We start from the raw sequence: 57,671 nt of genomic DNA, 5'->3' as shown, positions 1-57,671 counted from the left end.
TCCTGCGGCCGATCTATCTCTATCCCATGGCGCTGTCCTTTATAGTCACAGGAACAGCATGGAAATGGTTTCTCGATCCTGGCATCGGCCTTGAGCATACAATGCATGTGTGGGGCTGGGAAAGTTTCAGCTTCAACTGGATCAAAAGCAATACAATGGCGATTTATTGCCTGGTGATTGCGGCGGTGTGGCAATCTTCCGGCTTTGTTATGGCCATGTTTCTTGCAGGGCTACGCGGGGTCGATAATGAGATCATCAAGGCAGCACAGATTGATGGTGCCTCGACGGTAACAATTTATCGTCGCATCATAATTCCGCTCATGCGACCGGTTTTTCTTTCTGCCTTCGTGGTGCTGGCTCACCTTGCAATCAAGGCCTATGATCTGGTCGTGGCTTTGACTGGCGGTGGACCGGGCCAGGCAACTGAATTGCCCGCTACCTTTATGTATTCCTATACGTTCACGCGAAATCAGATGGGCATCGGTGCATCATCAGCGATCATCATGTTGGTGATGATCTTCTCAATCATCATTCCTTATCTTTATACAGAAATTCGCGGAGGGTCACGTTCATGAGTGCCCAATCGCAACAAAATGCAATCAATAGCGGCAAGCTGACACGTGCATTGATCTATGCCTCGCTCTTGCTTTTCGCGATCTATTATCTGCTGCCGCTTTATGTGATGTTAGTAAACTCATTCAAGCCTTTGGATGAGATCCGGCAGGGCGGAATGTTAAGTTTTCCGCAGCAATGGACGATTGAACCATGGCTTTCGGCGTGGTCTACTGCACAGATCGGCGTGCAGCCAACCGGACTTAAACCCTTCTTTATCAATTCCATCTTGATGGTGGTGCCAGCGGTTTTCATTTCTACGATCCTTGGAGCACTTAACGGTTATGTGCTCACCAAATGGCGCTTTCCGGGTGCGAATATTTTTTTCGGAATGCTGCTTTTATCTTGTTTTATTCCATTTCAGATCGTTCTAATTCCGATGGCGAGAGTATTGGGCTTTTTGGGAATTGCCGGTTCCATCTGGGGGCTGATCCTTGTTCATGTGGTTTATGGCATCGGCTTCACGACGCTTTATTTCCGCAACTATTACGAGGCATTCCCCACCGAGCTGGTCAAAGCTGCTCAGATTGATGGCGCTCGTTTTTTCCAGATTTTCTGGCGCATTCTCCTGCCATCGTCGGGGCCAATCATTGTGGTTTCAGTGATCTGGCAATTCACCAATATTTGGAATGACTTCCTTTTTGGTGCGTCCTTTGCTGGCGCTCACTCGACACCGATGACGGTGGCGCTCAACAACCTCGTTTCCTCATCGACCGGCGTTAAAGAATATAACGTGCATTTTGCCGGAGCTATTCTTGCCGCTCTTCCAACGCTGATCGTCTACATCGTGTCAGGACGCTACTTTGTGCGCGGACTGATGTCGGGCGCTGTCAAAGGATAAGCCATGTCATTTCTGAAAATTGAAAATCTGTACAAATCTTACGGCAGTGTTGAAGTTCTCAAGGACATTAATATCGAAATTGACGAGGGAGGGTTTCTGGTTCTCGTCGGGCCTTCCGGCTGTGGTAAATCTACCTTGCTCAATACGATTGCGGGGTTAGAGCCGATCACATCGGGCGATATTTCGATTAATGACAAATCTATTGCAGGTCTGCATCCGTCCCAACGTGATATTGCGATGGTTTTTCAGTCCTATGCGCTTTATCCCAACATGACAGTTGCGGGAAATATAGCGTTCGGTATGGAAATCCGCAAAGTGCCGAAAGCCGAGCGCGAAAAAGCGATCAATGAAGTGGCTAATATTCTTCAGATCAGTCATTTGCTTGATCGTAAACCCAGTCAGCTTTCTGGTGGACAACGACAACGCGTTGCGATGGGCCGAGCACTTGTCCGTAATCCGCAAGTATTTCTGTTTGATGAGCCGCTATCCAATCTTGACGCAAAATTGCGCGTGGATATGCGCACAGAGATAAAGCGTCTGCATGATCGCATGAAAACCACGATCGTTTATGTGACTCATGACCAGATTGAAGCAATGACGCTGGCGACGAAAATCGCTGTTCTAAAAGATGGTATTCTGCAACAATTCGGAACTCCAGCGGAAATTTATAACAACCCTGCCAATATGTTCGTTGCAGATTTTATGGGTTCACCGGCGATGAACCTCCTCAATGCTAAAATTGAGAAAAACGCAGCGGAAATCAGCGTGTTAGTTGAACGCGGAGACAATGAACCGCTCCGAATTCCTCTTCGCGATGCACCCGAAGGGCTGAATAATTTTGTCGGTAAAGACGTTATATTCGGTATACGTCCTGAATCTCTGACCGACCCCGACGGCGTTGACCGCAATGCTACCTCCATTATAGAGGGCGATTGCCTTATCGATGTGGTAGAGCCCGCCGGGTCGGACACATTTGCGGTGACAAGGCTGGGTGGAAAACAGGTCGTGGCCCGTCTTAGAGCCGATGCACGTATTGTTTCCGGTCAGACAGCACGTTTGGCTTTCAATCTTGATAAATCGGTCTTCTTTGATCCAAGCACTCAGGCGCGTATACGCTAATACGCGAGAGTTTGCCTAATGGGATGGCCGGAAGGATTAAAGTTGATAGGCCAGCTTTCCAAAGCGAGAATATAAATAAGACCAGCATATAAAATAAGAAAAGAGCGTTCCGGCTTACTGGAACGCTCTTTCATGTTTGCCTGGAGGGCAGGTAATCTCATTGATCATCAGGGAAGGAATTCCAGCCCGAGGAGACCTATTGCCAGCGCTGTATTCAGCGAAATAATCATCATTCCGTAGATGATTGCTGTTCTGGTGATGTCGCTCATTTCTACCTCCTTGGACCGCGATATTAAGCATTCGATCCTAAAGTCTAGAATGTATAACAAATTGTAACAGCCTGTTACTCAGAGCGCAACATATTTAGTGCAAATGTGAACAAATGAAATATATCGCGAGCGCGCTGGATATCCTCTTAACGTTTTCGGACAAAACTAGGTTGCATGTTTTTGCAACCATGCATGCCATTCTTTTTCAGTGCCATGAAACACGTTGAGATCGATTTTCTCATTCACTCCCTGCGATAGGCCGGACCCGGAATATTGCCAGAACACCCAAGGCCGGCCCGGATAGACTTTCGATGGATGTTGCGCTACGGCGCGTAACCAGAATGGATAATCTTTAAAGGCTCCTTTCAGATTATCCGCATAGAAGTCGGGCGCCGTGTAAATGATCGGACGTTTTCCGTAATGGCGCTCAAGCTTATCCATAAAGACTTGCATCTTTTCCAGCACTACAGCACGTGAGGGACGCCGCTTGCAGGCAGAGTCGCCGTTCCACTCAACATCGATGACGGGTGGCAATGCGTCGGGATCCTTTGGCACGTTGCGAATAAACCAGTCTGCCTGTTCGCTCGCAACGCGGCACCAATAAAAGAAATGATACGCTCCGCGTTTTATCCCGGCTTCTTTGGCTCGTCGCCAGTTTTTATGAAACATGGGGTCAAGGTGGTCGCCACCATCGGTAGCTTTAATATAAGCAAAATTAGCACCCTGTTTGCGTAAAGTGTGCCAATCTATATTGCCTTGCCATCGCGAAACATCCACGCCGTGGACTGCATGTTTTTTCGGTGAGGAACGTCCGAAATTAATTGGTTTTGCATCACGAAATCGCTGTGTGTAAACTTTAGGGCGGGTCAAGGTTACCCGGGAAGTCTTGGACGATGGTGCGGTTTGAGGGCGTGGAACATGAAGTGCCGCCTGCTGAACCGGACGCATTTCCGGTTTAGGCGCATTCAGTGCCGTTTGCGGCTGCGGAGCTTCCGGAATGGGACCGGCCCAAGCTAGAATTTCCTGTTTCGTCTGCTTTACTTCCAAAGTTTCAGCATCAGCGGTGACCAAAGGAGCTGGCGGCAAAGGTCGCATGATCGACCCCGTCGTTTCAGGAGATGGCTGCGCCATAATACTTTCGATGCTAGTAGTTGATGTGCATCCAGCAAGTGCGGCCAACGCCAACGAAATTGTAGAGACAATCAGAAAACGCATAATACCCGCACCCAAATTTAGGTAGAAAAGCGCCAATAGGCTGACACTTTCACTGCCAGTACGCGCAATACTGCCGCATACAGATTGCAGCATAAGAATAGCGGGAAAAGCTGAATCTAAAGTTTACGAAACTCTTAAGAGAGAGGTATTCTGCCTTGGTTAAAGATCATTCGCCTTTACCGGACGAATAAATCCCTGCTGAAATTCTAGATCGACCACTTTTTTTGGTTTTACACTTTCGACTTTAAGCATCAATTGAGCAATTTTTTCGGGCCCTGTGACCCCACATTCGTAAATCTGGATAATTTCGCGCGCCATTTCATCTTTGTGCGGCGTTGTAACGGAACAGCGGCCCACTAATTTGCACGCCATGAGATATGCGCTTTGAAGCTGATGCAATTCAACCGCGGTAAATCTCTTGAAATAATAGTCACGCGAAAAAGGCATTGATCCGAAACACATATGAAGGGACGCTTAAACAGCGCCCAAGTTAAACGCGAAAGATTGTTTCTTATAGCATAGTTTCGATGAGATTAATAAGTCACTAATTTAGCCATTAAGAAACTTCACCTCGCATTTTACCGTTTTGACCGGTATTGGCTCGAAAGGCAAACATTGCTCCTTATACTTTATAGGCCTATCACATAAAGACCGTTATCCGACCGTTGGAAGAGGAGTATGCATTGAATATTGGCGTCGTTACCATTTCAGATCGCGCATCAAAAGGTGAGTATGAGGATTTGAGCGGACCTGCCATTGAAAACTGGCTCAGAAACGCTCTCACCACACCGTTTGAAATAATAAGGCGCGTTATTCCCGATGGAACTGAATCAGTTCAGCGTACGCTTATAGAGCTGTGCGACGAAGTAGGGTGTGATTTGGTTTTGACGACAGGTGGAACCGGGCCATCCCCGAGTGATCAGACACCCGAAGCGATGCAAGCAATATTGCACAAAGAACTGCCCGGGTTTGGAGAATTGATGCGCTCTGAAAGTTTGAAACAGACCCCAACCGCTATTTTATCGCGCCAGACCGCTGGCATTCGCGGTAAAAGCTTTATTTTGAACCTTCCGGGTAAACCTGCATCCATCGCCATGACATTGCAGGCCGTGTTTCCCGCAATACCCTATTGCCTGGATCTGATAGGCGCAGCCTATATAGACACCGATCCTAATCAGGTGAAAACACATCGTCCTAAATGAACGAGAAATAGCGCTGTTTAATCAATAAAGCCGGACCCAATAAGGGCCCGGCCTAGCAGATCGAAATATTCGTTTTCGCAAGAGAGTTCGGTTAAGAGAAAACTTTGAACCGCGCTGCGTCTTCCATGAAATCCTTCTCTGGGAAGGGTTGTTCGTTTGAGCCGAACGGCATCTGAGCGCGAAGCAACCAAGAAGACGGGATATCCCATTCCGCTGCCGTTTGTGCGTCAATCAATGGGTTATAATGTTGTAGGCTCGCTCCGATACCGGCATGAGCCAGCGCCAGCCAAACCGCATACTGCGCCATTCCGCCGGATTGTTCTGAGAAAACCGGGAAATTGTCAGCATAAAGTGGAAATTGTTCTTGTAGATTTTTAACCACTTCCTGATCTTCAAAAAACAGGACTGTGCCCGCACCTGCAGCAAAACCATTGATCTTAGCGTCAGTCGAAGCAAAATCATCTGCTGGCACGATTTTCCGCAGTTCTTCTCTAACAATATTCCAAAGTTTTTCGCTCTGGGCACCGAAAAGAATGACGGCACGTGAGCTTTGCGAGTTGAACGAAGACGGTGCGTGTTTGATTGCGTCTTGAATAAGCTTGACAGTTTTTTCTTCGGACAGTGGGAGCTTCTTGCCGAGCGCGTATTGAGTACGCCGTTTCTTGAGAAATTCTATAATGTTGTCGCTCATTTTTAATCCTAATAGGCAATTACATGCCACAAGTTGGGAGAGATTTTCACAATGATTTAAGAGATAGGTATTGTATTTAATTTTAACAATCCAACTCATTTTGCGTGACACACTGTCAATAAATTGTGATTTCCTAATTTTTCAATTAGAGCAAGGCCAGAAGAAAATGCGATATGAATTGCTGCGATACAGGGTTGCCCTGAATTGGGATAGAGAGGGGCTCAAGCTAGTTTGAAATCATTTATAATTATCGGTGGCGGTGCGAGCGGAGTGCTGGTAGCCGCTCAATTGCTCAGAAGATCCGACAGCGCACGGGTTCGTATTTTTGAAAGTTCCGGCGAGTTAGGGCAAGGCATTGCCTATTCAACAGAAAATCCGCGTCATTTGTTGAATGTACGCGCCAGTAATATGAGCGCTTTTCCTGACAAGCCAGACGATTTTGTTGACTGGCTTCGCAAGCAAAACCAGCCAACCGAAAACGAAGCTTGGCTTCCCCAGTCATTTGCTCCTCGCTGCATGTATCGAACATATTTGCAGAATTTACTGGCGCCTTATCTTACTGAATGTCCGGCGCGAATAGTCGTCGAAACTTCAGAAGCGGTGGATATTGATTTCATCCAAGGAAAGCCCGAGGTGACCAGTGCAACGGGTCAAATATATTCCGCCGATGCACTCATAATCGCTACAGGTAATGAAACGGCGATCCGGACTAGCACCGAGCATGTCACTGAATATTGGTCTAGCAACGGGTATTTTGACCTTGCGGACGACCAGCCGGTTGCAATTTTCGGTACTGGTCTTTCCATGGTCGATAGCGTGATCTCGTTGCTTGATAGCGGTTTTACAGGCAAGATTTATGCAATTTCCAGGCGAGGATTGCTGCCCGCTTCGCATAAAACATCTCATTCTGTCGAAATAAACCGCGACGCGTTGCCAATGCATGACGGGGCCATCGGCCTGCTAAAATTCCTTCGCAACATGATGCGAAAGCACGATGATTGGCGCAGCGTGATTGATGGATTGCGACCGCATACCCAGCATATCTGGGCGGGTTTAAGTCCATCGCAAAGGGCAAGCTTTTTGCGGCATTTGCGCCCCTGGTGGGATGTACACCGCCACAGGATGGCACCGGAAATTTTCGATCGCATCGCGGCGGCGCGACACTCGGGACAATTGCAGCTTCTTGCTGCGCAACTGATTTCCGTTCGTAAAGAAAAGACCAATATCCGCATCACTTATAGAAAGCGACGGCACAATAATCCGGAAGAAATTTCGGTGGGAAATATTATTGATTGTCGCGGCGGTAATCCGCGTTTTTCAACGACCCGCAATCCAGCACTTATCAGTTTGATGGAGCGCGGATTGGCAAGACCCGATAGTTGTGATCTCGGCTTAGATGTTACCGACCGTTTAGAAATAGTTGATCAACATGGAAATGTAGCGGGAAAGGTCTTTGCTCTCGGGCCGATAACAAAAGGGGTGTTTTGGGAGGTAACTGCTATACCCGACATTCGAAATCAAGCCGAAAAAATCGCCGTTACCCTGTTAGATGGCTGATGGATTGAGTTTATTTATTCGTTCCAAACCGGATCGAAACTATGAATTTAATTCGCTATCCAAACCATTCTTCACATTTGTTTGCGAAATCGTTTGAGTGGGCGAAAAATTTGTGTAAGAGAAATTAGAACTTTCAAAACCTCGCTATAAGCTATTGAAAGCTATTGAAAGCTATTGCGATAATATCGGTTACCCGGTCATAATAAGGCCATTGAACTATATGATTCCTCGCAACGACATCCCAACCGAAGCGTTTTGGCTGCTGTTTTTATGGCCGCATCAGCATCGGATCAACCTTGAATTCGGAATGGAGGCCTTGGGCGCATGACAACGGACGGCAGAATGCTTTTTTTGCTGGTCCTTCTCCCTTTTTTAGGTAGCGCCATAACTGGTCTTTTCAGGAGTGTCGACCGAACCGGGTCAGCATGGTTTTCAGCTGCGATCGCGCTTGTCGCTTTTGTAATCGCGATCAGCCTTTATCCGGTCGTCTCTGAAGGGCAGGTGCTTCGCGGTACGGTGGAGTGGCTGCCGGCCTATGGTCTCAATGTGACGCTGCGGATGGATGGCTTCTCGTGGCTGTTTGCTGTTCTGATCACCGGGATCGGCTTGCTGGTGGTCATTTACACGCATTATTATATGTCGCCGGAAGACCCGGTCCCGCGCTTCTTCTCATTTCTTCAGGCATTTATGGGTGCGATGCTTGGTATTGTCCTTTCGGGCAATATTATCTTGCTTGCGGTCTTTTGGGAATTAACAAGCATTTTCTCATTTCTGTTGATCGGTTATTGGTATCAGAATGCGAGCGCGCGCGATGGTGCGCGCATGGCGCTGACGGTAACCGGGATCGGCGGATTCTGTCTGTTAGCGGGCGTTATTCTGCTTGGACATATTGTTGGCAGTTATGACCTCGATCAGGTGCTTGCTTCTGGCAATCTTGTTCGCACCCATCCGCTTTATACGGTCGCATTCATTTTAATTTTGTTGGCTGCCTTTACAAAAAGTGCGCAGTTTCCATTTCATTTCTGGCTACCAAATGCCATGGCTGCGCCTACACCAGTGTCCGCATATTTGCATTCGGCGACTATGGTGAAAGCCGGGGTATTTTTGCTGGCGCGTTTGTGGCCGGTATTTGCAGGCACAGAAGAATGGTTCTGGATTCTTGGTATTGGCGGTCTCACAACCTTGTTGATCGCGAGTTTTTTTGCCGTCTTTCAGCAGGATCTTAAAGGGCTTTTAGCCTATTCAACCATTTCAAACCTTGGTTTGATAACGACCTTGTTAAGCCTTGGCAGCCCGCTTGCGACGGTCGCCGCTATTTTCCATATGGTCAATCACGCCATTTTTAAAGCGTCACTTTTCATGGCCGCGGGCATTATAGACCACGAAACTGGCGTCCGAGATATGCGCAAACTCAGCGGTCTCTTGCGCTATATGCCTTATACGGCAACGCTTGCGATGGTCGCTAGTGCTTCTATGGCGGGCGTCCCGCTGCTTAACGGCTTTCTCTCCAAAGAGATGTTTTTTGCAGAAGCGGTTGAAACCCATATGCCCTCTTGGCTGGACACGATCACGCCTTATGTCGCCACTATCGCGGGTATGTTCACGGTCGCCTATTCAATCCGTTTCATCTATTCCACCTTCTTTGGTCCGCCGCCGGTGGGTTTGCCAAAAGAGCCTCACGAGCCGCCGCGTTGGATGCGCCGGCCCATCGAGCTTTTGGTTCTTTTATGTCTTTTGATCGGGATTGTACCGGGTCTTTCGATCGGGCCTTTCTTGCATTCAGCGGTCGTAGCTGTGCTCGGCGATGCTACGCCCAATTATAGTCTAGCGGTCTGGCATGGCTTTAATGTGCCACTCATGATGAGCTTTATTGCCATGATTGGCGGTATTTTACTGCACTGGATGCTGAAAAATTACCTCGCCACGAGTGAGGACGGACCGCCTTTTTTCCGGCATTTGCAGGGGCAGCGCATTTTTGAGCGAGTTCTGGTGACGCTATCGTGGAACTGGGCCCGTAAAGCTGAAGCATTTCTAAGTACGCGCAAATTGCAGCCGCAACTGCGCATCGTTGTTGCGGTGGCTTTTGTGGCCGCTGCTTGGCCGATTTTTGAAGACGGTATTCAAGTAGGTGCATTGGCCGTGCAGCCCGTTGACCCAATCTTTGCCATCCTCTGGATATTGGGCGGGGCCTGCGCAATTGGTGCTGCTTATCAGGCAAAATATCATCGTCTTGCGGCGCTGATACTTCTTGGCGGTGCGGGTTTGGTCACCTGCATAACATTTGTGTGGTTTTCGGCGCCAGATTTGGCTGTCACGCAATTACTGGTAGAGATTGTCACTACGGTATTGCTTCTGCTCGGATTACGTTGGCTCCCCAAACGTTGGCAGGGTACCGACCCTGAATCCGTGCAAATCGGCCCGAGAATTCGACGTTATCGCGACTTTACGCTGGCGATTTGTAGCGGAATAGGGATTTTCATCGTAGTCTATGCGATGATGACCCGGCCTGTCGCCAATAGTATCGGGGATTTCTTCCTTGAACATGCCTATTCCGGCGGTGGCGGCAAAAACGTCGTCAACGTTATTCTGGTTGATTTCCGCGCTTTCGATACATTCGGTGAGATTGCGGTACTTGGAATCGTGGCGCTAACGATTTTCGCATTGCTGCGCCGTTTCCGGCCTGCGCCGGACAGCACCGGATCAACGGAACAGCAAAGAATTCAAGACGCATATGATGAAGCCATGCCTGACCGCAGGTCGGGTGAAACTCTGATGGAGTACCTCGCGGTACCATCGGTTATTATGCAATGGCTTTTCCCGGTTATTATCGTGCTGGCGGTGCATCTCTTCCTGCGAGGGCATGATTTGCCCGGTGGGGGATTTGCCGCAGGTATAGCGCTCGCGATTGCGTTTTTGTTGCAATATCTTGCCGCTGGCACCCGGTGGGTGGAAGACAGGCTTCGCATTTTGCCAGTTCGCTGGATTGGTATCGGTTTGTTGGCCGCAGCCGCCACCGGCGCGGGGGCCTGGATATTTGGATATCCGTTCCTGACGTCATTCTTCCAATATGTCGATATTCCGCATATTGGCAAAATGCCGCTGGCAAGTGCACTCTCGTTTGATTTTGGTGTTTTTGCTCTGGTTGTTGGCGCTACGGTTTTGATTTTGATTGCTCTTGCTCACCAATCAATCCGCAAACACCGCGTGGAGAAAACCGCTGCTGCGAAGGAGGAGAACTGATGGAACTCGTCCTCGCTATCGCAATTGGTGTCCTGATGGCATCGGGTGTCTGGCTTATCCTACGCCCGCGGACTTTCCAGGTGGCTATCGGGCTTTCGCTTATTTCCTATGCGGTTAATCTTTTCATATTTGCGATGGGGCGCATCCGCACCAATGCGCCGCCGGTGCTTGAATCTGGGCTCAATGTTGAAGCATCACAATATACAGATCCTGTTCCGCAGGCTTTGGTTCTCACCGCAATTGTTATTGGCTTTGCAATGACAGCATTGTTCCTTGTCGTGCTGCTCGCTTCACGCGGATTGACACGAACCGATCACGTCGACGGCAAGGAGAATTGATAATGGAGTGGAAATCGCATCTCCTTGTCGCGCCCATCGTGTTGCCGCTTGTGACGGCAGCTTTGCTGCTCATGTTTGACGAGCGTAAGCGCAAGCTCAAGATGGGGATCAATTTAGCTTCTATTTTCCTGCTCATTATCATCAGCTTTACCTTGCTGGGAATGGCCCGGGAGGTTTCGCCTCGCGCAGACGTGTATTTGATTGGAAATTGGCCCGCTCCCTTCGGCATTGTTTTGGTGCTGGACCAATTGGCCGCAGTCATGCTGGTGTTAACCAGCCTGTTGGGAATGGCGTCGCTGAGCTTTTCTCTTGCGCATTGGTATAAAGCAAGCCCGCATTTTCACACGATTTTTCAGTTCTTGCTAATGGGGCTGAATGGCGCGTTTCTTACCGGCGATCTGTTTAATCTTTTTGTGTTTTTTGAAGTCATGCTCGCGGCTTCTTATGGGTTAGCACTGCATGGGTCTGGCTCGGCACGCGTAAAGGCGGGTTTACATTATATTGCGGTAAATCTCGTTGCATCTTCGCTTTTCCTGATTGGGGTCAGCTTGATCTATGGTGTGACGGGTACGCTTAATATGGCAGATCTGGCGCAGAGAATTGCTCAAGTTGCTCCTGAAGACAGAATGTTGCTGGAAGCGGGCGCTGCCGTTTTGGGTACAGCATTTTTGATCAAAGCCGGCATGTGGCCACTCAATTTTTGGCTGGCACCGACCTATACCGTTGCTGCGGCACCCATTGCGGCAATATTCGTGATCATGAGTAAGGTTGGCGTTTATGTTCTTTTGCGGCTGTCGCCACTCATGTTCGGCATAGGAGGTGGGTCTTCCTATGGCTTCGGTAGCGACTGGCTCTATTATGGCGGTATGATCACCCTTGCTTTTGGCCTCATCGGCGTCGTCGCATCGCAGGCAATGGGACGGTTGGCTAGCTATAGTATTTTGGTTTCGTCGGGCACACTGCTGGCCGCAGTGGGCAGCGGAAATACCGCTATGACCGGGGCTGCACTTTATTATATGGTAAGTTCGACGCTTACGATCGCGGCATTTTTTATGCTGATTGAACTGATTGAGCGGGGACAAGACGCCGCTGCGAACGTGCTTGCCGTTACCGTTGAAGCCTATGGTGATGAGGAAGAAGAGGAAGAGGAAGAGGAGGTAGGTGCAGTTTTGCCAGCGACCTTGGCCGTTCTGGGTTCTTTCTTTGCCATTTGTGCTATTTTGTTAATCGGTCTTCCGCCATTTTCAGGTTTTATTGCCAAGTTTTTGTTGTTGGCTGCCGTATTCAATGGCGACGGAGCTTCGCCGGAAATGGCAATACCAGTAAGCCCTGCAAGCTGGGTTTTGATTACCCTTATTCTGCTGTCTGGCCTTTCGGCGTTGATTGCTATGACGCGAACTGGAATTCGAACTTTCTGGGCGTCGTTGGAGGGGAATGTGCCCCGTGTTCTGGTCCGTGAAGCTGTGCCAATTGCCGGACTTTTAGTGGTTTGTCTTGCCCTTACCGTAGCGGCTGGGCCAGCAATGGACTATTTGGATGCAACGGCTCGCTCACTCCATAATCCGAACGACTATATAGACAGCGTTTTGACAGCGCCGAGGGCAGGGGGATAAAGTCAAATGAAGAAGATTTTTCCTTTTCCGCTGCTGTTTACTTCCTTAGTGATTTTTTGGCTGCTGCTGAATGGCTTTACCAGAGGTCAGCTTTTGATTGGCCTAATCGTGGCATTTTTTGCCAGTCTGTCCATGAAGGCGCTTGAACCCGGTAAAATACGCATACGCTCGGTTCCCACCATCATCACTTTGCTTTGGAAAGTTCTTGTCGACATCCTGCAATCGAATATAGCTGTAGCTAAATTGGTGCTTTCGAAGCATGAACGTCGCCCTGGTTTTGTCGTCATTCCGCTCGAACTGGAAAACAGGGTAGGGCTGGCCATTCTAGCTTGCATTATTACTGCCACACCGGGAACCGCTTGGGTCGATTATCACGTGGCGCGCCGTACATTGACTATACATGTATTAGATCTTGAAGATGCAAAGGCTTGGCGAGACACGATTAAACAACGGTATGAACAACCATTGATCAAAATATTTGGTGCTAAAGATATTATTGATCAGAGGATGGCGGTTAAAGAGGAAAAATCAGCATGAGCGCAGTAATTCTCTTCTGGTCCCTGCTTGCGACGCAATTCATGCTCGTAATCGCAATGGGATGCACCGTTTATCGTTTATTGGTCGGTCCTCGTGCGCAAGATAGAATTCTTGCAACCGATGCGCTTTATCTCAACTCACTCATGCTGCTTCTGACATTTGGGATGCGAACCGGAAATATTATGTATTTCGAAGCGGCTTTGATAATCGCGCTACTGAGCTTTGTGGGAACTGTTGCATTGGCCAAATTTCTCATGCGCGGAGAGGTGATCGAATGATTGGAGCAGCAGATCTTCCTGTTTGGGCCGCGGTTCTTGTCTCATTCTTTCTGCTAGCAGGAGGTATTTTGACCCTCATCGGTTGTATCGGCCTGATCCGGTTTAAAAGTTTTTATGAGCGCCTTCACGCTCCCACGCTCGGGTCTACCTTTGGGGTGGGAGGTATCTTGATTGCATCGATTATATTCTTCTCCATCTTGCAATCTAAGCCAATTTTGCATGAAGTATTAATTACCGTTTTTGTGGTCGTCACAACACCGGTAACATTTATGCTGTTAAGCCGTGCTGTGATCCATCGTGATCAAACACGCGATAGTAAAGAATTGCCTTCGTCTTCCAACACGCCATAGGTTGGAAAGATGGGCCGCATGGGAGGATGCGAAGCCTGCGGCCAATTGTCCATCGATGCCCTTCAGTCGGTAGAGTTGATTGAAAGGGCGAGAGATAAGCCTTATTTGATTTTCAGTAATTTCTGAAAATTCAGAATTGCGGGAGAGAGTGTTTTGCAGTTGTCGCCAGTTGTTCAATCATTCGTGCTCCATTTTGGAGAGATGGGAAACCGGTGGGGAATTAATCGCACGGTAGGGCAGATTTATGCTTTGCTTTATCTCTCAACTGACCCTTTATGTGCGGATGATATTGTTGAGGCGCTTGGTGTATCGAGATCCAACGTTTCAATGGGCATTCGCGAATTGCAGGGGTGGAATTTAATTCTTCTAAAACATATTCCCGGTGACCGACGCGATTTTTACACGACACCCGACGATGTCTGGCAAATTTTGCGGACCCTTGCTGAAGAGCGCAAAAAACGTGAAATCGACCCCACTTTGACGGTGTTGCGCGAGGTGCTTATGGAGCCTGCGCAAGATGATAAGGACCGTTATGCGCAAGAGCGCATGAAAGATATGTATGCCTTAATTGAGCGGCTGACGAACTGGTATGATGACGTCAAGAAGCTCGATACGGAAAGATTGACGAGCCTCTTGGCACTGGGCGCTAAAGTCACGCGTTTTCTCGAAACCACGGATAAAATCGTAGCATTAGGACGCGGACGGTCTACGGCTAAAAAGGAGCCTAAACGAGAGTGACGACACCTCCCCATGGGAAACATCTGGAGCCTCGAGCAGGGGAGGAGACCGCACGAGGGATCTATGACCCGTCTCGCAGTGTTATTCCCAGAACACTTAATTGGGGGGCGAGTCTACAAGTATTAGCAGCGTTATTATGGTTACCGCAGGCTGCTTTACTTGCTTATGGGGTTGGTCAGTTAGTCGATATCGGCTTCACATCAACGATATATTATCTTGCAATCGGCATATTCCTGATCGGCTGTAGTCGCAGTTTGTTAGACGGTTGGGGCTCCGCGATTGCCTATGACGCGGCGCGTAGGGAACTTACTCTTTTGCGCGAACAAGCAATCGAAACCCTGTCCAAACATTCACCTTTTGACAAAGAACGCCCGACCTCGGGTGAATCCGCGAGTATTTTGGGCGAACAAGCTGAAACGGTGGTGCCTTATTTATCGCGTTTTGTGCCCGTGCGTTTCCGGGTCGTTGCGGTACCTTTGGTAATTCTTGCTATTGTTACCTGGTTTTCTTGGATTTCCGGCCTAGTTCTGCTCGTGGCTGCTCCACTTATTCCAATTTTTATGGCGTTGATTGGTTGGAGAGCACAGGCTGCGAGTGAAAAACAACTCGTAGCCCTTGGAGATATGAACGGATTCTTGCTCGACCGTTTGCGCGGTCTGAGTAGCATCCGTAGCTTTCACGCCGTTGATAGCACAGCGCGCGAGCTGCGTAAAAATGCGGAAACATTGCGCGAAAAGACCATGATAGTGCTGCGCATAGCGTTCTTATCGTCGGCCGTATTAGAGTTTTTTGCGGCAATCGGCGTTGCTATGGTCGCTGTCTATATTGGCTTCCACTTTCTTGGGCAGTTGGACTTTGGCGCCTGGGGCAACAAGCTTACGCTGGCAGAAGGTCTATTTATCCTTTTACTGGCCCCGACCTTTTTCGAGCCCTTGCGGGAACTTTCCGCAGTTTGGCATGACCGAGCGTCAGGAGAGGCCGCAATCAAAGCTTTAAAACAGCTTGCGCAAAATACGGCGCCTATTGTTGGCTCGCTTGAGACCAAAAACAGCGCTGATATCAGTCCATCAATCGAGCTAGATAATATCGATTTTGCTTATCCTAACGCCCAAAAGACCTTTTCGAACCTATCGCTTGAGATTGGGGGTGGTGAACACGTTGCTTTGTTAGCGCCAAGCGGACATGGTAAATCCACGTTGCTGGCTCTGATAGCTGGGCTTATCGCCCCACAAAGCGGGCAGATCAAAATTGGTGGCGTGGCTTTAAATAGTGAAACGGCTTCGCGTTTTCGTTCAAAAATGCGCTGGGTAGGGCAAAAGCCGCATATATTCTTTGGCAGCGCCCGGCATAATATTACCCTCGGTCGCGATGCACAACACGGTGATATAGCGACGATCATTGATCAAATGGCACTGGGCCATGTGGTAGGCGTTACAGGCAACGGCATCATTGGTGAAAATGGTAGAGGTCTGTCAGGCGGAGAAACCCTGCGATTGGCGCTAGCCCGTATCGCTCTCGACCAGGATGCTCAAATTATTTTGGTCGATGAACCAACCGCTCATCTTGACCGACACACCGCAAGGCAAATTACTGATACATTGCTCGACCTTGCAAAAGGAAAAACTCTCATCGTTTCGACGCATGATGAAGAACTGGCGCGTCAGATGGATAGAATTATCCGGATTGATGGATTTTGCGATGCCGCGAACCAATTGCACAAGAGGGCAGCGGAATGAACAATCTTCAATATTTAAATTCTATTCTCAGCTTGTTCTTCGCAACCCACAAACGTGCGCTGCTGGTGGGGATTGCTAGCGCTACTGCCACGGTGATTGCCGGTATCGCTTTGCTCGGACTGTCCGGATGGTTCATCACCGCAACCGCTATTGCGGGTTTAAGCATTGCTTCCGCAATGGTTTTTGATGTCTTCATGCCTGCGGCGGGCATTCGGTTTTTAGCTATTTTTCGTACCGGCGCTCGATATGTTGAACGGCTAATTACGCATAATACCACATTGCTTATTCTCGCCGCTCTTCGTGAAAGACTTTTCCGCAGTTGGGCGAAGCCAGCAATCGCCGATCTTTTGCTTAAACGTCCTGCGCGACTGCTCTTTCGCCTTACGCTTGATATCGATGCGCTTGATACGCTTTACCTTCGAGTGATAGTGCCATTGGGTGCCGCGCTTGCAACGGTTCTTCTGCTAGCCATCGCGCTTGGATTGATGCATCCTGTTTTCGGGATTAGCGCTGCCGGATTGCTTTTGTTGGTCGGTATTGGCCTTCCTTTGCTGGCCTCTTTTCGAGCGGAAAAACCGATGCGCCGCAGAGCAAAAGGCACAGAAGCCTTGCGGGCGCGGGTGATTGACATGGTGGCAGGCCAGACGGATCTGATCATGGCGGGCCGGATGCCAGCGCAAATCAAGGCTGTCCAGCGCGCAGATGATTATATTGCTTCGTCCGATCGGACACTGAACCGAATCGAAATTTTAACCGGTACTGGCTTGGGGATTCTTCACGCGGCATTATTGTCGGGTGGCTTGGTTGTGGCTGGTTTGCTGGTTTATTCTGGTAATATTAGCGCACCGGTCGCGGCCCTTGCTTTGCTTATCATTCTTGGTGCGATTGAGCCCTTTATGGCACTTCGGCGCGGTGCGATCGAATTGGGCCGCACAATCATCGCTGCTCGACGAATAGTGCCGCAACTTGCACAGCCCGATAAAACTATCGAACTTCAACCCCCTATTGAAGGTCTAGCAATTAGGTTGAAAGGAGTGAAAGTCCGGCATCAAGGCGCGCCAGCTTATGCACTTGATGATGTGTCCTTAGATATTAAACCCGGCGAAAGGGTAGCGATTATCGGCACAAGCGGAGCTGGCAAATCGACCCTTCTTAACGTTTTAGCCGGGGAAATAGAGGTCGAACACGGCATAGTGCAAACACTGCCGATACGATTAATGACCCAACGTACCGAGCTTTTTCACGACAATCTTCGCAATAATTTGGGATTTGCGAATCCAAATTCGAGTGATAGCGATCTGATAAAAGCATTGTATAATGCAGGGTTAAAAGAGTTTTTTGAAAAACAGCCCGAAGGGTTGAATTCTAATTTAGGCGAAGGAGGGCTGGGGCTGTCCGGTGGTCAAGCACGACGACTGGCTCTGGCTCGGCTTTTTATTACGGATGTACCCGTTTGGCTTCTTGATGAGCCAACGGAAGGGTTGGACTCATTGACGGCTGAAGATGTCACTTCGAGATTAGAAAGCTTAGCTCAAGGTCGGACCCTATTAATAGCAACACATATTCAGCGCGAAGCGCGGCTTTGCGACCGCATTATTATTTTGGAACAGGGCGAGATCGTCGACACGGTGTACAAAACCGAACATCGATTTAAAGATATTCTTGCTGCCCTGAGATAAATTGGAAAGAGCACCATTTAGTGCTCGCAACATCAGGAGGGCCGTAGCTTACGGCTTAAAAAGATGGAATTCGATATTGTCTCCCTGTCGCGATTGCAATTTGCAATGACGGCACTTTATCACTTCCTCTTCGTGCCTCTGACACTGGGGTTGTCTGTGATGCTAGCCATCATGGAAACCGTTTATGTAATGACCGGACGTTTGATCTGGCGCCAGATGACTAAATTCTGGGGTACGCTATTTGGGATCAATTTCGTGATGGGCGTTGCCACAGGGGTGGTGATGGAATTCCAATTTGGTATGAATTGGAGTTATTACAGCCACTATGTCGGAGATATTTTCGGAGCGCCTCTGGCTATTGAAGGGTTGATGGCTTTCTTTCTGGAAGCAACATTTGTTGGCCTGTTCTTTTTTGGCTGGGATCGGCTTTCTAAAGTTGGCCACCTAATGGCGACCTATGCCGTTGCCGCTGGCTCGAATTTTTCAGCCCTTTGGATTTTGATAGCAAATGGCTGGATGCAAAACCCAGTTGGCTCTGCTTTCAATCCCGAAACCATGCGCATGGAAATCACCGATTTTCTCGCCGTCATTCTTAATCCGGTTGCGCAAGCCAAATTTGTTCACACGGTTTCTGCGGGCTATGCAACGGCTGCGATTTTTGTGCTGGGAGTATCGGCCTGGTACTTGCTCAAGGGCAGATCGGTTGAGCTGGCAAAGCGCTCAATGACCGTTGCTGCGTCTTTCGGCTTGGCAGCTTCACTCTCCGTAGTGGTTCTGGGTGATGAGAGCGGCTATCTGGCCAATGAACATCAAAAGATGAAAATTGCAGCTATCGAAGCCATGTGGGAAACACAGCCCGCGCCAGCATCTTTTACCGTGTTTGGTTTTCCTGATCAGGAAGCGCGCGAAACCCATTATGCCGTGCATATACCTTGGGTTATGGGGCTAATTGGTACACGTTCTTTAACAGAACCTATTGAAGGTATTAATGAACTTGTTCTGAAGGCTGAAGGTCATATCCGCCGTGGTATTATTGCATATGACGCCTTGGAAAAAATCAGGGCGCTCAGCGATAAAAGTCAGATACCGCAAGATGTGAAAGAAGCCTTTGAGGATAATGGACAGTGGCTCGGATATGCTTTGCTGCTCAAGCGCTATGTGGATGATCCACGCGACGCGACTGACGCGCAAATCGTTCAGGCTGCAAATGACACTGTGCCCGGCGTGTTGCCGTTGTTCTGGGCATTTCGGATTATGGTCGGAATAGGCTTTTTCCTGATTTTGCTGACCGGTATATTCTTTATTTTATCGGCTCGGCGTAGGTTGGATCACTACCCAATCCTGCTAAAAATTGCAGTCTTTGCGATCCCACTTCCGTGGATTGCAGCCGAAATGGGATGGGTTGTTGCCGAATATGGCCGTCAGCCCTGGTCTATTGAAGGCGTATTGCCAACTGCCGTGGCGGTGTCCGATCATGGTGCGTCTACTGTGCTTGCAACGATCATCGGATTTGTTGCCATTTACTCAGTATTGTTCGTGATCGAAATCGGACTCATGTTGCGCGCCATAAAAGCTGGTCCGGATCCGGACAGCCGTCCTGAAGCCCCGCTTGCCCCGGCAAGCATTGCACCAGCGGAGTAATAATCATGATACTCAGCGAATTATTAGATTATGAAACCCTGCGGATTATTTGGTGGCTGTTGTTAGGGGTTTTGTTGATTGGCTTTGCAGCATTTGACGGCTTCGATCTCGGGATCGAAATCTTGCTACCGATCATTGGGAAAACCGATACCGAGCGCCGCATCATCATCAATACGATCGGCCCCATTTGGGAAGGAAACCAAGTCTGGTTGATCGTTGCGGGTGGGTCGATCTTTGCTGCGTGGCCGCCGCTTTATGCGGTGTCATTTTCCGGCTTTTATATAGCGATGTTTCTCATTCTGGTCGCCCTTATTCTTCGGCCGGTCGGATTTAAATATCGTTCAAAACGCGAAAGCCAAAGCTGGCGCAATGGCTGGGATTGGGCCTTATTCATCGGCGGCTTTGTGCCAGCATTGATTTTTGGTGTTGCGGTGGGAAATGTCCTGCTCGGAGTACCGTTCCGGCTTGGCGATGATCAACGCATTTTCTATGAGGGCAGTTTCTTCGGATTGCTTAATCCTTTCGCACTTCTCTGCGGGATTTTGTCAGTGTCTATGCTTGCAATGCACGGGGCATCGTGGCTCATCATAAAAACGAGCGGTATCATTCAGCAACGTGCCCGGATTTACGGCTATATAACTGCGGCCGCGACCTTGGTTCTTTATGTATTGGCCGGAATTGTGAGTTGGTTTTGGATATCGGGCTATCGCATCACAAGCGAGATTATTACCAGTGGTCCATCCAATCCTTTGCAAAAAACGGTCGAAGTTGATCCGGGTGCATGGTTTGCCAACTATGCCAATTATCCGATCCTGCTTATCGCACCTGCACTTGGTATTTTGGGCGCAATAGCGGTTTTGATCGCGTTGAAAAGCAGAAGCGAGATTGCCCCGCTTTTGTTCGGCAAGCTTTCTATTTTCGGGATCATTTCCTCGGTAGGCGTTTCAATGTTTCCGTTCTTGCTACCGTCTTCGACGGATCCGCGCTCCAGCCTGACGGTTTGGGATTCTTCATCCAGCCATCTTACGCTGTTTATAATGCTGGTTGTGACGCTGATCTTTCTACCCATCATCGCTGTTTACTCGTCGTGGGTATATAAAGTGCTTTGGGGAAAGATTGATGAGGAAACTATCGAAGATAAATCCAATCATTCCTATTAACCGGGAAAGGAAAACAAATGTGGTATTTTTCCTGGCTGCTTGGGCTGCCATTGGCAGCAGCTTTCGCTGTGCTTAATGCGATGTGGTACGAATTGATGGATGACCGCGCACGCAAACGCCTTTCAGGCGATCCCACGGCTGAAATGGCGCAGCACGAGGATAAAAGCGGGTAGTTTTCTCAAGCGCTCATTGACGATGTGGAACGAGACAGAAAACTTTTGTGTGCAAGCTGCAGCGCGCCAGTCAAAGCATCTGCGGCTGGCGTTGCCAGCATCTTCCGTTGATGCTCTGGCAGATAATCGGCGTAATATTTTGCCAGGCCGCCCAGCAGGCTGATACGAGGCGCACCATGAGTGATCAGCATATCTAACGTTTGTCGGATATGATCACTGGAACGTTCGAGAAGCTGTTTTGCAGTGGCGTCCCCGCGTTTTGCATATTCAAAAACGCGTGGCGCAAATTTTCCATAATCACCGGGCACAGCGGTTCGGCCAAATTCTACAAACTTTTCCGGTGAGTTATCGAACTCTTGCAAAATTGCAGCGGTGAGGGGGCTTGCGGCATGAATGCCGTCATAAACAAGCAGGCATTCCTGCAATAGGCTTCGCCCGAGCCTGGCACCGCTTCCTAAATCACTAAGCGGAAAGCCCCAGCCGCCAAAAAAACGAATTGAGCCATTTTGTCTAAAAATATAAGCAGTTCCCGTTCCGAGAATGGCTACCGCACCATCTTGATCTCCCAGTGCGCCTTGCAGCGCGATTATGCCGTCGGAGGCGACATCACTTTGTGCGAAAGGCAGCAACTGGGCCACTTGATTGCTTGCGCCAGCGACATTTGCACCCGCCAAACCCAGAAAAGCAAAACTTTGGCAAAAAGATTGTTCGGTTAAACCAGCCTGCGCAAAAGCTAGCGCGACCGCCTGGCGAATATTTGTGAGCGCTCCATGCAGATCGGTCACGATATTAGCAGCACCGCTTTTCCCTTCCCCTAAAACAGTGCCCGATAGGTCCGCTACGGCAGCCCTGCAACCTGTGCCGCCTCCGTCCACTCCGATTAAAAACTTCGCCATTAAACCGCTCCAGATTAATTGGTTCTCAATAGCATCAATTTCCAAGAGTGGAAGCGATTTGAGGGAGGTTGATATACTAGCTCCAGCAATACGCATTCCTGTCACGCACCGCGAGCGTCAAACCTGTGGGGATTTAGCTAATCTCCGAGTGTTAGTTTTTCTGTAGGCGCTCCTGCCGCCAGACAAAAATTATTGCCGCCGCCACCATGGCTGCCAGCGCAAACCATGTGATTGCATAAGAAAGGTGATGATTACGAAAACTGATTACTGTTAGCCCGCCAACAGGTAGTTTTTGTGGATTTGTAGAGGTGTCTGCATCAATGAAATAGGGCGCCACATTGCCCAATTCGAATATTTGAGCAAAAGCCTCTACATCGCGTGAGTTCCAGTCATTGCGTTCAGGATTGTTGGGACGAAGGAAAAAACCATCAGGCTCGGGCATGCGCAACAGGCCAGTGACAGTAATTTCACCTTCAACCGGCTCTGTGATTTTTGAAGCCGACAAGGACGATTCACCCGGTACAAAACCCCGATTAATAAAGGTTATTGCTCCGTCTGCGCTGCGCATCGGAGTTAAAACCCAATAGCCAGCGCCGCGCTCAGTGAGCGCGTGAACGAGCACTTCCTTATCATTAAGATAGGTTCCTGAAAGCCTGACTCGGCGATATTCGTCGCGGTTTTGGTTTATATTCGCCCATTCTTGTGGTTTCGGAGCTTCGACCGGTTCGGCATGAACACGCGCATTGACCCGCGCGATCAAGTCTTGCTTCCACTGCAGCCGCTCTACCTGCCATATGCCCAAGCTCACGAATAACGCAAAAAAAACGAACCCCACAAACAGAAAGAGGCCGTGAAGAAATTTAGATTTTTGTTTTTTCTCTGGCTCAGGAACAATAGGCGCTGTCATATTCGGTCCGTCCGATGGTGAGGATTTCTTCTCAGATAATCGAGACCGAGAGATTTATAAACAGGTGGCGCAAAAATTGTTTCTGCGCCAATGAACCAGTAATTTGCGGTGCCAATAATTATGGATCAGGAAATTTTTTGAAATTTACGACGGCGGTGAGAATAGCCTCCCTTAGCCTGTCTTAGCACATTACAAACTTGAGTCCTATCTTCCGAAGGTTTGGGCATTTGGGACTGTATGTTCTGTAAAATTTGCGGCGTAACTGGCTGCGTCTTTCCCTTCGGGCCGATTATAATACTTTTCATCGTCATTCTCCTTCGGTCAGCGAGGGGCAAATGAATTGCTCTCGCAATGTATTTAAGAAGGTTCGAATAAACGAATTATTAACCAAAAGCGGTCCGCTGACAAGGGCGAGCGAAAATATGCTTTAACGCATTGATCCACTAAAATAAATTGGCCGGAGTATCGAGAAATACTCCGGCACAACACGATTTATGACAGGCGTAGTTTCAAAATCAATCCCGTTTTCCAGCCAGAATTTCACGCTTTCCTACGTGATTTGCCGCGCCGACGAGACCGTTTTGCTCCATACGTTCGACTAGCGAAGCTGCCCTATTATATCCGATGCCCAGACGGCGCTGGATATAAGAAGTGGAGCATTTTTTATCCCGCATAACAACTTTAACGGCCTGTTCATAGAGATCGTCACCCTCTTCGGAACCCGTTGCAGTATTGTCGAAAACAGCAACATCAGCCTCTTCTTCTTCCTCACCTTCCGTAACGGTGGCAAGATAATCCGGGCGGCCCTGATCTTTGAGATGATCGACGACTTTTTCGACTTCTTCATCAGAAACAAAGGGTCCGTGGACGCGTACAATACGACCACCGCCCGCCATGTGAAGCATATCGCCTTGGCCAAGCAATTGTTCGGCACCCATTTCACCCAAAATGGTGCGACTGTCGATTTTGGAAGTAACCTGGAATGATATGCGAGTAGGGAAATTGGCCTTAATCGTTCCAGTAATCACGTCAACGGATGGACGCTGCGTCGCCATAATCAGATGAATACCGGCGGCCCGAGCCATTTGGGCAAGTCGCTGTACCGCACCTTCAATATCTTTGCCAGCGACCATCATGAGGTCGGCCATCTCATCGATAATTACGACGATATAGGGCATTGGCGTCAGATCGAGCTCTTCCTCAACATAGGTTGGCTCGCCCGTTTCCTTATCAAAGCCAGACTGAACCGTACACATTACGGTTTCACCCTTGCCTTTAGCGGAGGCTGCACGCTGATTGAAGCCCTCAATATTGCGCACGCCCAGTCGCGCCATCTTGCGATAGCGATCTTCCATTTCGCGCACCGCCCATTTAAGCGCCACGACAGCTTTTTTCGGATCGGTAACGACGGGGGTCAACAGATGAGGAATACCATCATAGATCGACAGTTCCAGCATCTTTGGATCAACCATGATCAATCTGCATTCTTCCGGCTTAAAGCGATAAAGCAGCGATAAGATCATCGTATTGATCGCGACCGACTTTCCGGATCCGGTGGTGCCGGCGACCAGAAGGTGAGGCATCTTCGCCAATTCGGCAATGATGGGTTCACCGCCAATACCTTTACCCAAGCAAAGAGGCAGTCGATAATTGGATGATTCAAAGGCCTGTGAATCGACCAGCTCGCGCAGATAAACCGTCTCCCGAGTGGCATTGGGCAGTTCGATACCAATTACATTCCGACCCGGTACCACCGCAACACGTGCCGAAAGTGCTGACATGGAGCGTGCGATATCGTCGGCCAGACCGATAACGCGTGAAGATTTCACACCGGGCGCGGGCTCGAACTCATAAAGCGTTACCACCGGACCCGGACGAACGTGGATAATTTCGCCGCGCACGCCAAAATCTTCCAACACACTTTCAAGCAGGCCAGCGCTGCGCTCAAGCATTTCTTGCGTAATTACATTGCCCTCAGGGCACGGCGGCTCTTGCAATAAATCCCGCGGTGGAAACTGATAGTCGCCATGAATGACGACATTTTGTGTCCGGGGGAGGGGCTGGGGCTGATAGAGCGACACAGGAGCTGCAGCTTTGACGGAATGCGGTTCCGGCGCAGGGTTGGCAACGCGCGGGGCAGCTTCCACAGCTGTTACCTCTTCGGATAGCTCCGCCGATTTCTCTTCAGTCTGCTCTATATGAGGTGGTTTCTCACTGGTCGCATCGGACGAAACATTCTCATCAGAAATAGTAACGGATGCAACGTTAGATACCGTTGTATTAACTTCTGATGAAGTGTCGCTAACTTCTTCTAATTCAAAGGAAATTTCACTTTGCGTGTCTTCTATCTCGCTCGGAGTTTCTTGAGCGCTTTCAGCCTGCTGTGGTAGCGATTTGTTCCATTCCACCGTACGGAATTGCGCAATAATTGATTCAACAGTCGGGACCGGACGCTTTGGCTTTGTGGGCGCAGGAGAATGTTGGTCCGAGGCGATCAAATTCATGCCTTCGTAAAAGGCAAAGTCCGACAAATATTGGAATGCAACAATAGGATCGCCTGCGACCGATGGAGTTTCAACGGGCGTCGAGACGATGGTGGATTGCGTTTGATCTAGCGGTGCCGCAGTAGTTTCCGGCGCACTGATTTCCCGCTCTGTTGCTATTTTTGACGGGGTAGCTGGCATAGCTGGCGGCACCGGAGCGATCGGCGAGCGCAGCATATTTTCTGATACAGAGTTTTGCATCTCAGCTACTGCCCGGGGCTGGGTTTGAGCTGCCTTCGACGCATCAAATTCTGGAGTGCTTATCGTTCTGGCAGGGTTAATCTCTGGCAGAGTTTCACCGCGACGCTGCACCAGCTCAGCTTCCGGAGTTCGGGTAAAGCGCACATTTTCACCGAGTGAGAAATGCATTTTCCACGTAGCGCTGTTGAAGGACGACGCATGTTCCGACTGCTGCTTGTTCTCAGCACTGTCGGTTTCGCGATTAGCATTTCCTAGACGGGGATTTTCTCTCAAATTACGCATGATACCTGAACCATCGATTAGACGCCCATAATGAGTCCAAGTAATAGAAAATGAAGGTTAACAACCTCCTTCCGAAAAGGATCAAACGAAAAGAAATGCGCTAAATATCAATTTATAAGCGTCATCAATATCGCATTTTTAACATTATATGAATTAGAAAAATAAGTTATATATCAATATATTATCGCTTACTTTAAAATCAATATATCAAGATAATTCTCTTGATGGGACTTATTTTAAGCGAAGATCCATTTTGAGCCAGTCCGCAAGCGACGGTCGGCGATTTCCCGAACGTCCTTCGAAAGCAGGAGACGCGCACATAGAGTTCAGTACTGCTTCCTGGGTCGCCTCTGCGGCAGCCCTAAAAAGCGTGTCAATGCGATTTTCATTCAAAGCTGTTAGCGTAATCAAGTCTTGAGACTCGTCGTGGTCAAACACGTTTGCTGTCGAAAAACCGATGGCAATATCGCCGCTGCCATGCCCCCAAAAGGCACCAAGCCGGGCCAATCCTGCACCAGCCCTGCGCGTAACACGTTTTAGCTGACGAGATTCCATAGGTACATCGGTAGCGAGCACGATAATGACTGAACCTTGCTCCGCCTCGCGCTTGGTATTGGGTGAGGGGGCGCGACCGTCCGGCAGAATAAGATCACCTGACCGACCAAAATTTGTCAGTGCTAAAATGCCCAGATGATAATATTTATCATCCAGTTTAATTCGACGGGACGCGCTGCCAATTCCGCCTTTAAACCCGAAACAAGTCATGCCCGTTCCGGCACCGAAACTTCCCTGTAAAAATTCCACGTCAGCATTTTCAAGCGCCATTAACGCATGCGCCTCCGTAACTGCGAGCGCTTGAATGTCGTTCAACGGACCATCATTACATTCTAAGACGACAGGATTAACGGTGGCAGTGCTGCGGCCAATATCAGGATTCTGATTAATAGCTTCGCGGATAAGGGCATTGGCACAAGTTCCCACAGCAAATGTATTGGTGAGCAATAGGGGCGTCTCAATGTTTCCCAGCTCCTCGATCTGTATCAATCCGGTGCTTTTACCAAAGCCGTTGAGGACATCGCAGGCGGCTAATATCTTGCGTCGATATAAGTTGCCACCGTGCGGCAAAATAGCGGTTACTCCAGTGTGGATCTCACCCGCGCGCAATGTGTGATGGCCAACGCGAACCCCCGGAACGTCCGTAATGAGGTTTTTGGCACCCGGGGGCAAGCACCCGCAAACAATGCCGAAATCACGTGCCGTTATCGTCATCACCCGTTCCCCTTGATCATTTCTGCCAGCTTTACCCCGTTTTCTCAGAGAACGAAACACGATTAAAGCAATCTCTAGTAGTTATGCTCAAAGTGTGTATAAGTGAGAATCAGAGCAAGCTCTTATTTTTGTCGATGCGTGGAACAGATTGAGGGCTTCAATTTCACAGGGTAAAGGGACGGTAACTGTATGAAAGTCACAATTGAGGAAACGCTCGATAAAGCGGGGACAGGTCGATTCCAGCGGAATCTGCTGGGTGTCTTTGGACTTGTTTGGGCAGCCGATGCCATGCAGGTTTTGGCGGTGGGCTTCACCGGCGCTGCGATTGCCAAGACATTTGGGCTTACCATTGGCGAGGCCTTGCAAACGGGCACATTGTTCTTTTTGGGAATGCTTATTGGTGCCGCCGTGTTCGGCAAGCTTGCTGATCGTTACGGTCGACGCAAGGTGCTGCTGATCACCGTGGCTTGCGATGCAGTATTCGGACTTCTTTCGGCCTTTGCGCCAAGCTTTGGCATATTACTAGCCTTGCGTTTCCTCACGGGAATTGCGGTAGGCGGCACGCTCCCGGTTGATTATGCCATGATGGCTGAGTTTCTACCGTCCAAAAATCGTGGTCGTTGGCTGGTGATGCTGGAAGGTTTTTGGGCCGTGGGAACGGTGATCATTGCTTTGGCTGCGTGGGCTGCAAGCCTAGCCGGGGTTGAAGATGCCTGGCGCTATATATTCATCGTCACAGCGGCGCCTGCGCTTATTGGAATTTGGCTGCGCATTTGGGTTCCTGAATCCCCCATGCATCTGCTTAAGATCGGACGTGCAGATGAGGCTAAATTGGTGATGAATAGGGTCCTGCGCGGCAATGGTAAGCCTGAGCTTGCGCCTGACGTCGTTATTGAAGCGCCACAGATGGTTACCACGGAAAAGCTACTATCTCCAAATCTGCGGCAACGCACGCTGATAATCTTGGCAATATGGTTTTTGGTGTCGGTGTCTTACTATGGAATCTTCACCTGGATACCCGCAAAGCTAGCTAGCGACGGCTTTGGTTTTGTAAGAGGTTACGGCTTTCTGGTCGTTGTAGCTCTAGCGCAGATCCCAGGTTATGCATTGGCCGCTTATGGGGTTGAAGCTTGGGGGAGGCGGAAGACACTAATTGCGTTTTTATTCATCAGTGCCGCGGCTTGCGCGCTGTTTACCGTGGCCACAACCTCAGCGCTTGTCGGCTCCTCAATTCTGATCATGAGTTTTGCCTTGTTGGGCACTTGGGGTGCGCTCTATGCATTCACTCCTGAACTATACCCAACGGCTCTGCGTGGAAGCGGCATGGGCGCGGCGGGCGCTATGGCCCGATTGGGTGGGCTGCTCGCACCATCGGCATTAGCAATCGTCGTCAGTCAAAGCTTCAATATGGCGGTCGCTCTGTTTGCTGGTCTGCTGGCGCTGGCAGGTTTGATCGCATTTTTCATTAATGTCGAAACCCGTGATCAGGCTTTGACCTGATTCATAAATGCTCTGAGTCTTGCGAGACTCAGAGCATTTTTATTTAGGTACGATTGCTCTTAGAACCATCGGCGCTGCACCGATAAGCCCAGCAGTTGGGGTTCCGTCGATGCTCTGTGCAAGCTGCAACTATCGGCTTCATCGCACTAATTTTCAATAATTATGTCAATTGATAATTTGATACCCTGATCACTTGAATAAACCTTTAAGTAACATCGCGATTATACTTGGGTTAATACGAGTATATTTTGACTTCTTACATAATTATTGTTCTGCCTTGATTTCACAGTCGCCATTTAATCCGTCATAAAAACAAAAATAGTTTACGCGCCAGATTTAAAATCGTGGCTCCAAATAGTTCCATAATGCTGATTATGCGACTTAAGTAAATATCGGGAGATGGCTGGAAGCTTGAAGTGTTGTTTGAAAAAGATGAGCTCAGTTAGCCGATGCAGTGAAACAGCGGCGAAAGCGCTCGCCTGGAAATGCACCTACTCACAGCTTCACTCGGGCAGATCGCCCCGAGCTGAGCGTTTCTTCTGCAACCTTTTTTGCAGCACAGATAAAACAGAACGGCTACTTATTCTGTTACTAAACCGATTGAGGGCTTGGTCTCTCTAGTCCGGGCTGGCATCGTCTTTTACGCCCGGCCCCCACTACGGAGAGTTTCTATGCGTTATCAGTTTGATCTTTTTGCTCCTCTCGCGGAGCATGAAGAAAAAGCCAACCCATCGCGCGCCAAGCGTGTCACTGATCGCATTGGGCAGCCCTTATCTGAACAGGATATGGTGCAGCGCTTAAAAGAAACCGGAAGGTACCGTATTTTAAAACGGCTTGATCCCCTGCCCGTTGACCCCGAATTATGCAGCATCACCTATCCTCGGCTTGCAGTTGTGATTGATACGGAGACGACGGGTCTTAATCCTGCACAAGAAGAAATTATCGAAATCGGAGCCGTTGCGTTTCGTTATGCTGATGATGGTTCCATCGGCGGCGTATGCGCAAGATTTAGTGGTCTTCGGGAGCCATCAAAGCCAATACCGGAAGTCATCACCCGTATTACCGGCATCACCGACGAGATGGTAAAAGGCCAGACAATAGCCCTCGCCGAACTCGAAGCGATCATCTCGGATGCTGACCTGATTATAGCCCATAATGCAGGTTTTGATCGACCCTTTTTGGAGCGTTTTTCGCCCGTGTTTTCATCCAAACCTTGGGCGTGTTCGGTCAAGGAAGTGGATTGGGCACGCCGTGGATTTGAAGGAACCAAGCTTGGTTATTTGATTGGGCAGAGCGGATATTTTCATAACGGACACCGCGCTGAGGACGATTGCCATGCACTGCTAACAGTTCTCAAAGAAGCGTCAGATCACGGTACACCTTTTGCAGAATTGCTTGATACAAGCCAACGCTCGCGCATCCAGCTATATGCTGAAAACAGCCCTTTTGAAATGAAAGACGCTCTTAAAGCACGCGGATATAGATGGTCTGACGGCAATAATGGCCGCCCCAAAGCATGGTGGATTGAGGTTGGTGAAGACGAACTTGATGCTGAGTTGGAATTCTTGCGGACTGAAATTTACACTTGGCGGGACGCAGAACCGTTGATGCAAAGGCTCACGGCGATGGAACGATATAAATAAACATCAAATCCAGCCTAGCATATGCGTTTTTCGCAACCCAGTAATGCTAGGCCGATAAAGCTAATCTATCTATAGACACTTGGTCCGACGACGAGAAAAGGGCTTTGGCACGGCATCAATCAAAGCCTTAGTATAGGAGTGCTGGGGGTTCTCGAAAACCGAACCGGTGGGGCCGTCTTCCACTATTTTCCCCTGATATAGAACAGCAACCCGGTCAGTAATCGCACGTATAACACCAAGATCATGGCTGATAAAAAGGTAGGAAAGATTGAATTTTTCCTGCAAGTCCATCATCAAATTCAACACTTGCGCTTGGATAGAAACATCCAATGCGGAAACGGGTTCATCCGCTACAATCAAGGCCGGTTTGGTAATCAACGCGCGAGCAATTGCAATACGCTGACGTTGTCCGCCAGAGAATTCATGCGGATATTTTTTAGCTGAAGCTTGCGTTAATCCAACAGCTTCGAGAACTTCGTCAACCCGCTTTTTTTGCTCAATTTTATTCGATTCAAGGTCGAGTGAAATCAGTGGTTCCGAAACGATCCGCTCAACAGTGTAACGCGGATCAAGCGAACCAAAAGGGTCTTGAAATATGGCTTGAAAATTCTTGCGGGCTTTACGCAAATTTTTAAGATCAAGCGCGTAAATATCCTCTCCGTTGATAATGACTTTTCCTGATTGAGGCTTTTCTAGCCCCATAACTGCTCGCGCTAATGTCGATTTGCCGGAACCGCTTTCGCCGACAATGCCAAGGCTTTCGCCTGCTTTGAGCTCAAGGCTCACATCATCCAGTGCTCGCAGGTGGCGTGGTGGTGAAAATAAAGACATGCGCGGCAATTGGTATTCACGCACAAGGTTTTGAACCTGCAAAATAATTTTGCTCATCCGGACACCTTAATGCCACGAGGATGAAAACATGCTGCACGATGGTCTTTCGCGTCCTCGCCCACCGGGGCGAGCAGAGGCATCGCATCACGGCAATCATTCTGCACGAAGGTGCATCGATCAGCATAATGGCAATGGAATGGTCGATGAAGTGGATCTGGAACAATGCCGGGAATTGCAGCCAGCCGCGGGCGCCTTCCGTTACTATCGCGGGCGATTGTCGCCATGTTTGGCGATGCTGCAAAAAGCGCTCGTGTATAGGGATGGGCCATATGCTGGAAAACGGTTTTAGTTGGAGCTATTTCGACAATCCGGCCTGCATACATAATCGCAACACGATCACTCATTTCGGACACCACACCAAGATCGTGGCTGATCAATATGAGTGCTGCGCCGGTTTCCGCAATCAGTTCATTAAGAAGATCGAGAATCTGCGCCTGAAGGGTTACGTCGAGCGCAGTTGTGGGCTCATCGGCAATAAGCAGATCGGGTTTGCAAGCGATAGCGATCGCGATCATGACGCGTTGTCGTTGACCACCGGAAAGCTGGTGCGGATAAAGGCCAAGGTCAAAACGCGGTGCGCTGAGACCAACGCGATCAAGCAATAGGCGGGCATTTTTTTCCGCATCGGTTCGATTTTCACCAAGGTGCAAACGGCGACCTTCGGCAATCTGTGCGCCAATAGTCTTGACCGGATTGAGGGCTGTCATCGGCTCTTGAAAGATCATCGCTATGCGCCGACCACGCAATTTGCAAAACGACTCTTCAGACGTCTTGGTCAGATCCATGCCATCAAAACGAAGATCACCCCTGATCCGCATACGTTCTGGCAACAGTCCCATCAGGGCAAGGGCCGCCATGGTTTTTCCGCTACCGGATTCTCCGACAATGCCGAGCCTTTCGCCCCGATTGAGCGATAATGTTAAATCCGAAACTATTGTTGCTGTCTGGTTTCCAAGAGGCAGATGTACCGACATATCGACCATCTCAAGCAAAGGCGCTGTCATCTTTGCCTCCGAAAGCGAGGGTCAAGCACATCGCGTAAGCCATCCCCCACCATATTTAATCCCAGTACTGCGAGCGTGATCGCTAAGCCAGGGAAAATAGCAAGCCAAGGCGCGTCATAGATAAAGGTCTGCGCTTCGTTGAGCATTTTGCCCCAGCTGGGCATAGGGGGCTGGGACCCAAGACCAACATATGAAAGCCCTGCCTCTGCAACAATTGCAAGGGCGAATTGGATCGTCGCCTGCACGATGAGAATATGATTGATATTGGGCAAAATATGCAAAAGCGTGATGGATAAATCATCGCGACCGGCGCAACGTGCCGCTAGAATATAGTCGAGTTTCCAAAGGCTAAGCGAAGCTCCCCGTGTAATTCGCGCAAATACCGGAATGTTGAAAATGCCGATTGCGATCATGGCATTTATCGCACTCGGCCCAAATACAGCGGTGAAAATTACGGCGGTTAACAGAGCGGGAAACGCAAATGCCAAATCCGTCATGCGCATGACAAGCCCGTCAATCACGCCACCACGTGCTGCGGCCCACGCGCCCAAGGGCACGCCTATGCCCGCTCCCACCAAAACCGCTATCAGCGAGACCGCAAGAGAATTTCGCGCGCCGACCATAATCATCGAAAAGACGTCACGGCCAAAATTATCTGTTCCAAATGGATGGGCGAAGCTTGGCGCTTGTAGTTTTTCGCGAAAGTTCATCGCCGTTGGCGAAAACGGTGTCCCTACAAAAGAGATAAGTGCCATGCCCACCAGCAATAAAGTGATTACCAAACCGACGGTCAAGTTGCGGCTCGACGCTATAGTTCTGAGAATGCTTGGTTTTAAGGCCTCGCCTGCCCCTGCCCTTGCCTTTGTTTCGATCATCCGCGGTCCCCTCTTGAGAGGCGCGGATCGACCAATCCATAGACTAAATCCACGATAAAATTGACAGCAATAACAGAGGCCGCAAGCAGTGTGACCAATGATTGAACGGTGATAAGATCGCGCTGATTGATAGCCTGAAACACCAATCGACCTAGGCCCGGCAGGTTGAATACATTTTCAATAATAATCGTCCCTGCCAACAAAAAGGAAAATTGCAATCCCAAAATGGTGATGACGGGGATCAGCGCGTTAGGGACAGCATGACGCCAGAGAGTTGACCTTCGGGTCAGTCCTTTTGCGCGCGCAGTGCGAATAAAATCTTCGTTCAATGTTTCAAGGATTGAAGATCGAGTAATGCGCGCAAGGATAGCCGCTAGCGGCAGAGCTAGAGCAAGGGCGGGCAAGAATAGTGAACGGATGCCATTCAAAAAGCCCCCTTCCCAGCCATTAAAGCCAGATGCAGGAAACCAGCCAAGCTGCAAGGCGAAAAACAAGATTAATAACAGACCAAGCCAAAAATTTGGTATCGCAATGCCGATCTGTGCCACTCCCATGGAAAGCACATCTCCCATTTGACCGCGTTTTGCTGCAGCATATACACCAACGGGAATTGCTATTAGCACCGATAAAACCATCGATAAAAATGCGAGCGGCAAAGTGACCATGATACGAGGGCCGAGCAATTCGCTAATTGGTACAGAATAGGTGTAGCTGGTGCCGAAATCTCCGATCAGAAAGCCGCCGATCCAATTAAAATATCGCTGCCACAATGGCAGATCGAAACCAAGCTGCTTGTGAAGTGCCGCAAGTGTTTCCGGTTGTGCATTTAACCCAAGGATAACCGCCGCCGGATCGCCTGGCAGCACCTGCATGAGCAGAAAAACGATAACCGACGCTGCTAGCGTAGTCAGCACAAGCGAAATTAATCGCCCTAAAATATAGGACAGCACGGCAACCCCTTCGAATGGTGTATCCCATTCTCCTTAAGTCGTGTGAGCCGCAAATATTGTATTATTCGCGGCTTACCAGAGTTTCTTAATCGTCCCAATATGTCTTTGTCTGATCGTTGATAGGGATAGGCATATTCTGCCATATGCCTTTGACATGCTTATTCCAGACGCCCACTTTGGGGAGGGAAAAGAGAAAAATATTAGGCTGGTCTTCAGCTAGTTTTTGTTGAAGTTTTTTAACCAGTTCCAACTGCTCCTCATCGCTGCGGGCTTCGGAATATTGCTTATAAAGCCGCTTGAAATCGGGGCTGTCATAATTGAAATAATATTTTTCACGCGCATAGATATCAAGATCACGCGCTTCGGTATGCGCTATGATGGTGGCGTCAAAATCAGAACGTTGGAACACTTGATCAAGCCATTGCGCAAACTCGATGGGAACAAGATTGACGTGAATGCCCACTTCCGCCAACATCGCCGCGATAATTTCACCGCCGCGCCGGGCATAGACGGGCGGTGGCAAGATTATGGTAATCTGTGTCCCCGGTTCAATGCCGGCTTCTTTTAAAAGCTGTTTCGCTTTTTCGGGATCGTAGGGATAGGTTTCCGCCAAATCAATATAGGCGGGGTCTACCGGCGCATAATGCGAGCCAATTGGCGTGCCAAAACCGGAATAAACACCCTCTATCAAAAGTTTTTTGTCAATTGCATGGGCCAGCGCTTGTCGCACTTTCAAATTATCGAAGGGCGGACGCTTATTATTAAGTGCGAGGATCACCTTCCCGGCCGTATCACCAATTTGGACTTCCAGCCTGTCATCGCTTTGAAAACGACTTATCAGTTCGGGCGCCTGAAACATAGGAAATACGTCAATATCACCGGCCATGATCGCTGCTGCGGCAGCAGATGGGTCGCTCACAAAACGGAAGGTAACTGCTGATAATTGGGCCGGCTCGCCCCAATAATCGGGGTTACGTTCAAGCTCAACCCGATCTCCTTGAACCCAGCGTTTAAAACGAAATGGGCCGGTTCCTATCGGATTGGTGCGGTTCTTAGCAGCAGAATTTGGGGCAATCATCACCGCGTCGCCCCAAGCCATATTGAACAAAAAGTTAGAACTTGGCCGCTTGAGGGTAATGACGGCAGTTAAAGGGTCAAGACACTGCGTGTTTTCAATGGGTTCGAAGAGGCCTTTTTGCGCATTGGTTGAATCTGGTGCAACCGCCCTCTCATAAGAAAATTTAACCACTGAACAATCAAAAGCTGTGCCGTCGTGAAATTGTACACCATCTCGCAGCTTGAATGTATAGGTCAGCCGGTCATCAGAAACCGTCCAGCTTTCAGCTAATAAGGGCTCAAGCGTTCCATCTTCGACTATGCGAACCAATCCTTCAAAAAGATTGGCATAGGTTACCTGACGTATTGCTGCCGCAGCATTTGCGGTCGGATCGAGCCCCGGAGGCTCCAATACTTCACCCACGATCAAGCTATCTTTAGCAAATGCGCCATTGATCGATGCAAGCATCGCCGCCGTTATAAGTCCGGCCTGGAGCAATCTTCTCATATTTCCCCTGCCCTATTGAATTCAATAATTGCCATATACCCTGACTTTTCCAGTGAATATCGATTTGCATCGAGCAAAGAAAATAACCATTCGGTTTGCCAGACGTTCGGTGTCGAACCTTTGTTGCCGTTAAAGCAAAGCGATTGCCGTTAACGCTCCTATATCTTGCCTGATAGAGGTAGTCACCAGTTAGAGGTCGCACATATCAAAATTTTTGATGGAGACGAGCGCGGATGTTCCGCCGCTATCTCCAATTTTGGCGAAAATCCAAAAGTTTTGACTAAGAGTTGCTTTTGTCAGGTTCTATCTAACAAAACGAAATTAGCCAGTTCTTACAATCCATTCTTGCAAATATTGTCATTTGCTCAGGTGAGATCACTTTCACGCGTCTCGCAATGTCATTCGTACCGAATTGCTCCCACTCTATTGGGAAAATTTTTCCTCTCTATTGGCAATTGCGATTTGGATTGGGTAAACCTCGACAATATAGGTTTACATTTTTGGCAGAAATTATGGCTCGCGATGCGGAAAACACCCACCCAACCAGCACTGCACCTGATGGTCTAACCGGGGCGCGCTTTTATTGGTCGTGGGTTACCATAATGATAGGGCTGGTACTTGCCGTACTCGATGGTACCCTTGTCAATGTTGCGCTACCGACGATTGCTGCAAATTTTAATGTCGAGCCTTCAGCCACTGTTTGGATCGTCAACGGTTATCAGTTGGCAATTGTTATTTCGCTGCTGCCGCTGGCCACATTGGGTGAAATATATGGCTATCGACTGATTTATTTGTTGGGAGTATCCCTATTCACGCTGGCATCCTTTGCCTGCGTATTCGCCTCATCATTCGAAATGTTGGCCGCAGGACGCATTGTTCAGGGGTTTGGGGCGGCTGGGCTGATGAGTGTCAACACTGCTTTATTGCGCTATATCGTACCGCGAGCCAAATTTGGAACAGCGATTGGGCTAAATACACTTTTCGTTGCGGTTTCGGCGTCGATCGGCCCAACGCTCTCGGGCGTTATTCTGCATTTTGCTAGCTGGCCTTGGCTATTCGTCGTCAATATCCCACTCGGCATTTTGGTTGTTGCTATTGGCTCTAAAAGCCTGCCCGATAGCGACCGATCTTCCCGCAAATTTGATGCGATTAGTGCGATATTGTGTGCTCTGAGCATCGGCCTGCTTATTCTTACGATTGATGGTGCGGGGCACGGACTGCCCTTTAAATTTCTGGCGCTTCAAGCCGTCATATGCGCCGTGTCCAGCATAGTGTTGGTGCGGCGCTCCTTACGAATGGACGATCCACTCCTTCCGCTTGATTTGCTTAGAGTTCCTATATTCACGCTTTCAATTTGCACCTCAATCATATCTTTCCTTGGGCAAATAATGGCCTTCATTTCGGTGCCGTTTTTGTTTCAAACGGTTTATGGGTTCCAACCGATTGAGATCGGATTGCTGATGATGCCATGGCCCATTGCACTGGCAATCATTGCTCCCCTGTCAGGCAAATTATCTGACAAATATTCTCCCGCATTGCTCGGCTCTCTCGGATTGTTTATTTTTGCGTCAGGGCTTGCATCGCTTGGATTGTTACCCCCAGATCCTGGGGCAATTGATATTTGCTGGCGGATGGCCGTGTGTGGTCTTGGGTTTGGGCTCTTTCAGGCTCCGAATAATCGATTGATTGTGACCTCCGCGCCGCGTGTGCGCAGTGGAGCAGCAAGCGGCATGCTTGGCACTGCAAGGGTCACCGGCCAAGCTTTGGGCGCGGCATTGGCAGGCTATCTACTCGCCGGTTTTGGCGTTCAAAACATACCCAATATTTTGCTGGTTGCATCAGGTTTTGCTGCGGCTGCATCTGTCCTCAGCCTGTTGCGTCGTTAGGGAAAAAGCTTAAAGTGCCGCAAATTTTTGTAAATAACTTCAAATTCTGATGAGAAACTAGGTTGCATTCGTCAGAATCTTGGTCCATATAACGGCTGCCTGATGGAAATGATTTTAGTCATTGACTGGCGCGAGCGGGTGTAGCTCAGGGGTAGAGCACAACCTTGCCAAGGTTGGGGTCGAGGGTTCGAATCCCTTCGCCCGCTCCAGTTTTCCGATCAGATGCATTTCAAAATCCCGGCTTTGTCCGGGATTTTTGCTTTGATAGTTCGTGAATATTCTTTAGAACTGTTTCGAAAAACATTAAGACGTTCCCTACTTGATAAGTTCTTGCTTTTCGCAGGTGTTTCCTTTGTTATTGCGAGCGTTGATCGGCTCTATCCACAAGGGGGACAAATGCTTAAATCCATTAATCCATTGCTGACTGGCGATCTTCTCGCCATTCTTTCGGATATGGGGCACGGTGACGAAATCGCCATCGTGGATGCCAATTTCCCAGCAGATTCGATGGCTCAGCGGTTGGTGCAATTGCCCGGCATTAGTGCGACCGACACGCTAGAGGCGGTTTTGTCGGTGTTGCCACTTGATGATTTTGTCGAATCTCCTGCCGCTGCGATGGATTCGCCCAATGAACGGCCTGAAATATACCCAGAATTTGAAGCACTTTTGTATAAAGCTGAAGGGCGCACCATCAGTCTTGAGCCGTTAGAGCGCTTTGCTTTTTACGAGCGAACTAAAGAAGCCTATGCTGTGATCGCTACAGGGGAAAGACGTCTTTATGCGAATATTATATTGAAAAAGGGCGTTCTTCGTTCCTGAAATCCCGCAATTTAAACTCACTAGTTTTCCTGATCGAATTTCGGCCCAGCAAGTGGAGCGCCAATTTGGGCCAAATCATCCAGATACCCATTACACCAATCAAAAATATCGTTATTTTTGATTGTATTGGACATGGTTTCAAAACGTTCTCGGCGTTGTTCGAGCGGCATCGAAACCGCTCGGCCGAGGGCGTCGGCAATAGTTTCCACATCATATGGGTTAACCAGTAAAGCGCCCGTTCCCAACTCGCGTGCTGCGCCCGCAAAACGTGAAAGAATAAGCACACCGGGATCTTCTGGGTCTTGAGCTGCAACATATTCCTTTGCAACCAAATTCATGCCGTCGCGCAGTGGAGTAACAAGCCCTACCCCTGCCCGGCGATAAACTGCTGCCAGTACTTGTTGGCTAAAAGCGCGATTTACATAACGCACAGGCGTCCAATCGAGACGGCCTAAAGTCCCATTTATATGGCCGGAAATTTCATCGACTTCGCGTTGCAATGCATCATATTCAGCGACGCCGGATCGGCTTTTGGGTGTGATTTGAAGGTAAGTTACACGGCCATGCCAAGCAGGGTTAACCTCTAAGAACCGGTGATAACCAACCAATCTTTGCGGTAATCCCTTGGTATAATCAAGCCGATCTACCCCGACAATTAGTTCACGCCCTTCGAGTGAGCTTGTAAACCGGCGAACGGTTGGATGATTAATGGCGTGTTCGGCAGTTTGCGAAAAGCCTTTCACATCAATGCCGATGGGGTAAGCTCCTACCTTAAATTGGCGCGTTGTTGTCTTGAACATGCCCGGCTCGCCAGCGATGGCTTGCGCTATCCCACCGCGTTTTAAGCATAAAGCGAAATTCTCGGCATCGTCTTCGGTTTGAAATCCGATTAAATCCAATGCCGTCATAGCGTGCAACAGCGTGTTCTGAACGGGAAGTGTTAGAAACACATCAGGCGACGGCCACGGAATATGCATGAAAAAGCCGATGCGGTTGCTCACTCCCATCTGGCGCAATTCTTCAGCGAGCGGCAAGAGATGATAATCGTGAATCCAGATTAGATCGTCCTTACCAATTAATGGCTCAAGCCGTTCGGCAAACAACCGGTTCGCCCGCAAATAGCCAGCCATGTCGCGGCGGGCATAATCCGTCAGATCAATACGATAATGACACAGGGGCCAGAGTACGCTATTGGCTAATCCTTCATAATATTCCGATAGATCACGGTCAGAAAGATCGGTTAAAGCATAGGAAATGCGCCCTTCCTCGCGGGTAGTAAGGGGACCGGGTTCCTTCTCGCCGCTCGATTTACCCGACCAACCCATCCATACTCCGCCGCGCTCCTCTAAAGCGGCGTGTATTGCAACCGCCAATCCTCCCGACGGTGGGCGATCAGGATCTGGAACCCGGTTAGAGACAACAATCAAACGGCTCATAATACCTCCTCCCAAGAACGCGATAGTGCCATGGCAGCATTGATGAGACCCACCATCGAATAGGTTTGCGGAAAATTCCCCCATAATTCCCCAGACTGGACATGCACGCCTTCCGAAAGTAGGCCAAGGTGATTGCGGCGTGACAGAATATCCTTGAATATTTCTTGTGCGTCTGCGTGTCTGCCGGTCCGAACCAAAGCGTCGATCAGCCAAAACGTGCATGCGGTAAAAGCTGTTTCTGGCGCACCGAAATCATCTGGCGTTCGATAGCGATAAAGATGATTGCCAAAGCGCAAAGCTTTCTCGCAAGCTTCAACAGTCGCAAGAAATCGAGGATCATCTGCCGGTATAAATCCGGATTCCGCCATTAAAAGTAAGCTCGCATCCAAATCTTGCCCGCCGAAAACTGAAACAAATGTGTTCTTCTCATGGTTCCATGCGTGCTCGATTATGCCTTCGCGGATACGCTTGGCGCTGGCCTCCCAACGTAAAGCGGATTGAGGAAAATCAAGGCGTTGGGCAATGCGGGCCAGCCGGTCACATGCAGCCCAACACATCACGGCGGAATGGGTATGAATGCCGTCTCGAAGTCGAAATTCCCAAAGGCCAGCATCGGGTTTGTTCCAGCGGGCTTCTGCCTCTTCACCCAAGCGCTCAAGTTGGCGAAAAAGCGTTTCATTTCCCATATCCGGCAAGCGTTCATCAAAAAAACACTGCATTGCTGCCAGTATTACAGATCCATAACCATCATTTTGAACTTGCGTCCAGGCGGCATTTCCCCGTCGCACAGGCCCGTAATTTCGGTAGCCCGACAGGCCCGGCACAATGAATTCTTCAACCCGACGCTCCAGCCCCAGCCCGAAAAGAGGCTGCATATAACCATCTTTCGACCCGGCAGCGAGATTGGACACATAAGCCAGATAATTTTCCATAGTGCGCGTGGCATTGAGGCTATTGAGCGCTTTGACAGTAAAATAAGAATCTCTGAGCCAACAGAAACGATAATCCCAAGTGCGCCCGCTTGCTCCATACTCGGGAATAGAAGTCGTCAACGCTGCGACGATGGCTCCGGTTTCTTCATTTGAGCACAGCTTCAACGTAATCGCAGAACGGATCACCACATCTTGAAAATCTGCTGGCAAAGCCAGACTACGGACCCACTCCCGCCAATATTCGGTCGTCTCGCGCAAGAAATAACGCGCAATATTCATTGGGCTGTCGGTCAGGCGCTCATCGGGACCAAGAATAAAAGCCAAGGGCCTATCTAACAAGAAAGGCGTTTCATTAAGCACATAATCAACCGGAGCGTCGGTCGTTAATCTAAGCACTTGATGGCCGAGAATATAGCGTATATGGCTGGTGCCCCGCGTCTTTTCAGGTTTGTGACTGCCGTAATCATATTTTGGATTTATGGATACTGAAATTCGTGGAGTGCCGCTCATCGGTTCGACAAGTCGAACAAGCGTCTGCCCTCTGAATATGCGTCCACCCATTCGAAAACGTGGCGCAAAATCAGTTATTTTGAGCTGATTTCCAGCTTGGTCTGTTAGATAGGTTTCAAGTAACGCTGTATTGCGTATATATTTTTGTTCGCTTTTAGCTTGCCCAGACAGCGAGAAACGCCAACTCCCTTCCAAAGGATTACCGTTTGGAGCCAGCAGGCTGCAAAAAACCGGATCGCCATCCATGCGAGGAGCGCACATCCAGCAGACGCTTCCTTGCTTGTCGATAAGTGCAGCGAGAGCCGCATTCCCCACCGCACCCAGATCCAAAGATTGTGTGATATTCGATGTGTGCATCTGCGAGCTCATTTTGTGAGGCTCCTTATCCAGTGACGAAACAATGCAGGTGAAGCTGCTAACGCAATAGCATTGGTCTTTCGACCCACCGGTAACGGGCCGACGCGTAATCCCACGCCGCCCATTTCATTGGCCGCAATGAACATTGTTTCGTCTGTGATGTCGTCGCCAGCAGCTATCGGATATTTGCCCGCAAAAGGCTCGTGCCGCATTATCTGTCTTAGTGCGGAGCCTTTATCAGCTCCAAAAGGCTTTAATTCGACAACAAACTTTCCTTCTTGAATGGCATAGTTTGTGCCAGCAAGCTCTGAAGCTGTTCTCATGAGCTGCTTTACGACAGGCTCCAGATTTCGTGCCTGCCGATAATGCAGAGCAAATGCCTTGCCCTTATCTTCAAAAACCACTCCGCGAAATTTATGGGCGGACTGCTGCGCAAATGCGCGTGCATGTTCAAATAGAGCCAGATCGTCGGCGGTGACTTCCCGAACCGCCCTCTCCGCTACCCCTGATCGCGCTAATCGGATTTCTGCCCCGTGAAGGCCCGCGGCCGAAAATTGATAATCAGAAAATAGCTGATCGATAAAGCCAACCGATCTTCCGGACACGATGGCGAGCGCACCACTCGTATGTTTATCGAGCTCAATAAGTGTTTCCCGTAAGCCCGATTCTAATTTCACTTCGCTCGGAGAAGGCGCAATGTCTAACAGTGTCCCATCTAAGTCGAGGAAAAAAGCGCAATGCTTGAACTCTGCCAAATGCCGAAAATTGGTGCTTTTGGATGGTTCCAAAAGCTCGATTTCAGGAAGTAAAATTGTATCGTTTTTATATTGCTCGGAGACGACGCCGTTTGAATCTTTCTGCTGCATAGATGTGGAACTATGGCACGCTTGGGAATTTTCAACCTTTGGCGCCGCAGGAATTTATCAAATAATTTACGGGTTTATCGTCAATAGGTTGCAATCTCGCGTCGTTTAGAAACAGTTTCGGACGTGGATTCAATTCGATCTCTACCAGAGCGTTTGGCTGCATAAAGGGCATTATCGGCGACCAGTAGCAGACGGTCGAGAGTGAAGTGAGGTTTGGCCGTCGCGACACCGATACTCACCGTTATCTTTCGTTTTGCGGGTAGTACCGTATAATGAGTTTCTTTTACGGCTCGGCGGATTTTATCTGCCAAGCGGAAGGCGTTGGCCGGTCCGGTTCGGGGAACCAGAACCGAGAATTCTTCGCCGCCCATTCGTGCGCAAATGGCAGACGGACCTGAAACTTTTGAAATGATTTGTGCTACACTTGTTAAAACACAGTCTCCGACCGGATGACCGAATGTATCATTGATTGACTTAAAATAATCAATGTCAAGTTGAAGCAAACTGATTGGGGTTTCTGCTTCGTCCGATAGCAGCTTTTCCGCTTGTTCAGTAAAACCTCGCCGATTTAACAAATTAGTTAAAGGATCAACGGCTCTTTCTTGTTCTAGCGTAAACATTTTATCGCTTACTACCACCGCTAGAAGCGCGAGTGAGAATGCGACACCCAATATTGCTAATGAAAACTGCAATGTAAGCCAAAAGATTGAAGTAGAGAACTCAACTCCGTCGCTGGGAATCCCATGGGAGGTTAAGGCCGTGCGAACAAAAAACTGCGCTGTAAATGCCGCCAGCAACCAAAAAAGCAATTTTTCAGTAAAGATGCCGCGGCGCAATGAAAGCAGATTTAGCAAACTATAGAGGAATATCAGCCCGAACCCATAATTCAGCACATAAATGCGAAGGGTAAGATCTCTATCGTGGTAATAATAATAGGCTATGCCGCATAAGATAATCGACGTGATAACTAGATAAGCGAATAAAGGCATTTTCTTAGTACTGCGCTGGAGTAGCCCATCGCATACGAGCAAAACGCTCAATGTGTAGAAAAACGCCGAAAGAATCGCATTTATGCCTCCATCAGCCGGAAAGTTCAGCATCTGGACAAGCGATCCGATACAAAAAAGAAAACCCGCAATTGCAAAGAAAAGCAGATGGAGATGCCTTTTATCGGAAATCCAGAACGCGAGAAAGCATATTGCAAAAACAAGCAATATACTTGGCCCGAGAAGGATTAACGGATTGGGCGGAACATGCATCTCGATACGGATTGTGAGGAATCTTACACTTATAATATTGATACTAACATTATCAGTGAACAAATGCTGGAGCAAGCATAGTCAATAAATGCACGTAAAACTGTCATAATTTAGCACAGATAGAGCCATGCGGCCTGCTAGCACGGTCGAAGCAGGCCGCATTATGCCCCCTGACAATGAGTTTTGGTTAAGTTATCGTCTTGAACGTTGTTTACCGCGTCGACGGATTTCGCCAGGCGTTAAATGCCGGTATTTTCGCAACGCGGTTGTCAGATGACTTTGACTCGAGAAACTCAAGCGCGCCGCTATTTCACTGATCGGCATATCGGTTTCACGTAGGCATCTTTCTGCTTCGTCTAAACGTAACCGCGTCAAATATTGATGGGGAGTCTGCCCGAAACTTTCGCGAAAGCAGGTCGCGAAATGTCCGGCCGAAATCCCAAGCATATTTGCCATATCTGGTACAGAAACCGGCTTGCGAAAATTTTCTTTGAGATATGCTTCGATTTGTCCGCAAGCATATGCACTCAAACCTGACTGGGTTCCGCCCACATTTTGAGCATATACAGCATTTTTGATAACAAGATTGACCAGCACCGAATGCAGCGACCAGAGATAATTTGATTCTTCCGTTTCGCCTTCTTGCAATTGCTGCGTGATGATCTGACTCATTTGCAGGCATTGTTTACTAGTGAACCGGACAATATTATCAGGTTTTTCTCCTTCTCGAGAATGTGTATGATCTGCTTTGCCTCCGACAACGAACCCCTCGTCGATGGTGACGGATAAAAATTGAACGGATTCCGGCCACGTGAACGCTATGCTGTGATTTGCGGGAATGTAAAACACTGTTTCCGCAGCGCAGCTTGCGCAATTGTCCGCCTCGTCACTGCTGCTCCACCGCAATTGCCGAATGGGCTCAAGCAATATGAGCGCTAACGCTTTTTGAGGAACGCACACCTCCAATCCAGCTGGCGAAAGTCCAGTTCGGAACGGCCCGACCGCTTGGACAAGAATTGTGTCTTCTCCCGTGTCTTTACCTCCCAAAAACACGCCTGCATCATCGGATTTGTGACTTTGCATCATTAAAATCATTGATACCCCCGGTCAAAAATGAAAACAGTATAAATTCTGGACGCTGATATATCCGCCGCTCCAGGCTCCCCTAAATTCTCCTGTGCTATTGCTCTTGAGGCATGCAACGGTGGTGCGCCACTGCCCAGACTACACAGAAAAATTCACAATTACAATTTATACGTGTATCAAAAAATAAATAACAATCTGAAATATAATTTTCCAGACATAATTGCAAAATCATTCATACTATGCCATTTATGCAATTGCGATCCATTCGCAATAAGGAGTAAGTATGCTGCGGTTTTTGAAGCATTTAGCAAAAATAAGTCTGGTAAGCGGCGTGTTGGTGAGCCTTGCTGCCAGCAATTGCCTTGCAGCAGATAAGTTGAAAGTGGTCACAACATTCACGGTGATAGCGGATATTGCGCGCAATGTTGCGGGTGATGCCGCAACGGTTGATTCCATCACCAAGCCAGGCGCTGAGATTCACGGCTACCAGCCGACACCGCGTGATATTCTAAAAGCGCAGGATGCAAATCTCATATTATGGAATGGTCTAGGGCTTGAGCGTTGGTTTGAAAAGTTCTTCTCTCGGTTGAATGATGTGCCCAGCGTGATTGTGTCGGAAGGTGTGAATCCAATTGACATTAGCGATGGTCCCTATAGCGGAAAACCAAATCCGCATGCTTGGATGTCACCTAGTTCTGCTTTGATTTATATTGATAATATTCGCGACGCTTTGATCAAATATGATCCAGATAATGCTGAAACCTATAAGGCGAACGCTGAAACCTATAAGGCGCAATTAGCCGCCACGATAGAACCGATTGAGAAAGAACTCTCTAAAATACCGGAAGAAAAACGCTGGCTCGTTACCAGCGAAGGTGCATTTTCTTACCTTGCACGCGATTTTGGGCTGAAGGAACTTTATCTTTGGCCGATTAATGCGGATCAACAGGGCACTCCTCAGCAAGTGCGCACGGTCATCGACAGTGTGAGGAAGCATAATATTCCTGCGGTTTTCTCAGAAAGCACAGTTTCAGCAGCCCCAGCCGAGCAAGTGGCGCGCGAGACGGGCGCCAATTATGCAGGCGTGCTCTATGTAGATTCCTTATCAGAACCCGATGGTCCAGTTCCCACATATCTTGATCTTTTGCGCGTAACCACAAGCACCATCGCCAAAGGCCTTACACAATGAACATGCTCGTTAATGAAGACAAAAAGACTGACACCGAGCTTTTCAGCCGAGCGGAGGGGCTGGCTGTTCACGATGCCACTGTGACCTATCGTAATGGCCATACAGCATTGCATAAGGCGAGTTTTTCCATACCGACAGGCACTATAACCGCTTTGGTTGGGGTCAATGGCTCGGGCAAATCGACCTTATTCAAAGCGATTATGGGTTTCGTGCGGCTGGCCAAAGGGGATATTTCTATTTTGGGCCTACCGGTCAGCGAAGCTCTTAAGAAAAACCTTGTAGCTTACGTGCCCCAGAGTGAAGATGTAGACTGGAATTTTCCCGTTCTCGTCGAAGATGTCGTGATGATGGGACGTTATGGTCATATGGGTTTTCTCCGACTGCCTCATCGTAGTGATCATGAAGCGGTCGAAAGTGCCTTGCGCCGTGTCAATATGTGGGAATTTCGTAAACGCCAGATTGGAGAACTTTCCGGTGGTCAGAAAAAGCGGGTGTTTCTGGCACGGGCTCTTGCTCAAGATGGCCGGGTTATTCTGCTAGATGAACCGTTTACGGGAGTTGATGTCAAAACCGAAGAAACCATTATCACCCTGTTGCGTGGTATGCGCGACGAAGGTCGGGTCATGCTCGTATCCACCCACAATTTAGGAAGCGTTCCTGAGTTTTGCGACCGTACAGTTCTGCTAAAACATACGGTCCTGGCTTATGGCCCGACCAAAGAGATTTTCACGCAAGCCAATTTGGAACGGACATTTGGAGGCGTGCTGCGCCACCTTGTGCTTGATAATGTAACGGCAGCAAAAACATCTATGGCCAGCGGCATTGATCGTGAATTTTCTGCGCCCTCTTCTGCCGTTCAACCCATCGGTGAGCAGTGATGTCGATTATGCTTGAGCCCTTTAGCTATAGTTACATGGTCAATGCCATGTGGGTGTCGGCGCTCGTGGGTGGCGTTTGTGCGTTTTTATCGGGCTATTTGATGCTAAAAGGTTGGTCGCTGATTGGAGATGCGCTTTCCCATTCCATCGTCCCAGGCGTTGCTGGGGCCTATATGCTTGGCCTGCCCTTTTCAATTGGCGCATTTTTCTCTGGCGGTTTGGCGGCAGCGGTTATGCTGTTTCTTAATCAGCGCACCAAATTGAAAGAAGACGCAATTATCGGTTTGATATTTACGTCTTTTTTCGGCTTGGGCCTTTTTATGATATCGCTGCAGCCAACCGCAATTAACATACAAACCATTGTGCTGGGAAATATCTTGGCAATCACGCCGGAAGATACAATTCAGTTGGCGCTTATTGGTTTTGTATCGCTGACACTTCTGCTTTTAAAGTGGAAGGATCTTATGGTCGTGTTTTTTGATGAAAGCCATGCACGATCAATTGGCTTGCGGCCAACAGCCCTAAAAATCATGTTTTTCACCCTGCTTTCAGCCTCGACAGTGGCAGCAATGCAGACGGTCGGCGCTTTTTTGGTGATTTGCATGGTCGTAACACCCGGCGCGACTGCCTATCTACTGACTGATCGCTTCGCTCGGCTGCTCTGGATCGCCGTTTTGATCGGTTCCGTCACAAGCTTTGTTGGCGCTTATGTCAGCTATTTTCTCGATGGCGCGACCGGTGGCGTGATTGTCGTATTGCAAACATTGATCTTCCTGGTGGCATTTTGTTTAGCGCCTAAACACGGATTGCTTGCGGCGCGCCAAAGAGCGGCCGCAGCATTGGATGAAGGCAAAGGCAGGACATGAGTTTGCTCGAACAATTGATCATGCCGTTTCAATTCGGCTTTATGCAATATGCTTTTGCCGTATCGCTACTTATCGCGATACCGACATCGCTTCTTTCTTGCTTCTTGGTTCTCAAAGGCTGGTCTTTGATTGGCGATGCAATCAGCCATGCGGTCTTACCCGGAATTGTGCTGGCCTATATTGCTGGCATCCCGCTGGCCATCGGCGCATTCGCTGCCGGCATGTTTTGCGCTATATCCGCCGGATTTCTCAGTGCAAACAGTCGAATAAAACAAGATACAGTCTTAGGCGTGGTCTTTTCAGGCATGTTTGGACTGGGCTTGGTGCTCTATGTGGCTTTTCCTTCGGATGTCCATCTCGATCATATTCTGTTTGGTGATATGCTTGGCATAACCGGCCGAGACCTGATTGAAACTGGTATAATCGCTGCCATTACTGCAACCATTCTGATTTTGAAATGGCGAGAGTTTTTACTGCATGCGTTTGACCCTGCCCAGGCGCAAGCGGTCGGGTTACGGGTGCGCCTTCTTCACTATGGGCTACTATGTCTTATTTCTCTCACCATTGTGGGCGTATTGAAAGCTGTCGGGATAATTCTGGCCATCGCAATGTTGATTGCTCCCGGTGCCATCGCTTTTCTGCTCACACGCAAATTCAGCACCATGATGATAGTCTCGGCGGCAATTGCGATTTTTGCTTCCTTTATAGGAGTTTATTTGTCGTTTTTAATCGATAGTGCGCCTGCGCCTACCATTGTTATGCTCATGACTATCATCTTTATCGTCGCATTTTTCTTTTCTTCATGGCGCATTTCGCGATTGGAAAAACGCCATATTAAAATACATGATTAGATTATTGTTATAATTAGAGAAAACGTTCGGCCTTATAGGGAGTGGGATCGGTAAAAACTTGCTCACCCGTCATCATCTCAGCAAGCAATCGTCCGCTTGCAGGACCCAAGGTCAAACCATGGTGAGCATGACCGAAATTAAACCAAACGCCTTCGTGAGACGGCGCCGGACCTATCACCGGCCTCATATCCGGCATGCATGGCCGCAGTCCCAGCCACGGGGTGGGTTCAATTGCGGCACCAAGTTGCGGTAGAAGCCGACGCGCAATTTTCTCGGCTCGGGCCAACTGGATACGATTGGCCGCCGCATTGGGCGAAGCAAATTCTATCCCAGTTGAAAGCCGCACGCCCTGCACCATCGGGGCAAGAACATATCCCGCCTCTTCATCCACGAGCGTATGACCAAGTCGTGCTCCGTCCTGCATTTCAAAATGCTGGTGATGCCCGCGCTTAATGCCCAGTGGGAACGAATATCCCAGCTTTTTGGTCACCAAATCTGATTGCGGACCCAACGCCACCACAATTTGATGGGCGCTTATCACTTCTTTTTCAAAACTCGTGACCTGCCAGAATCCATCATTTTGGGTGAGAGTTTTGGCATCACCTTGAACGAATATTCCCCCACCAGCACAAAACAAGTCGGCATAGGCTTTGACAAGCGCGCCAGGGTTGACAATGGTTTTGGGGTCCAGCCAATGGATCCCGCCTGAAACCGGACCTAATGTAGGTTCGCGCTGCTGCAACGCGTTTTCATCCAGCACTTCGTAATTGAGGTTAAACCGCTCAAGCTGCGGCAAACGATCAACCGCTTTTTCAAAGGGCCTTTTCGAACGGAATACTTCGATCCACCCCTGAGAGCGAACAAGCCGTTCGCAACCGGCCCGTGCAATTAAAGCGTCATGCTCCCGAACACTTGCTTCAATGAGCGGCAGCATAGCGTCGGTAGCAATTTTCAAACGTTCTGGTGAAGATTCTTGCCAGTACTGAAAAAGCCAACGCGCGATACGCGGAATATAAAGGGGATCATAACGCAGATCTGTGCGCCGGTTTAATCCATAGCGCAACAAGTTCAAAAAGCCGCGGGGAAATGAATATGGTATGACGCTTGAACGTTCAATCAAACCAGCATTGCCGAAGCTGGTGCCCTGCCCTGGCTCCCCGCGATCCATCAGACAGACCGAGCGACCTCGAGCTTGCAAATGGAGCGCAGCGGAAACGCCGACGATACCGGCACCTAAAACAATGGCATCTACTGATCGCATGTTTCCCTCAGCTTGGCAAAAATGCGAAGCACACTGGCTCCCCGCCAGTGTGCTTCACTACAAATCACAGAATAGGTTGCTGTATCAGCAATCAATAGATGTCAAAATCGAAATATTTTTTCACGATGGTGTCGTAAGTCCCATCTTCGCGAATTTTCTTGATCGCTGCATTGAACTGTTCGCGTAAGTCGTCATCGCCTTTACGAAGAGCAATCGCGGTATCGGTTTGCGTACCCGGTATATCGCCAAGCATTTTACAGCAATCGGCACCATCGCCTTTGACCCAGTCGGCGATCGGAAATTTGTCCGAGACAACCGCATCCACACGCCCGCTTTTTAGATCAGCATTGGCTTCATCTGCGGTGGGATAAAGCTTAACTTCCGCCCCCGCTTTGCCATAGACATCTTCTGCATATGCACTTTGCGTAGTGGAACCTTGCGCACCAACCACTTTATCTGCGAAAGCTTCGGGAGCAACGGAGGTAATCGGGCTATCTTTTGGCACAACGACAGAAAGCGGTGTGGAATAATATTTGTCGGTGAAAGCCACCTGCTTCTTGCGGTCTTCGGTGATGCTCATTGAGGCAACAACCGCATCAAACTTATTGGCTTGCAGGCCCGGTATCATGCCGTCCCAATCATTGGCAACGATTTCACATTTGGCTTCCATAGCCACACAAAGAGCCTGCGCGATCTCGACATCCATTCCCTGTAGAGTTCCATCGGCGGCAAGGAAATTGAAGGGCGGATATGCGCCTTCGGTTGCAATACGAATTTCTTTCCATTCCTTCGCTTGCGCTGGCAATGAAAAAAGAACTGCAGCAACCCCAGCAACTAGGATAGATTTAAACATTCATTTCCCCTTCTTACTTATTCTTGTTTGTTGTTTTGTTTTTTAGATCGTCCTGATCAGACATCTATCAGAAATGTCAGTGAAGCACCGGGCGCGTCCACCTTCAAGCCAAGATTAGACGCGCCTGATGTTATTTTCGTATCAATAGATGTCGAAATCGAAGTATTTCTTACGGATAGTATCGTAGGTGCCGTCTTCGCGGATTTTCTTGATAGCTTCGTTAAACTGCTCCCGCAAATCATCGTCGCCTTTACGCAGCGCAATCGAGATTTGGGTTTCGGTACCAGGAATATCACCTAAGAATTTGCAGCATTCTGCGCCGCTACCGCCCTTAAGCCATTCCGCCGAGACAAACTTATCGGCCGCAACCGCGTCAAGCCGGCCTGTTTCCAGATCCGCATGGGCTTCGTCAGCAGTGGGGTAAAGCTTAACTTCGGCGCCAGCTTTGGCCAAAACATCTTCAGCATAATTGCCTTGCGTGGTACCTGCTTGCGCCCCAACCACTTTTCCATCGAATGAGGCTGCGTCAACGGATTCAATATCCGTATCATTTGGAACGACAATCGCCAAAGGGGTGCTGTAATAGCGGTCAGTAAATGCGACTTGCTGCTGACGCTCTTCAGTAATCGCCATCGAAGCAATCACCGCGTCAAATTTATTTGCTTGCAGGCCCGGAATCATGCCGTCCCAATCATTGGCAATGATCTCGCACTTGGCTTCCATAGCATCGCAGAGCGCATTTGCGATATCGAGATCAAAACCGATCAACTCTCCATCGGGAGACATATAATTGAATGGTGGATAGAAGCCTTCGCTGGCGATGCGGATTTCTTTCCATTCTTTCGCTTGCGCTGGCATGCTAAAAGCAACACTGGCCAGACCGACAAGCAACAAAGATTTTAACATGGCGGACCTATAGGTTGGTGGAGATTTCTTCCATTATTTAGAAGAAACATTCCACGCAGATATATCGATACGTTTGTTACAAACGCTTTAGTTCCCCGAACGCTGCCTTTATCGACAATTCTTTGTTTTTGCTTGAACCCTATTTCAGAAAGATTTTCAAATCACACTTTCCGACAAACAAAAAATTCCGTTGCGCCAATGCGCAACGGTATGAATGAGTTGTGCGGATTATTACGCAACCAAACGGTTGCATTGGTTCTCTTGCGCATATGCTTGGCCAAACCGATTGGCCAGGAAAGTATCAAGCGTAATGTCCTCCTGACGGACAAAACCCTGCTGAGGCAAATCGCCTTTTGCCAACATGTCGAGCACAGCACAAATTGCCGATGCCGTTGTAATTTGAATGCCAGAACGCATCATGCCACCAATTTCAGCAGCATAGACCTTATTTGCATAGGTTTCCTGAACCAGACGGCCATTCTTCGTTCCCGAAACGGTTACGAAAATGACGACCACGTCCTGCATAGTGGATGGAAGTGCGTTTTCAAAAATATCTTTGAGCACTTCGCGACGATGACGCAAACCAAGATCATTGAGCAGCGCCTTCATCAAAGCAACGTGGCCCGGATAACGAATGGTGCGATAATTCAGGGTGCGGACTTTTCCTTCCAAGGTTTCACAGAGCGTACCAAGACCACCCGATGTGTTGAACGCCTCGTAAGTAACACCATCAAGCGAAAATTCTTCGCGCTCTTCCAAAGCGGGAACTTTGGTCAATATGCCGTTTACAATGGCTTCGCACGGTTCAATATATTCATTGATGAGACCGTCCGTGCTCCAGGTCAGGTTATAATTAAGAGCGTTCGAAGGAAATTCCGGCAGAGCGCCCACACGCATACGAACGCTATCAAGCGTGTCAAAGCGCTTTGCCAGATCATAGGCCACAATCGAAATGAAACCTGGAGCAAGACCACATTGCGGGATAAAAGCAGTCTTTGCGCCCTGCGCCAGTTCTTTCACGCGTTTGGTGCTGGCGACATCTTCAGTAAGATCAAGATAGTGGACACCAGTTTTCGCAGCCGCTTCAGCAATCAAGGTTGTGAGCTGAAATGGAGCAGCGCTCAGAACTGCGAATTTACCAGCTAAAACCGCTTCCAGAGCTACTGCGTCTTTGATGTCGAGCGCTTGCGTTTTGATTGAAGAAGAGGTTTCAAGCGCGTCAAGCTGTTCTTGTGCCCGATCAACTACAGTGACCACATAATCTCCCGTCCCGGCTAATAGATCAGCGATAGTTGCTCCAATTTTCCCGGCGCCAACAACAACGATCTCTTTCATTTATACTGCCCCTTCATAGATGCGAATAGATAGCCTAGATTCGCATAATTTCCGGCGAATAGAAGCCTCCATTACGACGATTTGCGTTGCTTATTTGTGCAAAATGACGTAACGAATAATCATTATGACGACAAATGCTGATCTCGCCCTCATTGCCCTTCTTCGTGAAAACGCCCGTGCGTCAACAGCCGATCTGGCGCGACGACTCGGCGTATCCAGAACAACCGTTCAAAGCAGGCTGGAAAAACTCGAAAAACGCGGCGTCATCGAAGGATATACGGTGCGCATTGCTCCAGAATTTGAGCGTGATTTAGTGCGGGCGCATGTTATGGTGACAGCACTGCCCAAATTTGCACCTAAACTTGAGCAAGCTCTTCGCGGCATAATGGCGGTTCGCACACTTCACTCGGTGAGCGGTCACTTCGATATGATCGTGATCGTAGAAGCGCCATCAATCAAAGAGTTAGATGCGGTGCTGGATAGGATTGGCGCGCTAGAAGGCGTCGAGCGCACCATGTCATCTATTATTCTATCGACGAGAATCGATCGTTAGGCCAGTTTTTGAGCGCTAATTTCCAACAAATTCAAATTTATCGACATCGACAAGGCCCTTATCCGTTATTTTTAAATGCGGGATAACAGGCAGCGCGACAAAGGCCAATTGTAGAAACGGCTCTTCCAATTTTGTGCCGAGTTGCTCCGCTGCACGACGCAGTTCACGCAACTGTTCGCGCACGGTCTCATAAGTTTCCACACTCATCAAGCCTGCGATCGGAAGCGGCATTTCAGCCAAAATCTTGCCATCTCGCACGACGACAAAACCGCCCTCGATTTCGCCAAGCCGATTTACCGCCCTAGCAATATCTTCATCCGATACGCCCACCACGCAAATATTATGGCAATCGTGGCTTACGGTGGAAGCGATCGCGCCAGCCGTCAATCCGAACCCGTGGACAAAGCCGACAGCGATATTACCGTTTTTAGCGTGGCGCTCAACAACTGCAATCTTTACGACATCACGGGCAAGATCGGGCTCCACCCCGTCAGGGCCAATTTTAAGTTCAAAATCAAGGCTTTCCGTAATAATCTTGCCGGGAATAATCCCGATAGCACGAGTTTTGCCACTATTGGATTGGGCACGAAAATCCGATGCATTAACCCGTGGTGCCTTAACACTATTACGCCCGACCGGGTCTACAGTTTTTCGGCTTGAAAACAGATCTTCGGAAACGACGCGCCCGGCAGAAATTACCGTCTCTGCGTGGCAGCCTTCGAGGCTATCAATGACCACCAGATCTGCTCTTTGACCGGGGGCTATCAGTCCACGGTCGAACAAACCGAACGCGCGCGCTGCGGAAACGCTGGCTGCTCGATAGATAGCGATGGGTTCCACGCCCCCGGCTATGGCCGTCCGAATGAGATAATCAAGATGCCCTTGGTCAGCAATATCCAGCGGATTGCGATCATCGGTGCATAAGGCCAGAAACTGCGCATGACGCTCGGTGATAATCGGCATCAAGGCTTGCAGATCTTTCGAAACCGACCCTTCGCGCACCAGAACATGCATGCCCTTACGCATTTTTTCGAGCGCTTCTTCTGCGCTTGTTGCCTCATGTTCGGTGCGAATCCCGGTCGAGATATAAGCGTTGAGATCAAACCCGCTTAAAAGCGGTGCGTGGCCATCAATATGCCGCCCCTGAAAAGCTTTCAGCTTTGCCATAGATTCAGGATCTTTGGCGAGAACGCCCGGAAAATTCATAAATTCAGCAAGACCAATCACTTTTGGATGATCGGCAAATGGCATCAAGTCATCAATCAGTAGTTCCGCACCGGATGTCTCCATATGCGTTGCAGGAACGCAGCTTGAAAGCTGAACGCGGATATCCATGATGGTTTCCTGCGCGCTCTCAAGAAAATATTTGATACCTTCGACCCCAAGAACATTTGCGATTTCATGCGGATCACAAATTGCCGTCGTCACACCTTGTGGCAATACGCAACGGTCAAATTCGTGCGGGGTGATATGAGAGGATTCAATATGCAAATGTGTGTCGATAAATCCTGGAACAACGATACGACCGGAAATATCTATTTCTTTTTTTCCAGCATAGGTGCCGAAAGTACCAACGATCCGATCACCACAAATAGCGATATCGCTATCGACCAAATCACCGGTAACCAGGTCAAAAAAGCGGCCATTTTTTAGCACCAGATCGGCAGGAATACGCCCCGCACCTTGATCGATTATCTGTTCCAACATCTGTCCTCTCCCAGTCTCCGGCCTGTCCATAAATATCGAACAGGTGTGGAATCAATTGGCCGAAGTTAACATAACTAACTATAAATTCTGTCTGTCTTTGATAATTGATAGTCAGCTTGAAACATGCTGACAAATATATCTTTACCCCCCTAGTAGGGTGATTTACCCCTCAAGGGCTCGCTGATAGGAATTGATGCGTTCAGGAAATTTGGCCAATAAATGCACGCGTTCTTTCGTGCTTTGGATCATCAAAAAACTCGTCCGGCGCTGCCATTTCGAGAATAGACCCTTGGTCCATAAAGATCACTCGATCTGCTATTTGCCGCGCAAAGCCCATTTCGTGGGTTACGCAAAGCATAGTCATGCCCTCTTTGGCCAGATCGGTCATGGTGTCGAGGACTTCCTTGACCATTTCAGGGTCAAGGGCTGATGTCGGCTCATCGAACAGCATGATTTTTGGGTTCATGCAAAGAGCGCGAGCAATAGCAACCCGTTGCTGCTGTCCGCCTGAAAGCTGCGCTGGATATTTATCCGCCTGTTCTGGAATGCGAACCCGCTCCAGATAGATGCGAGCGGTCTTTTCTGCGTCTGCCTTTGAAACGCCGCGCACTTTCATTGGCGCAAGGGTGCAGTTTTCGAGAACTGTCATATGCGGAAAAAGATTGAATTGCTGGAAGACCATTCCTGTTTCTTGCCGAATGGTGTCCACGTTTTTTCCGCCGGCCGTCAGCTCAAGCCCGTCAACAAAAATTCGGCCTTTTTCGATGGTTTCGAGCTGGTTGATACAACGGATTAAGGTTGATTTTCCCGACCCCGATGGCCCACAAATAACGATCTTCTCACCACGTTCGACTTGAAGATTAATGTCGCGCAATGCATGATAGTTTCCATACCATTTATTGACGCCTTCCATCAGCACTGCAGGACCGGAAGCTTCTGGCCGCTGCGCTTTATTCTGAGCCGAATAGTTCATGATCAGAAACTTCCTTCCTGAATAAATAAGATAGTTTCCATGCCCGGAAAATTTCCCGGACATGGGAAAATAGTATCATTTTGTTTCTGCCAAAAACTCCGGCATCGGCGCACCAAGCCATTTTTCATGAATCTTATTCAACTCACCGTCTTTCTTCACTTTGGTAAGAAAGTCGTTCACAAATTCCAGCATCTCAGTCGAACCTTTTTTGACTGCTATACCCTGTTTTTGTTGGCTCAGCTCCACTTTCTGGTCATACCGGCCCGGCGCTGCTTTTTCGATTTCTGCTGCTACCACATTGGACAGGCCAATCAAGTCAACCTGACCGGAAAGAAGAGCCTGAACGGCGCTGGCATCATCATCGAAACGACGGATTGTGGCATCTGACGGGGCATATTGCGTTACAGCCGTATCCTGCGTGCTTGCGCGCGCAACACCGATGGTTTTGCCCGATAGGTCTTCCGCCTTGGAAACTTCAGTCCCGGTGGGACCGACAATGCCGATCGAAATGCCGGCATAGGGTTGCGAAAAATCAACATTTTTGGCCCGCTCTTCGGTAATGCCAAGGGAAGCCACCAAAACGTCTACTTGTCCGCTCTGAAGATAAGGGATTCGGTTCGGCCCTGTGACAGGAACGATTTTAGCCTCGACACCAAGCTCCTTGGCCAGAAGTTTTGCAACATCTGCATCATAACCGTCAGGCTCATTATTGGTGTTCATAATGCCAAATGGTGGAAAATCGACCAGCATGCCAATTTTGATTTCGCCTGCCGATTTAATGCCTTCAATAGTTTGGGCAACAGCACTGGACGCCATCACCGTGGCGAGTGCGCCCGCCCCCAAAAAAGCTAATGCCATACGTCTGGTAAAATTCATTGTCTTTCCTTCCCTGTTTGACCGGTTCTTACCGGCATTTATATCGCCACAGTCACCTAACGAGCTGTTGAGCGAGAAAATCTGGTTTCCATACGACGCGCCAAGATTGAAAGCGGCCAGCACAGTATAAAATACAGCGCAGCCACAGTCCCGAACACCAAAAATGGACTGAAAGTAGCATTATTTATGATTTGGCCTTGGCGGGTCAGCTCGGTAAAACCAATAATTGCCGCAAGCGAAGTACCTTTGATAAGCTGCACCAGAAATCCGACTGTCGGCGCAATGGCAATCCGGCTTGCCTGGGGCAGGATTATATAGCGCATTCGGTGGAAATAACGCAGCCCCAAAGCTGTAGCGGCCTCGCGTTGGCCGGGAGGCACAGCTTCAATACAGCCACGCCAGATTTCTCCCAAAAAGGCGCTGGCGTGAAGGGTCAGCGCTAGGGCTGCAGCAACCCAAGGATTGATACCGAAGCCGAGTATGTTAAGCCCAAAAAACACTAAAAAAAGCTGCATTAAGAGTGGGGTGCCTTGGAACAGACGAATAAAGCCAAGAGCGATCCATCGAGGCAGACGTGCGTCTGATACCCGCATTAGGCTCAGGACTCATTGCTCATAGCCAGAAGATAACGGTTGCGGCGAGAGCGATGGCAGAGAAGAAGGTCATAGGGCACCTGTCGTAGCGCGTAGCGACACGTCGCCAGTCTTTTAGACGCCCGAACATGATCTCGATCCGGTTGCGCCGTTTGTAGCGGCGCT

Annotated in this window: 52 protein-coding genes, 1 tRNA gene and 1 pseudogene (1 of these 54 running past the window's edge); 27 read left to right on the top strand and 27 right to left on the bottom strand. The window is 49.1% G+C overall.

All coding sequences use genetic code 11. From position 1 onward, the window contains the following. The 3 genes in view from C7374_RS05940 to C7374_RS05930 are tightly spaced (at most 3 nt apart) and all read left to right on the top strand, a layout consistent with a single transcriptional unit that may run on beyond the window. Positions 1 to 575: the 3' portion of a carbohydrate ABC transporter permease gene (locus C7374_RS05940; protein WP_111574945.1), read on the top strand. Its footprint begins 307 nt before the window's first position; 575 of the gene's 882 nt are visible here — the last part of the coding sequence; its start codon lies beyond the left edge, outside the window; the stop codon is at positions 573 to 575. After that, a complete protein-coding gene (locus C7374_RS05935) occupies positions 572 to 1,453 on the top strand; it encodes a carbohydrate ABC transporter permease (protein ID WP_111574701.1) in 882 nt (293 codons plus the stop codon). Before C7374_RS05940 ends, C7374_RS05935 begins: the two co-directional genes overlap by 4 nt. Before the next feature lie 3 nt (positions 1,454 to 1,456). Next, on the top strand, positions 1,457 to 2,572 hold the full coding sequence (locus C7374_RS05930) for an ABC transporter ATP-binding protein (protein WP_111574700.1): 1,116 nt from the start codon (positions 1,457 to 1,459) through the stop codon (positions 2,570 to 2,572). A gap of 434 nt (positions 2,573 to 3,006) precedes the next feature. Here C7374_RS05930 and C7374_RS05925 read toward each other — a convergent pair whose 3' ends face one another. Together C7374_RS05925 and C7374_RS05920 are read right to left on the bottom strand one after the other, a co-directional pair. After that, positions 3,007 to 4,056, bottom strand: a complete 1,050-nt coding sequence (locus C7374_RS05925) for a glycoside hydrolase family 25 protein (protein ID WP_170130222.1) — start codon at positions 4,054 to 4,056, stop codon at positions 3,007 to 3,009. Between the two features lie 159 nt (positions 4,057 to 4,215). Further along, the gene (locus C7374_RS05920) at positions 4,216 to 4,503 is read right to left on the bottom strand and encodes a hypothetical protein (protein WP_111574699.1); all 288 of its coding nucleotides are present in this window, start codon (positions 4,501 to 4,503) and stop codon (positions 4,216 to 4,218) included. Between the two features lie 236 nt (positions 4,504 to 4,739). Between C7374_RS05920 and mog the strand changes: the two genes are divergently transcribed. Next, positions 4,740 to 5,258, top strand: a complete 519-nt coding sequence (gene mog / locus C7374_RS05915; protein ID WP_111574698.1) for a molybdopterin adenylyltransferase — start codon at positions 4,740 to 4,742, stop codon at positions 5,256 to 5,258. 91 nt (positions 5,259 to 5,349) lie between these two features. On the opposite strand, the gene C7374_RS05910 is transcribed toward mog, so the two are convergent. After that, positions 5,350 to 5,949: a nitroreductase family protein gene (locus tag C7374_RS05910; protein ID WP_111574697.1), complete on the bottom strand. Its 600-nt coding sequence runs from the start codon at positions 5,947 to 5,949 to the stop codon at positions 5,350 to 5,352. A 231-nt stretch (positions 5,950 to 6,180) separates the two neighbouring features. Here C7374_RS05910 and C7374_RS05905 point away from each other — a divergent pair, with 231 nt between their 5' ends. The 13 genes from C7374_RS05905 to cydX all read left to right on the top strand — a co-directional run bounded on the left by C7374_RS05905 (position 6,181) and on the right by cydX (position 20,989). Then, entirely contained in the window at positions 6,181 to 7,506 is a 1,326-nt protein-coding gene (locus C7374_RS05905) for an FAD/NAD(P)-binding protein (RefSeq protein WP_111574696.1), read from the top strand. A gap of 324 nt (positions 7,507 to 7,830) precedes the next feature. Continuing rightward, complete coding sequence (locus C7374_RS05900; protein WP_111574695.1) at positions 7,831 to 10,746, top strand: monovalent cation/H+ antiporter subunit A; 2,916 nt, start codon at positions 7,831 to 7,833, stop codon at positions 10,744 to 10,746. Next, positions 10,746 to 11,084 carry a Na+/H+ antiporter subunit C gene (locus C7374_RS05895; RefSeq protein WP_111574694.1) on the top strand — a complete coding sequence of 113 codons (339 nt, stop codon included), beginning with the start codon at positions 10,746 to 10,748 and terminating at the stop codon, positions 11,082 to 11,084. Before C7374_RS05900 ends, C7374_RS05895 begins: the two co-directional genes overlap by 1 nt. Positions 11,085 to 11,086: 2 nt before the next feature. After that, entirely contained in the window at positions 11,087 to 12,697 is a 1,611-nt protein-coding gene (locus C7374_RS05890; protein ID WP_111574693.1) for a monovalent cation/H+ antiporter subunit D, read from the top strand. A 6-nt stretch (positions 12,698 to 12,703) separates the two neighbouring features. Beyond that, entirely contained in the window at positions 12,704 to 13,234 is a 531-nt protein-coding gene (locus tag C7374_RS05885) for a Na+/H+ antiporter subunit E (RefSeq protein ID WP_111574692.1), read from the top strand. Further along, positions 13,231 to 13,512 (top strand): K+/H+ antiporter subunit F, encoded by a 282-nt coding sequence (locus C7374_RS05880; RefSeq protein WP_111574691.1) that lies wholly within the window; start codon positions 13,231 to 13,233, stop codon positions 13,510 to 13,512. Before C7374_RS05885 ends, C7374_RS05880 begins: the two co-directional genes overlap by 4 nt. Then, positions 13,509 to 13,862, top strand: a complete 354-nt coding sequence (gene mnhG / locus C7374_RS05875; protein ID WP_111574690.1) for a monovalent cation/H(+) antiporter subunit G — start codon at positions 13,509 to 13,511, stop codon at positions 13,860 to 13,862. The genes C7374_RS05880 and mnhG overlap by 4 nt, the downstream gene beginning before the upstream one ends. Positions 13,863 to 14,015: 153 nt before the next feature. Then, entirely contained in the window at positions 14,016 to 14,600 is a 585-nt protein-coding gene (locus C7374_RS05870) for a GbsR/MarR family transcriptional regulator (RefSeq protein WP_210205081.1), read from the top strand. A gap of 59 nt (positions 14,601 to 14,659) precedes the next feature. Further along, a complete protein-coding gene (gene cydD / locus C7374_RS05865) occupies positions 14,660 to 16,336 on the top strand; it encodes a thiol reductant ABC exporter subunit CydD (protein ID WP_245412599.1) in 1,677 nt (558 codons plus the stop codon). Next, positions 16,333 to 18,015, top strand: a complete 1,683-nt coding sequence (cydC, locus tag C7374_RS05860; protein ID WP_111574688.1) for a thiol reductant ABC exporter subunit CydC — start codon at positions 16,333 to 16,335, stop codon at positions 18,013 to 18,015. Before cydD ends, cydC begins: the two co-directional genes overlap by 4 nt. 63 nt (positions 18,016 to 18,078) lie before the next feature. After that, positions 18,079 to 19,656 carry a cytochrome ubiquinol oxidase subunit I gene (locus C7374_RS05855; protein WP_111574687.1) on the top strand — a complete coding sequence of 526 codons (1,578 nt, stop codon included), beginning with the start codon at positions 18,079 to 18,081 and terminating at the stop codon, positions 19,654 to 19,656. A 5-nt stretch (positions 19,657 to 19,661) separates the two neighbouring features. Next, positions 19,662 to 20,816 (top strand): cytochrome d ubiquinol oxidase subunit II, encoded by a 1,155-nt coding sequence (gene cydB, locus C7374_RS05850; protein WP_111574686.1) that lies wholly within the window; start codon positions 19,662 to 19,664, stop codon positions 20,814 to 20,816. A gap of 17 nt (positions 20,817 to 20,833) precedes the next feature. Continuing rightward, positions 20,834 to 20,989 carry a cytochrome bd-I oxidase subunit CydX gene (gene cydX, locus C7374_RS05845; RefSeq protein ID WP_111574685.1) on the top strand — a complete coding sequence of 52 codons (156 nt, stop codon included), beginning with the start codon at positions 20,834 to 20,836 and terminating at the stop codon, positions 20,987 to 20,989. Between the two features lie 5 nt (positions 20,990 to 20,994). Here the strand turns inward: cydX and C7374_RS05840 are convergent, their stop codons facing one another. From C7374_RS05840 to C7374_RS05820, 5 genes are all read right to left on the bottom strand, one after another. Further along, the gene (locus C7374_RS05840) at positions 20,995 to 21,885 is read right to left on the bottom strand and encodes a glucosamine kinase nucleotide-binding domain-containing protein (protein ID WP_111574684.1); all 891 of its coding nucleotides are present in this window, start codon (positions 21,883 to 21,885) and stop codon (positions 20,995 to 20,997) included. Positions 21,886 to 22,036: 151 nt separating this feature from the next. Further along, on the bottom strand, positions 22,037 to 22,792 hold the full coding sequence (locus C7374_RS05835) for an SURF1 family protein (protein WP_111574683.1): 756 nt from the start codon (positions 22,790 to 22,792) through the stop codon (positions 22,037 to 22,039). Positions 22,793 to 22,917: 125 nt separating this feature from the next. Continuing rightward, entirely contained in the window at positions 22,918 to 23,097 is a 180-nt protein-coding gene (locus C7374_RS16360; RefSeq protein WP_111574682.1) for a hypothetical protein, read from the bottom strand. 210 nt (positions 23,098 to 23,307) lie between these two features. Further along, positions 23,308 to 25,704, bottom strand: a complete 2,397-nt coding sequence (locus tag C7374_RS05825; protein WP_425358002.1) for a DNA translocase FtsK — start codon at positions 25,702 to 25,704, stop codon at positions 23,308 to 23,310. Positions 25,705 to 26,049: 345 nt separating this feature from the next. Further along, positions 26,050 to 27,087, bottom strand: a complete 1,038-nt coding sequence (locus C7374_RS05820; protein WP_111574680.1) for a DmpA family aminopeptidase — start codon at positions 27,085 to 27,087, stop codon at positions 26,050 to 26,052. A 189-nt stretch (positions 27,088 to 27,276) separates the two neighbouring features. Here C7374_RS05820 and C7374_RS05815 point away from each other — a divergent pair, with 189 nt between their 5' ends. Together C7374_RS05815 and C7374_RS05810 are read left to right on the top strand one after the other, a co-directional pair. Further along, positions 27,277 to 28,587: an MFS transporter gene (locus tag C7374_RS05815; RefSeq protein WP_111574679.1), complete on the top strand. Its 1,311-nt coding sequence runs from the start codon at positions 27,277 to 27,279 to the stop codon at positions 28,585 to 28,587. 671 nt (positions 28,588 to 29,258) lie between these two features. Then, positions 29,259 to 30,230 (top strand): 3'-5' exonuclease, encoded by a 972-nt coding sequence (locus tag C7374_RS05810; RefSeq protein ID WP_111574678.1) that lies wholly within the window; start codon positions 29,259 to 29,261, stop codon positions 30,228 to 30,230. 69 nt (positions 30,231 to 30,299) lie between these two features. On the opposite strand, the gene C7374_RS05805 is transcribed toward C7374_RS05810, so the two are convergent. The 5 genes from C7374_RS05805 to C7374_RS05785 form a co-directional block, all read right to left on the bottom strand. Beyond that, positions 30,300 to 31,118: an ATP-binding cassette domain-containing protein gene (locus tag C7374_RS05805; RefSeq protein WP_111574677.1), complete on the bottom strand. Its 819-nt coding sequence runs from the start codon at positions 31,116 to 31,118 to the stop codon at positions 30,300 to 30,302. Then, complete coding sequence (locus tag C7374_RS05800) at positions 31,115 to 32,125, bottom strand: ABC transporter ATP-binding protein (protein WP_111574676.1); 1,011 nt, start codon at positions 32,123 to 32,125, stop codon at positions 31,115 to 31,117. Before C7374_RS05800 ends, C7374_RS05805 begins: the two co-directional genes overlap by 4 nt. Further along, the gene (locus tag C7374_RS05795) at positions 32,122 to 33,000 is read right to left on the bottom strand and encodes an ABC transporter permease (RefSeq protein WP_111574675.1); all 879 of its coding nucleotides are present in this window, start codon (positions 32,998 to 33,000) and stop codon (positions 32,122 to 32,124) included. Before C7374_RS05795 ends, C7374_RS05800 begins: the two co-directional genes overlap by 4 nt. Then, a complete protein-coding gene (locus C7374_RS05790; RefSeq protein WP_111574674.1) occupies positions 32,997 to 33,950 on the bottom strand; it encodes an ABC transporter permease in 954 nt (317 codons plus the stop codon). Before C7374_RS05790 ends, C7374_RS05795 begins: the two co-directional genes overlap by 4 nt. 85 nt (positions 33,951 to 34,035) lie before the next feature. Next, positions 34,036 to 35,514: an ABC transporter substrate-binding protein gene (locus C7374_RS05785; protein WP_111574673.1), complete on the bottom strand. Its 1,479-nt coding sequence runs from the start codon at positions 35,512 to 35,514 to the stop codon at positions 34,036 to 34,038. A gap of 512 nt (positions 35,515 to 36,026) precedes the next feature. Between C7374_RS05785 and C7374_RS05780 the strand changes: the two genes are divergently transcribed. The 3 genes from C7374_RS05780 (at position 36,027) to C7374_RS05770 (ending at position 38,219) form a co-directional block, all read left to right on the top strand. Beyond that, positions 36,027 to 37,400, top strand: a complete 1,374-nt coding sequence (locus C7374_RS05780; protein WP_245412590.1) for an MFS transporter — start codon at positions 36,027 to 36,029, stop codon at positions 37,398 to 37,400. A gap of 134 nt (positions 37,401 to 37,534) precedes the next feature. Beyond that, positions 37,535 to 37,609 (top strand) — tRNA-Gly (locus tag C7374_RS05775). Between the two features lie 187 nt (positions 37,610 to 37,796). Then, positions 37,797 to 38,219 (top strand): RbsD/FucU family protein, encoded by a 423-nt coding sequence (locus tag C7374_RS05770; RefSeq protein ID WP_111574941.1) that lies wholly within the window; start codon positions 37,797 to 37,799, stop codon positions 38,217 to 38,219. A gap of 20 nt (positions 38,220 to 38,239) precedes the next feature. Here the strand turns inward: C7374_RS05770 and otsA are convergent, their stop codons facing one another. The 5 genes from otsA to C7374_RS05745 form a co-directional block, all read right to left on the bottom strand. Next, on the bottom strand, positions 38,240 to 39,655 hold the full coding sequence (gene otsA / locus C7374_RS05765; protein WP_111574672.1) for an alpha,alpha-trehalose-phosphate synthase (UDP-forming): 1,416 nt from the start codon (positions 39,653 to 39,655) through the stop codon (positions 38,240 to 38,242). Then, entirely contained in the window at positions 39,652 to 41,466 is a 1,815-nt protein-coding gene (locus C7374_RS05760) for a glycoside hydrolase family 15 protein (RefSeq protein ID WP_245412589.1), read from the bottom strand. The genes otsA and C7374_RS05760 overlap by 4 nt, the downstream gene beginning before the upstream one ends. After that, positions 41,463 to 42,320 carry a trehalose-phosphatase gene (otsB, locus tag C7374_RS05755; protein ID WP_111574671.1) on the bottom strand — a complete coding sequence of 286 codons (858 nt, stop codon included), beginning with the start codon at positions 42,318 to 42,320 and terminating at the stop codon, positions 41,463 to 41,465. The genes C7374_RS05760 and otsB overlap by 4 nt, the downstream gene beginning before the upstream one ends. 80 nt (positions 42,321 to 42,400) lie before the next feature. Then, complete coding sequence (locus C7374_RS05750) at positions 42,401 to 43,360, bottom strand: GGDEF domain-containing protein (protein ID WP_210205080.1); 960 nt, start codon at positions 43,358 to 43,360, stop codon at positions 42,401 to 42,403. A gap of 411 nt (positions 43,361 to 43,771) precedes the next feature. Continuing rightward, a complete protein-coding gene (locus C7374_RS05745; RefSeq protein WP_245412588.1) occupies positions 43,772 to 44,428 on the bottom strand; it encodes an AraC family transcriptional regulator in 657 nt (218 codons plus the stop codon). Between the two features lie 520 nt (positions 44,429 to 44,948). Between C7374_RS05745 and C7374_RS05740 the strand changes: the two genes are divergently transcribed. Genes C7374_RS05740 through C7374_RS05725 form a run of 4 tightly spaced genes read left to right on the top strand, consistent with a single transcriptional unit; the run spans position 44,949 to position 48,449 of the window. After that, positions 44,949 to 45,854 (top strand): metal ABC transporter substrate-binding protein, encoded by a 906-nt coding sequence (locus C7374_RS05740; protein ID WP_111574669.1) that lies wholly within the window; start codon positions 44,949 to 44,951, stop codon positions 45,852 to 45,854. Positions 45,855 to 45,856: 2 nt separating this feature from the next. Continuing rightward, positions 45,857 to 46,732: a manganese/iron ABC transporter ATP-binding protein gene (locus C7374_RS05735; protein WP_170130219.1), complete on the top strand. Its 876-nt coding sequence runs from the start codon at positions 45,857 to 45,859 to the stop codon at positions 46,730 to 46,732. Beyond that, a complete protein-coding gene (locus tag C7374_RS05730) occupies positions 46,732 to 47,598 on the top strand; it encodes a metal ABC transporter permease (RefSeq protein ID WP_111574667.1) in 867 nt (288 codons plus the stop codon). The genes C7374_RS05735 and C7374_RS05730 overlap by 1 nt, the downstream gene beginning before the upstream one ends. Then, positions 47,595 to 48,449 (top strand): metal ABC transporter permease, encoded by an 855-nt coding sequence (locus tag C7374_RS05725; RefSeq protein WP_111574666.1) that lies wholly within the window; start codon positions 47,595 to 47,597, stop codon positions 48,447 to 48,449. The genes C7374_RS05730 and C7374_RS05725 overlap by 4 nt, the downstream gene beginning before the upstream one ends. A gap of 13 nt (positions 48,450 to 48,462) precedes the next feature. On the opposite strand, the gene C7374_RS05720 is transcribed toward C7374_RS05725, so the two are convergent. From C7374_RS05720 to C7374_RS05705, 4 genes are all read right to left on the bottom strand, one after another. Next, complete coding sequence (locus C7374_RS05720; protein ID WP_111574665.1) at positions 48,463 to 49,710, bottom strand: NAD(P)/FAD-dependent oxidoreductase; 1,248 nt, start codon at positions 49,708 to 49,710, stop codon at positions 48,463 to 48,465. Positions 49,711 to 49,801: 91 nt separating this feature from the next. Continuing rightward, positions 49,802 to 50,563 (bottom strand): ABC transporter substrate-binding protein, encoded by a 762-nt coding sequence (locus C7374_RS05715; protein ID WP_111574664.1) that lies wholly within the window; start codon positions 50,561 to 50,563, stop codon positions 49,802 to 49,804. 141 nt (positions 50,564 to 50,704) lie between these two features. Then, a complete protein-coding gene (locus C7374_RS05710; protein WP_111574663.1) occupies positions 50,705 to 51,469 on the bottom strand; it encodes an ABC transporter substrate-binding protein in 765 nt (254 codons plus the stop codon). Positions 51,470 to 51,700: 231 nt separating this feature from the next. Continuing rightward, positions 51,701 to 52,804: a saccharopine dehydrogenase family protein gene (locus C7374_RS05705; RefSeq protein ID WP_111574662.1), complete on the bottom strand. Its 1,104-nt coding sequence runs from the start codon at positions 52,802 to 52,804 to the stop codon at positions 51,701 to 51,703. Positions 52,805 to 52,928: 124 nt separating this feature from the next. Between C7374_RS05705 and C7374_RS05700 the strand changes: the two genes are divergently transcribed. Continuing rightward, positions 52,929 to 53,357 carry an Lrp/AsnC family transcriptional regulator gene (locus tag C7374_RS05700; protein WP_111574661.1) on the top strand — a complete coding sequence of 143 codons (429 nt, stop codon included), beginning with the start codon at positions 52,929 to 52,931 and terminating at the stop codon, positions 53,355 to 53,357. 15 nt (positions 53,358 to 53,372) lie between these two features. Here the strand turns inward: C7374_RS05700 and ade are convergent, their stop codons facing one another. The 5 genes and pseudogenes from ade to C7374_RS05675 form a co-directional block, all read right to left on the bottom strand. Beyond that, entirely contained in the window at positions 53,373 to 55,064 is a 1,692-nt protein-coding gene (ade, locus tag C7374_RS05695; RefSeq protein ID WP_111574660.1) for an adenine deaminase, read from the bottom strand. Positions 55,065 to 55,263: 199 nt separating this feature from the next. Continuing rightward, the gene (locus C7374_RS05690) at positions 55,264 to 56,037 is read right to left on the bottom strand and encodes an amino acid ABC transporter ATP-binding protein (RefSeq protein ID WP_111574938.1); all 774 of its coding nucleotides are present in this window, start codon (positions 56,035 to 56,037) and stop codon (positions 55,264 to 55,266) included. A gap of 75 nt (positions 56,038 to 56,112) precedes the next feature. Next, positions 56,113 to 56,913: a transporter substrate-binding domain-containing protein gene (locus C7374_RS05685; protein WP_111574659.1), complete on the bottom strand. Its 801-nt coding sequence runs from the start codon at positions 56,911 to 56,913 to the stop codon at positions 56,113 to 56,115. Positions 56,914 to 56,969: 56 nt separating this feature from the next. After that, positions 56,970 to 57,518 (bottom strand): annotated as a pseudogene (locus C7374_RS05680) (amino acid ABC transporter permease); the annotation flags it as partial. Between the two features lie 7 nt (positions 57,519 to 57,525). Continuing rightward, positions 57,526 to 57,671 (bottom strand): transposase (locus tag C7374_RS05675; protein WP_146612710.1); only part of this gene is annotated, 146 nt, incomplete at its 5' end.

It is taken from the genome of Falsochrobactrum ovis (genome assembly GCF_003259955.1).
Lineage (GTDB): Bacteria > Pseudomonadota > Alphaproteobacteria > Rhizobiales > Rhizobiaceae > Brucella > Brucella ovis_A.
The sequence above is the reverse complement of the archived record's forward strand: the minus strand, read 5'-3'. Positions and strand labels throughout refer to the sequence as shown.

Excerpts from the sequence above, each read along its gene's own strand:
- C7374_RS05785 (WP_111574673.1), bottom strand. The coding sequence starts at position 35,514 with ATGAGAAGATTGCTCCAGGCCGGACTTATAACGGCGGCGATGCTTGCA.
- C7374_RS05770 (WP_111574941.1), top strand. The coding sequence starts at position 37,797 with ATGCTTAAATCCATTAATCCATTGCTGACTGGCGATCTTCTCGCCATT.
- C7374_RS05710 (WP_111574663.1), bottom strand. The coding sequence starts at position 51,469 with ATGTTAAAATCTTTGTTGCTTGTCGGTCTGGCCAGTGTTGCTTTTAGC.
- cydC (WP_111574688.1), top strand. The coding sequence starts at position 16,333 with ATGAACAATCTTCAATATTTAAATTCTATTCTCAGCTTGTTCTTCGCA.
- C7374_RS05805 (WP_111574677.1), bottom strand. The coding sequence starts at position 31,118 with ATGAGCAAAATTATTTTGCAGGTTCAAAACCTTGTGCGTGAATACCAA.
- C7374_RS05700 (WP_111574661.1), top strand. The coding sequence starts at position 52,929 with ATGACGACAAATGCTGATCTCGCCCTCATTGCCCTTCTTCGTGAAAAC.
- C7374_RS05895 (WP_111574694.1), top strand. The coding sequence starts at position 10,746 with ATGGAACTCGTCCTCGCTATCGCAATTGGTGTCCTGATGGCATCGGGT.
- C7374_RS05880 (WP_111574691.1), top strand. The coding sequence starts at position 13,231 with ATGAGCGCAGTAATTCTCTTCTGGTCCCTGCTTGCGACGCAATTCATG.
- mnhG (WP_111574690.1), top strand. The coding sequence starts at position 13,509 with ATGATTGGAGCAGCAGATCTTCCTGTTTGGGCCGCGGTTCTTGTCTCA.
- C7374_RS05800 (WP_111574676.1), bottom strand. The coding sequence starts at position 32,125 with ATGACAGCGCCTTTGCTTGAGATGGTCGATATGTCGGTACATCTGCCT.
- otsA (WP_111574672.1), bottom strand. The coding sequence starts at position 39,655 with ATGAGCCGTTTGATTGTTGTCTCTAACCGGGTTCCAGATCCTGATCGC.
- C7374_RS05690 (WP_111574938.1), bottom strand. The coding sequence starts at position 56,037 with ATGAACTATTCGGCTCAGAATAAAGCGCAGCGGCCAGAAGCTTCCGGT.
- C7374_RS05685 (WP_111574659.1), bottom strand. The coding sequence starts at position 56,913 with ATGAATTTTACCAGACGTATGGCATTAGCTTTTTTGGGGGCGGGCGCA.
- C7374_RS05720 (WP_111574665.1), bottom strand. The coding sequence starts at position 49,710 with ATGCGATCAGTAGATGCCATTGTTTTAGGTGCCGGTATCGTCGGCGTT.
- C7374_RS05825 (WP_425358002.1), bottom strand. The coding sequence starts at position 25,704 with ATGCATTTCTCACTCGGTGAAAATGTGCGCTTTACCCGAACTCCGGAA.
- C7374_RS05920 (WP_111574699.1), bottom strand. The coding sequence starts at position 4,503 with ATGCCTTTTTCGCGTGACTATTATTTCAAGAGATTTACCGCGGTTGAA.
- C7374_RS05820 (WP_111574680.1), bottom strand. The coding sequence starts at position 27,087 with ATGACGATAACGGCACGTGATTTCGGCATTGTTTGCGGGTGCTTGCCC.
- C7374_RS05735 (WP_170130219.1), top strand. The coding sequence starts at position 45,857 with ATGCTCGTTAATGAAGACAAAAAGACTGACACCGAGCTTTTCAGCCGA.
- C7374_RS05780 (WP_245412590.1), top strand. The coding sequence starts at position 36,027 with ATGGCTCGCGATGCGGAAAACACCCACCCAACCAGCACTGCACCTGAT.
- C7374_RS05760 (WP_245412589.1), bottom strand. The coding sequence starts at position 41,466 with ATGAGCTCGCAGATGCACACATCGAATATCACACAATCTTTGGATCTG.
- C7374_RS05810 (WP_111574678.1), top strand. The coding sequence starts at position 29,259 with ATGCGTTATCAGTTTGATCTTTTTGCTCCTCTCGCGGAGCATGAAGAA.
- C7374_RS05900 (WP_111574695.1), top strand. The coding sequence starts at position 7,831 with ATGACAACGGACGGCAGAATGCTTTTTTTGCTGGTCCTTCTCCCTTTT.
- C7374_RS05815 (WP_111574679.1), top strand. The coding sequence starts at position 27,277 with ATGAAAGTCACAATTGAGGAAACGCTCGATAAAGCGGGGACAGGTCGA.
- C7374_RS05835 (WP_111574683.1), bottom strand. The coding sequence starts at position 22,792 with ATGACAGCGCCTATTGTTCCTGAGCCAGAGAAAAAACAAAAATCTAAA.
- C7374_RS05855 (WP_111574687.1), top strand. The coding sequence starts at position 18,079 with ATGGAATTCGATATTGTCTCCCTGTCGCGATTGCAATTTGCAATGACG.
- C7374_RS05730 (WP_111574667.1), top strand. The coding sequence starts at position 46,732 with ATGTCGATTATGCTTGAGCCCTTTAGCTATAGTTACATGGTCAATGCC.
- C7374_RS05885 (WP_111574692.1), top strand. The coding sequence starts at position 12,704 with ATGAAGAAGATTTTTCCTTTTCCGCTGCTGTTTACTTCCTTAGTGATT.
- C7374_RS05840 (WP_111574684.1), bottom strand. The coding sequence starts at position 21,885 with ATGGCGAAGTTTTTAATCGGAGTGGACGGAGGCGGCACAGGTTGCAGG.
- C7374_RS05705 (WP_111574662.1), bottom strand. The coding sequence starts at position 52,804 with ATGAAAGAGATCGTTGTTGTTGGCGCCGGGAAAATTGGAGCAACTATC.
- C7374_RS05935 (WP_111574701.1), top strand. The coding sequence starts at position 572 with ATGAGTGCCCAATCGCAACAAAATGCAATCAATAGCGGCAAGCTGACA.
- C7374_RS05795 (WP_111574675.1), bottom strand. The coding sequence starts at position 33,000 with ATGATCGAAACAAAGGCAAGGGCAGGGGCAGGCGAGGCCTTAAAACCA.
- otsB (WP_111574671.1), bottom strand. The coding sequence starts at position 42,320 with ATGCAGCAGAAAGATTCAAACGGCGTCGTCTCCGAGCAATATAAAAAC.
- cydB (WP_111574686.1), top strand. The coding sequence starts at position 19,662 with ATGATACTCAGCGAATTATTAGATTATGAAACCCTGCGGATTATTTGG.
- C7374_RS05715 (WP_111574664.1), bottom strand. The coding sequence starts at position 50,563 with ATGTTTAAATCTATCCTAGTTGCTGGGGTTGCTGCAGTTCTTTTTTCA.
- C7374_RS05725 (WP_111574666.1), top strand. The coding sequence starts at position 47,595 with ATGAGTTTGCTCGAACAATTGATCATGCCGTTTCAATTCGGCTTTATG.
- C7374_RS05910 (WP_111574697.1), bottom strand. The coding sequence starts at position 5,949 with ATGAGCGACAACATTATAGAATTTCTCAAGAAACGGCGTACTCAATAC.
- ade (WP_111574660.1), bottom strand. The coding sequence starts at position 55,064 with ATGTTGGAACAGATAATCGATCAAGGTGCGGGGCGTATTCCTGCCGAT.
- C7374_RS05890 (WP_111574693.1), top strand. The coding sequence starts at position 11,087 with ATGGAGTGGAAATCGCATCTCCTTGTCGCGCCCATCGTGTTGCCGCTT.
- cydX (WP_111574685.1), top strand. The coding sequence starts at position 20,834 with ATGTGGTATTTTTCCTGGCTGCTTGGGCTGCCATTGGCAGCAGCTTTC.
- C7374_RS16360 (WP_111574682.1), bottom strand. The coding sequence starts at position 23,097 with ATGAAAAGTATTATAATCGGCCCGAAGGGAAAGACGCAGCCAGTTACG.
- C7374_RS05925 (WP_170130222.1), bottom strand. The coding sequence starts at position 4,056 with ATGCGTTTTCTGATTGTCTCTACAATTTCGTTGGCGTTGGCCGCACTT.
- C7374_RS05930 (WP_111574700.1), top strand. The coding sequence starts at position 1,457 with ATGTCATTTCTGAAAATTGAAAATCTGTACAAATCTTACGGCAGTGTT.
- C7374_RS05740 (WP_111574669.1), top strand. The coding sequence starts at position 44,949 with ATGCTGCGGTTTTTGAAGCATTTAGCAAAAATAAGTCTGGTAAGCGGC.